Origin of the sequence: Vibrio sp. EJY3 (assembly GCF_000241385.1) — a bacterium.
GTDB classification, from domain to species: domain Bacteria; phylum Pseudomonadota; class Gammaproteobacteria; order Enterobacterales; family Vibrionaceae; genus Vibrio; species Vibrio natriegens.
In genome coordinates this window covers 57,672-115,342 of record NC_016613.1, presented here as the reverse complement: position 1 = coordinate 115,342, position 57,671 = coordinate 57,672, and the positions used below count along the sequence as shown (strand labels likewise).

Here is a 57,671-nt window from a genome sequence, read left to right as displayed (position 1 = left end):
CTTTGCCAGACCACGGTATTCAAGAATCAGTTTTGGTAATGGGTAGTCTAGAGCCAACTCTTGCAGAACTTCTTCGTTGGTCGAAGGCGTGCCAGATGGTGTCTTTTTCACTACCGGTAAACCCATTTTCTCAAACAGGATAGCTTGTAACTGTTTTGGTGAGTTCATGTTGAACTCTTGCTCTGCAATTTCGTAAGCTTTTTTCTCAAGCTCTTCAAGGCGAGCGGCGATTTCTACTGACTGAGCGCCCAGCTTCATGTCATCAATCAATACCCCAGTGCGCTCGATACGAGAAAGCACAGGAACAAGCGGCATTTCGATATCTTCGTACACCGATTTAAGCTTTTCGTCTTGTTCAATATTAGCAAACAGACGGTTGTGCAGACGAAGAGTGACATCTGCATCTTCTGCTGCGTATGGGGACGCTTGATCGAGTTCAATTTGATTAAAAGTAAGCTGCTTTTTACCTTTACCTGCAACTTGCTCAAAGGAGATGCAGCTATGCTGAAGGAAACGTAGCGCTAAGCTGTCCATATCATGTTTGCCGCCTACGCTGTTGTATACGTAAGAAGCCAGCATGGTATCGTGCTTAATACCTTTCATCTCAATGCCGTAGCGAGCTAAAACAGATGCATCGTATTTCAGGTTCTGGCCGACTTTCGCTTGCGACTCATCTTCTAAGATAGGTTTTAACTGCTCTAACACCCAGTCGCGGTCTAGCTGCTGCGGTGCATCAAGGTAGTCATGAGCAACAGGGACATAAGCTGCGATGCCTTCGCCTACCGCAAACGAGAGACCAACCAGATTCGCTACCATGTAGTCGAGACTGTCCGTTTCCGTATCGAAAGCAAACAATTCAGAGGCTTTTAGTTTTTCTAACCAAGCATTAAAAGACGCTTCGTCTAAAATGGTTTCGTACTGACTGCGATCAATCGTCACTGCTGACGTTTCCATCTCAGCATGAGAAGAAGCTGATGATGCGCGTGCAGACCCAGCCATTTCGACCGCTTCTACAGCGCCTGAGCCGCCTTCTAACAGCTCATTGAGCCAAGACTTAAACGTCAGTTGACCATATAACTTGATCAGTTCGTCTTTGCTTGGTTCTGCTTTGAGCAGTGATTCCGGCGTTTCTTCCAGTTCAACATCGAGCTTAATAGTGGCGAGTTCGTACGACAGCATTGCATTTTCTTTGTTGTCGACTAGCTTCTTCGCCATGGTTTTTGAACCACGGAAACCCAGTGGAGCAATATCATCTAAGTTTTCGTAAAGCTTCGTCAGGCCACCGATACCTTGCAACAACGCAGTTGCAGTTTTATCACCCACGCCCGGTACACCCGGAATGTTGTCGACTTTATCACCCATTAACGCCAGGTAATCGATGATCAACTCCGGTGGAATGCCGAACTTTTCAATCACACCTTCACGATCCATCACAACATTGGTCATGGTGTTGATCAGGGTGATATTGTCATCCACCAACTGCGCCATGTCTTTATCACCGGTACTGATCAATACTGGCATGCCTTTTTGTGATGCCTGATAAGCCAAAGTACCAATGACGTCATCCGCTTCTACGCCAGGAACACAAATTAAAGGCAAGCCCATTGCGCGAATCACATTATGTAACGGCTCGATTTGGCAACGAAGATCATCCGGCATAGGCGGACGATTCGCTTTGTATTCTGGATACATATCGTCACGGAAGGTTTTACCCTTCGCGTCAAAAACCACTGCAATACGATCAGACGCAAACTGACGCATCATACTGCGTAGCATGTTTACTACACCGTAGACGGCATTAGTTGGTATTTCACCATTACTCATTGTGCCTGGGTAGGCGTGAAAAGCGCGATATAGATAAGAAGAACCGTCGATAAGAATCAGCGGATTTTCAGGAATACTTGCCATAATTGTCTGTATCCAAGTCAGTACTTAATAGATCTGCTTAGGATGCCATGACTACTGATCCGAATCTATCTTGTTCGCTCGATCCAGATCGCGTAAATATTTCGAGCTGATACACTAAAACTCAACCCACCCTGTGGATAACTCTGTTTATATTATTTATCCACTGGTTATACAAGATTACAAAACAAAGAAAATAACCAAGTTAAGTTACTAATAATATTAAATAATTTTATTTTAAGATGAAAAGATCAACGATCTAAAAATGATCATCAAATGTGGAAAAGTTATGAATCGTGGCGTCAAATGAAATCGTAGAAAAGAAAAAAGCGACCCAATTGGGTCGCCTAGCAGAAGTGGTAAAGCAATTTTTTATCAAGCTGCTTAACCAAGAAGCTATAAATTACACTGGAAGCAATGTGAGCAATGTCGTGTCAAAAAGAGTTCGTGCAAGTTCTTGGAAACTGTTTCATCACCTTCTCAACACCAGTTAATCAACTTCTGTTAATCAACAACTATTAATAAGTAAATCAACGTCCTTGTGAACCATTCCTCATTCCCTAAGACAGGATTAATAATAATGATTCTCATTTAACTGTCAACAATTAAATGAGAAAAAATCTCATTTAATTTCACATTGCTTTAATGAAGTGTACTCTAGATTCGCGAAGATTAACGTTTTCATCAAACTTTTCAATGAGATATCCATTTCGCAATAACAATCTAAGCATAGCTGGGAATTGGTTACGAGACTTCACTTTAAGGGTTTTATAACCTTGCTCAGCCACCCACTCTTCTTGGGCCTCTAACAGCATTTGTGCAACCCCTTCATTACGAGCCTGAGGAGCTACGCCACCAAACCAGCTGTAAAAAGTATCATCATCCAATTCATAACCAATTTTGAAGCCTAAAATCGAACCGTTCTTTTCAGCCACTAGAATTAAGCTGTTCTTATCGCCGAGACGCTGTGCCATAGACTCCATTGTTTCTCCATTGGAAAACTCTTTTACGTGAGTTACCACCTGAAGTGCCTCTTCCAACGTGCCTTCACGAATCAGCATTGTCATTGTTCTCTCCCCAGAAATTTAATACCCAAGCACCTTGGGCTGCTGCTATGTAAATAAGCCATATTTGATCCGCCAGAGGTTACTTGGGTATATACAGACGAACAACTATTGTCGGTCTGGTTTTTCTCACTAAGCGATAATTACTCTTCTGTCGCTTTCTGAGACATATTTAGATATTGAGCCGCTTGTGCGTTTTCTTCCGCTAACCACTCCGCCACATCTTTGGCAAAGTAAGTCAGGATGCCATCAGCGCCCGCACGTTTGAAACATAGCAATGATTCCATCACCGTTTCACGCTCTTTTAACCAACCGTTTAGAATCGCTGCTTTATGCATCGAATACTCACCCGACACTTGGTAAGCAAATGTCGGAACCTGCAACTCAGTCTTCACACGGCGTACCACATCCAGATAAGGCATTCCCGGCTTAACCATTACAGAATCGGCACCTTCATTGATATCCAGCGCGACTTCGTGAATCGCCTCATCAATATTTGCCGGATCCATTTGGTAGTTTTTCTTATTGCCACCTTTAAGGTTAGACGAAGAACCGACCGCATCACGGAATGGCCCGTAGTAGTTCGAAGCGTATTTCGCAGAGTAAGCCATGATTTGAGTATGAATATGGCCTGCTTCTTCTAGCGCTTCACGGATTTTACCAATACGTCCATCCATCATGTCTGATGGTGCAACAATATCAGCACCCGCTTCTGCGTGAGACAACGCCTGTTTAACCAACACTTCAGTCGTTTCATCATTCATTACATAGCCGTCTTCATCAATGATGCCGTCTTGGCCATGCGTGGTAAATGGATCCAGCGCAACGTCGGTAATAACACCGATTTGAGGGATATGCTCTTTCAGAGAACGCACTGCACGCTGAACTAAACCTTCTGGGTTATAGGCTTCAGTCGCACATAAGCTTTTCGCATCCTGGTTTACGACAGGGAAAAGTGCGATTGCAGGTACACCTAGATTTGCAAGGTATTGCGCTTCTTCTAGCATTAAATCAATAGACAAACGCTCTACACCCGGCATGGACTCTACGCTTTCACGACGATCTTTGCCCATCAGAATGAACATTGGGTAAATCAAATCATTAACAGAAAGTTGGTTCTCAGCCACTAGACGACGGCTAAAGTCATGCTTACGTAAGCGACGCATACGGCGTGCAGGGAATGGACCTTGAATTGATACAGACACCATTTTCTCCTTGTCTGGACGGTTATGATGATCAAATCATCTGGTGGATAAAATCATATCACTCTTGATGCACCTTGCGGGTGACAATCTGGAAAAAGGCGCGGAAAAAAACTGAAAATGACCCCGCCCTCACACTCAAGTATACTTCTCACAAGACCTAAAAAACGAAGCACAGAGACGAACCATGATCGATACCCACGCGCACATATACGCCAGCGAATTTGATAATGACCGCGACGAAGTTGTAAAACGCGCACGAGAACAAGGCATTAATAAGATTTTGCTGCCAAACATCGATCTGGAGTCGATTGAGCCGATGCTGCAAACCGAACAGGCTTATCCTGAAGTATGCCATTCGATGATGGGCCTTCACCCATGCTATGTGGATGATAATGTTGAACAAACGCTGGAAATCATTCGCGGCTGGTTTGAGAAGCATAACTTCATCGCTGTGGGAGAAATTGGTATCGATCTGTACTGGGATAAAACCTACCGAGCTGAGCAGGAAATGGCATTTATTACCCAACTTAACTGGGCAAAAGAGATGGACTTACCTGTTGTGATCCACACTCGTGATTCCATCGAAGAAACATTAACTCTGCTAAGTCAGGAGCAAGATGGCCGCTTGCGTGGCGTATTTCATTGTTTTGGTGGCAGTTTAGAAGAAGCAAAAGCGATTAACGAGTTGGGCTTCCACCTCGGCTTAGGTGGCGTATCAACATTTAAAAATGGTGGGATGGATAAAGTCATTCCTCACCTCGATATGCAGTGGGTCATACTGGAAACTGACTGCCCTTACTTAGCGCCAGTCCCACATCGCGGGAAACGCAACGAGCCAGCCTACACTTCTCTCGTTGCCCAGCGTATTGCTGAACTGAGAGACTTAACCATTGGAGAAGTAGACACAATGACGACAGCGAATGCCGAATCACTGTTTAATTTACCTTCAACTCAATAAGTTACTCAGCAACAAACTAAAAACTTTGCGATAGCTATTGCTACACTGATACCAAAGTTGTTCAAAAATCAGCATGACGTACAAGGAAGTACTTATGGATTTGGAGCGTATCTATTTTGTTATCAGCATTCTCGCTGGAATTGTGTTCTTATATACCCTGATAGCAAAGCGCATCGAAAACTCCGCAATATCTGGACCGATAGTTTATGTCGCTCTGGGATTGCTGCTAGGTGAATATGGCCTGGGGATAATAGGATTATCGGCAGAAGCGAATGACTTAAGACTGCTAGCCGACCTGACGCTGGCTTTAATTCTTTTCTCTGATGCCGCTCACTCCAATCTCACCGTATTAAAACAAAAAGCGGTTTATCCAGTCCGGATGCTCATGTTTGGACTGCCAGGCGCGATTATCTTGGGAACATTCGTCGCGGTTATTCTGTTTGACGTCTTATCGGTTATAGAAGCTGCCATCCTCGCAACTATGCTCGCGGCAACCGACGCGGCACTGGGCAAAGCCGTCATATCAAACCCGAAGGTACCAACTCCCGTAAGCGAAGGACTCAATGTAGAGAGCGGACTTAATGATGGTCTGTGCGTCCCAATCCTGTTGCTTCTCATCGCCGTGGAAACCAGTACTACCCATGCTGATATCAGTACGCGTCATGCTTTGATGGTGTTTGCTGAAGAGCTGGGTATAGGCACACTGGTTGGATTGTCGCTAGCCTATATTGGCGCCAAGCTACTCTACTGGAGCGCGAAGAAAAAATGGCTCAGTGAAATTTGGGTTCAACTGACAGTGGGCGCTATTGCCCTTACCAGCTTCGGTTTAGCGCAAACTCTACACGGCAGTGGTTACATTGCGGCATTCACAGGTGGGCTTCTGTTTGGTCATCTTGCTTCTCGCCATACTCACAAACTGGTATTGACCACAGAGAGCCTCGCAGAGCTATTAGCCATGCTGACTTGGATTCTTTTTGGCGCGGCTGTTGTGGGGCAAGTTCTCGGGCTTTTCTCCATCAACATGATGGTATACGCCCTCATCAGTTTAACGCTGATTCGAATGATCCCTATCTATCTCTCATTTATCGGCACTTCCGTACCCGCCCGTCACCGCTGGTTCATGGGCTGGTTTGGTCCGAGAGGTTTAGCGAGTATTGTATTTACCATCATCGTCTTAGATGCGGAGTTACCAGGGGGACGCTTTATTGCATTAACCGTAGCTTGCACTGTAATACTAAGCCTTGTTTTACATGGTATCACGGCGAGAGCTCTGTCAGAGCGCATTGGAACCGATTAATTTAGCTTTAAAAATAGTCTCTTACTGAGTATTGCATAAAACAAGCAAGCCCTATTTAACAATCACCATCACACAACATCGTTTCAAACTCATTTACCCCCTTAAAATTGGAACCAGCTTCACATAATATATTTATTAACAATCATAACAAAAATAGGAATATTTATGTGTCAGCATGGTATTTACTTACAACGTCAGCGCCGAACCTTCTTTCAAAAGCTCATCGGAATCAAAGAAATATATGTATGTTCGAACTGTGGCTACGTACTAAAAATCAAGTAATGACGTTTTAGTACTCACGATTACGATCAAAAAGCGGCTCTATTGAGCCGCTTTTTTACTGATAATTTTACGAACCAAAGACTACTCTTCGGTTTCGTCTTCCTCATCTTTGCGTGTGTAGAAACGCGCAAACAGCAAACCAACTTCAAACAGCAAACACATTGGAATAGCCAGCAGCGTCTGCGAAATCATATCCGGTGGCGTCAACACCATACCAACAACAAACGCTGCAACGATGATGTATGGGCGTTTTTGTTTTAAATCTTGTGGTGTTGTTGCACCCGTCCAGCACAGTAGAATGATCGCGACCGGTACTTCAAAAGCAATACCAAACGCCATAAACAGCGCCAGTACAAAATCCAGATAGCTGGAAATGTCAGTCGCAAACTCTACACCACCAAGCGAAATCGCGGTGAAGAAGCCAAACACGAGCGGAAATACAACAAAATAAGCAAACGCTACACCGCAGTAGAACAGCAAAGAGCTGGAAAACAGCAACGGCATGATCAAACGACGTTCGTGCTTGTATAAGCCCGGTGCCACAAATGCCCACACCTGATACAAAATAAATGGCACGGCAACAAATACCGACGCAATCAGAGTCAGTTTAAGTGGCGTAAAAAATGGTGACGCAACATCAGTTGCAATCATCGTCGCCCCTTCAGGCAGACGTTCTACCAAAGGTGCTGAGATAAACTCGTAAATATGGTTAGAGAAATAAACTAGCCCGACAAACACCACCAACACTGCCAATATTGAACGCAGTAGTCGGTTGCGAAGCTCCAACAAGTGACTAATTAAAGGTTGTGTCTGCTCGACGGTAGACATGGCAAACCTCTTTGTAAAAACCAGATCAAAAAGGAGCTACTTATCCTAGCAGCTCCTCCTAATGAGACTATTCGGCTTTTTTATCTGCCGCTGTAACCTTGATATCTTCCGCTTTCTCTACCGACTCAACGACAGGCTCTGCTTTCACAGGCTTAGTATCGGACTCAGTTTTTTCCGCGTAAGGGCGGTTTACAGATTGCGCAGCTTGTTTAAGTTCTTCCACAGAAGACTTCAATTCAGGAGATAAATCTTTCATCCCCATTTGCTCAGCTTTGCGCAAGTTCTCTTGCAGCTCTTGGACTTTCAGCTCGTGTGACAATTCGTCTTTGACGCTATTTGCCATACTCTTAGCGGCACCGACAAAGCGGGACACGCTGCGAATAGCATGAGGCAAACGCTCCGGTCCAAGAACGACCAGACCAACAACAGATATTAATACCAGTTCCCAAAAACCGATATCAAACACGTTTTACGCCTGCTCTTTGTCTTTTTTCGTTTCAGGTGCAGCTTCTTTTTGTTGCTGCGTCTCTAAACTTTTTGGCTCGAAGTCTGCGTCTTTAGCGTCTTTAGCGTCTTTAGCATTTTTCGCAGCATCTTCGTCATCGCTCATTGCTTTTTTGAAGCCCTTAACGGCACCGCCTAGATCACCACCGATACCACGTAGCTTCTTGGTTCCGAATAGTAATACAACAATTACAGCAATGATTAGAAGTTGCCAAACACTGATACCACCCATTCTTTTTACCTCGGGTCTTTAAACAAAATGTATTTCAAGAGTTTACCGTCTATCGACGATAAGCTCGCCAACTAAACAGCCAGAATGTGACACCTGCAATCCCACAGGCGAACGATAGCTGCTCATAAGCGTTATCCACCAATATTGCCGAGCATACGACTAAAGTGGCGCCAACACCAAATAAAAACTTACCTGTCGCCTGCTGTCGCTTACTTTGACGGTAGCCCTGATAAAGCTGATCCATACGTTGGTTCATCGCCTTACCTTGTTTGAGACTATCATAAAGCAGCTCTGGCAATTCCGGTAACTTCTCCGCCCAAAATGGTGCGCGATCTTTAATGGCATTCACTAAAGCTTGCGGACCGACTTGGTTCATCATCCATTCTTCAAGGAATGGTTTTGCGGTTTCCCACAAATCAAGCTGCGGATAAAGTTGTCTGCCAAGCCCTTCCACGTACAGCAAGGTTTTTTGCAGCAATACCAGTTGAGGTTGAACCTCCATATTGAAACGACGTGCAGTATTGAACAGATTCAATAGCACGTGACCAAAGGAGATTTCACACAGTGGCTTAGCGAAAATTGGCTCACAAACAATGCGAATCGCAAACTCAAATTCGTCAACATTGGTATCTGCCGGCACCCAACCTGAGTCCACGTGCAATTCCGCCACTCGACGATAATCACGATTGAAGAACGCAAGGAAGTTTTCCGCCAGATAACGTTTGTCTTCACTATTAAGTGTACCAACGATCCCACAATCTAACCCAATCCACGTTGGGTTTTCCGGGTGATCAGGTTTAACGAACACATTACCGGGATGCATATCGGCATGAAAGAAGCTGTCTCTGAACACCTGAGTGAAGAACACACTCACGCCGCGTTCAGCTAGCAGTTTCATATTGGTGCCATTTGCTATCAAGCCTTCTATATCAGAAACTTGAAAGCCATATATTCGCTCAGAAACCATGACAGTTTCATTACTGAAGTCAGGAAAAACTTCAGGAACGTATAATTCTTCGCTATCTTCGAAATTTCGACGCAATTGAATCGCGTTAGCCACCTCACGACGCAGGTCGAGTTCATCGAGAAGCGTTTTCTCATATTCACGAACAACTTCGACCGGTTTTAAACGACGTGCTTCAGGCATTGCCCCCGCGACTATACGTGCCATTCGGTGCATCAGTTTTAGATCGGAATCAATAACTGGGCGAATATCCGGACGAATGACCTTTAATACCACTTCTTGGTTAGTGTCTTTTAATCGCGCTGTGTGCACCTGAGCAATAGATGCAGAGGCCAGTGGTTTAATATCAAACTCGGTAAACCAATTTTCGAGCGGTCCACCTAACGCCTTTTCCATTTGCTGTTTCGCCAGTTCACCATCAAATGGGGCAACCTGGTCTTGAAGCAACGCGAGGGGATCAGCGATATGAGGGGGGAATAAGTCACGGCGGGTCGACATCATCTGACCGAACTTGATCCAAACCGGACCCAGCTCTTGTAACGCTAAACGAAGTCGCTCACCTAGAGGCTTCTCTGGGTGTTTATTTTTAATCCAGAACAGGCTTTTGCGCATCCAAAGCGGCGCTTTCGTCAGTTGATGCTCCGGCAACAACTCATCCAGCCCATATTCCAGTTGTACTTTAACGATGTGATATAAGCGCTTTATTTCTGCTGGAGTCATGGTTTCTCCAACGCAGGCTTATCCGCATTTAATTTATCAAGCAGAGCATTCAGACGAGCTTCCACTCGTGATGCCTGACTGCGTACTTCGTCCACTTGATCGCAAAAATGCGCGACTTCGAGCGGCGCTGGCGCGAATTTCCACTCTTCTGTCACCACCTGCGCTAGATGTCGCTGGTGTTTTTCTGCTTGAGAAACGAAAAAGTTACCGACGTTTTTTGAACCCTGCACGACCGTATGGGCTACGACATCTCCAGTCACTCGCGACAGCCATTCTTCAATGTCTGGTTTGCAATCTACCATCAACTGAGAGAATTTTTGTGCCAGTTGAATATCACCTTCCAACTCAAGCTTATCTTGCTTGATAAGACGGGTGATGTTGGCTTGATCTCTCAGTTCTGGCAACACACTCAGGTTGAGAGACAAATAACAGTCAGGATGACCTTCATAGTTACCCAAAACATCAATCTGCTGACTGAAAACAAAGGTCAGCGTCTTATTAATTTCTTTCAGGTGGACTTGAATAACCTGGCCTTTCAGACGTGCTAAACGACGACCCAGAGCAGGATCGTCTTTAATCAGTGTGTTCAGCGACGTTTCAATGACGGCAGTAATAAGAGGTTCAAATGGCATGCCGTTAACCCTTAGAATTTGTAGCCGCGGTGCAGCGCCACAATACCACCCGTTAGGTTGTAGTATTTGGTGTTTTCGAAGCCCGCTTCTTGCATCATGCCTTCCAGAGTGTCTTGATCTGGGTGCATGCGGATAGATTCTGCTAGGTAACGGTAACTTTCCGCATCGTTCGCGACCAGTTCGCCCATTTTTGGCAACAGATGGAACGAGTATGCGTCATAAATTTTCGATAATGGTTCGATGACTGGTTTCGAAAATTCCAGTACCAATAGACGGCCACCCGGCTTAAGAACGCGGAACATCGAACGCAGCGCTTTGTCTTTATCTGTTACGTTACGCAGACAGAAGCTGATAGTAATCACATCAAAATAATCATCTGGGAACGGCAGTTCTTCTGCGTTCGCCTGAACGTAATGCACATTGCCCACAATACCATTATCGCGCAGCTTATCGCGGCCGACATTCAGCATTGAATTGTTGATATCCGCCAGAATCACATGGCCCTGATCGCCGACGATTCGCGAGAATTTTGCTGTCAGGTCACCAGTACCACCGCCAAGATCCAGAATGCGCTGCCCCGGGCGAGCACCACTACAATCGATAGTGAAACGCTTCCACAGACGGTGAACGCCTCCCGACATCAGGTCATTCATGATGTCGTACTTTGCTGCCACGGAGTGAAAAACTTCGGCAACTTTAGTTACTTTTTCTTCTTTCGCCACGGTAGTGAAACCAAAGTGGGTGGTTTCGTTCTCTAATGCATTATTGGATTGCAAGCTTGTGTCCGTCATTCTAATTCCTCTTAGGCAGCACGTTTCACTGCTGGGCGGTTGCTGACAAATAGAGTCGCCCAATGTACTGCGGGCGATTAGTTTACTTTATCCTCAGCCGGATGTCTTTCTACTAACGATTCATTTTCAGAAAATGCTTCACTCTGTGCCAGTTGTGCAAGATCAGAGGAAATTGGGCGCTTAATCTCGACACCAAGTTGCTTGAAGCTTTCAGCCTGTCGAATCACATTACCACGACCTGTGGCAAGTTTATTCATCGCGCCTTGATACGTTTGGTTGGCTTTATCTAGCGCCCCGCCCAAACCTTCCATATCATCAATAAACAAACGTAGTTTGTCGTAAAGTTTGGTTGCTCGCTCTGCAATCAGTTTCGCGTTTTCATTCTGACGTTCATTTCGCCATAAATTATCAATGGTACGTAGCGCCACCAGCAAGGTAGTCGGGCTGACCAAAATGATGTTCCGCTCCATCGCGTCTTTAACCAAACTCGGATCGGCCTGAATGGCGACCTGAAAAGCGGGTTCCACCGGAATAAACATCAAAACGTAGTCGAGGCTTTGGATGCCTTTGAGTTTGTGATAATCCTTCATGCTTAAGCCCTTGATGTGCGCACGCAGCGCAATAAGATGGGCATTCAAAGCTTGGTCTCGCTGTGCATCGGTTTCCGCGTTGAAGTAACGCTCATACGCCACCAAAGCCATTTTCGAGTCGACTACAACTTGCTTATTTTGCGGAAGGTGCACAATCACGTCAGGTTGATAACGCTTACCTGCTTCATTTTGTAGATTCACCTGCGTCTCGTATTCGTGCCCTTCTCTCAGACCAGATTCTGCCAGTACACGGGCGAGAACCACTTCACCCCAGTTACCTTGCTGCTTGTTGTCGCCTTTCAAAGCTTGGGTCAGGTTCACCGCTTCACGCGTCATTTGCTCGTTTAAACGTTGCAGATTTTTTAGCTCATGCACCAGTGTATGACGCTCTTTGGCTTCCTGACTAAAGCTGTCATTAACTTGTTTTTTGAAGCCATCCAATTGCTCCCTTAATGGAGAAAGCAAACCTTCTAAGCTCTGACGGTTTTGCAGATCCACCTTCGCGGTTTTCTCTTCAAACAGCTGGTTGGCAAGATGCTCAAATTGCTGCTTCAAACGTACTTCTGCTTGTTCCAGTATTTGCAGCTTTTCCGCATTCGACTGATTTACTTGCTCATGGCGCGCTTGCTGCTCTCGCAGTTGCGTTTCCAAACGCGATTTTTGCTCACGCATTTTCCCGAGCTCATCGAAATACTGCTGACGCTCTTGTTTGACGGCTTCGAAATAACGAAGCTTTTCCATTGCTGCCATCAACTTGCCGTGTGACTGACGCACTTCAAATGCCGCTTTATCGCGCTCGTCATCCAGTTCATCCAGCTCTTGTTGCGCTTCAGCCAGACGCTGCCCCACTTGCTCAAGCTGTTGTTGGTGAAGCTGTTTTTCAGCAGACAGTTGCTGCTCAAGAAGCTGAGTTTGAGTGATAAAGCGCTGTTTTACCCACCAACCGACCGCCGCTCCGCTGGCTGCAGCGGCACATAGAGTAGAGAGAATGAGAGATTGATGCTCAAGAATCCATTGCATAATAGCGAGTTAGCCTGTGTTTTATATCTATAACAATGGTATTTAGACACTGGATAAATGTCCAGTTTGTTGGATGAAAAATCCTCGCATACACTACCTGCTCAAAATAATATCCTTTGGCTCGCTCAAAATCTTATCGCCGAGCCTTTGAACACGATACAGAGGCATCATGAATGAGCGTCGCGCCCTAGGATTTGGGCTCTCAGCAGTATTACTTTGGTCGACAGTGGCGACCGCATTTAAACTCACATTAGCCGAGTTCACTCCGATTCAGATGCTGTGTATTGCCAGCATCGTTTCTGCCATTGCTCTTATCATCGTATGTGGTGTTCAAGGCAAGTTGAATCAGCTCAGCGATACCTTTCTGTCGAATCCTTGGTATTACCTGCTACTTGGTCTGATTAACCCATTAGCCTACTACCTGATCCTGTTTAAGGCTTATGACTTGCTCCCGGCCTCTCAGGCTCAGGCCATCAACTACAGCTGGGCCATCACGCTGACGCTCATGGCAGCGGTATTTCTCGGGCAGAAAATTCGTAGCAAAGACTGGATTGCTTGCGCGTTTAGCTACCTGGGCGTGATTGTGATTGCCACTCAGGGCAACATATTAGGCATGGATTTTGAAAGCCCGCTTGGCGTTGGTTTAGCTCTGCTCTCTACATTGCTATGGGCAGGATATTGGATTCTCAACACAAAAAACAAAGCGGATCCGGTCGTAGGCGTGTTACTTGGTTTTCTGGTTGCGATTCCTTTTACCGTTGCGTTAAGCATCTATGAAGGACAAAGCTGGAATACTATCTCGATCCAAGGCTGGGCTGCGGTGACCTATGTGGGTCTTTTTGAGATGGGGATTACGTTCGTCCTTTGGCTAAGCGCGCTCAAGTCAACACAGAATACGGCTCGCATCAGTAACCTGATTTTCGCTTCCCCATTCATCTCCCTGATGTTACTGGCGACGATTATTGGTGAAGACATTCATCCCTCTACGCTGATCGGGCTGGTATTGATCATCAGTGGTCTGGTGATTCAGCAAGTCAAGTTTGGCAAAAAAGAGAAAACCGCCAATGCCTCTCACTAACAGACGTTATCAATTCGTATTTTTATGAACTGAAGCGTCTTCTACCGCTTGGAATTATTTTATGGTCGGATACGATACAGCCAAAGCCCAATAGCCATCTCAGCTATATTTTTATAAACACATCGTTGGGCGATTCAGGATACCGTACTAATTATGTTTCGCTTTGATATTCCATCTTCTTCATTAGCAGACTGGCAAGATGCCCTGCAACAGTGCTGTAATGCCAACCATGCACAGGGACAAGTCTACGCCTTCAATGACAACGAACAGTGGCAACACAGTGCGTTGTCGACCGCAGAGCAGAACCATGATGCGATTGTTGCCGAGATTGAGCAGATCACCGCTCAATTTATCCCTTTTCAGTTAGAAACCGTCAACACAGCTTATGAGCAGCAGATCCTCAGCATCTGTCCGGTGTGGCTACCTAACGGTAATTTGTTTGCCGCGATTACGCTGACTTACACAAACGCACAAAGCCATCACGTGCCAGCGTGGCTGAGCGCACTTGCTGGTCGGTTTAGTTTTGATGTGAGCCGACATTACCAACAAGAACAACAACGCCATCTGCGGTATCAGCAAGATCAAAGTCAAATCCCAACATTACAAGAGTTTATCGACTGCCTTGAAGACCATATCTGGATCAAAGGCACCGATGGCCTGTATGCAATGACTAACCGAAGCGTCGAGCAAGCCTGGCAAAAAACCAATCAGGAAATCATTGGTAAAAATGATTTTGACCTTTTCAGCGAACAGCGCGCTGAAAAATTCATTCAAGCTGATATTACAGTGGTTGAAACTGGCAATCAGAATATTGTTGAAGAGTGCCGACAAATCGACTCGAACAATAATCCAACCTGGCTCGAAACCATTAAGTCACCTGTACGCAATCAAGCAGGTGAGCTGATTGGTGTCATGGGCATGACGCGAAACATCACACGTAGAAAAACCATAGAAACCCAACTAACGTTGGCGTCGAAAATCTTCAATAATTCGCAAGAAGGGATGATCATCACCGATCGTGATGCAAACATTATCGATATCAATCCTGCCTTTACGAACATCACAGGGTACAGTGCAGAAGAAGTGATTGGTCATACGCCGAAAATCCTTCACTCTGGACACCACGATAGCAGCTTCTATCTAAATTTATGGTCTGAGCTACAAGTTAAAGGACAGTGGAAAGGCGAGTTCATCAACCGCAAGAAAGATGGCAGCTTTTACCCTCAACTGGCCACCATAAGCGCTGTAATGGACGACAAAGATCAGTTGATCAACTATATCTGTGTGTTTGAAGACATTTCGGTGCGCAAAGCACATGAAGAAAAGCTGCAGCGAATGGCGTTTTATGACCCGTTGACCAATCTGCCAAATCGTACTCATTTACTTGGATTGCTCGAGCAGCACATCGAAACTGGTCAAAAGAGCCAGCAAGGCTTTGCGACCCTTTTCCTGGATATCGATCACTTTAAGCACATCAACGACAGTATGGGGCATTTTTGCGGTGATCAATTGCTGACCAAACTGGCAATACGTCTGCAAGACACCTTGCATCTCAATGCCCATGTCGCACGAATCAGCGGCGACGAATTTGTGATTATTCTTCCAGAGGCGCAAAGTGATGTCGCGCTGTCCAAAACGGTGGACAGCATCTTAGGTGTATTCCATCAACCGTTTAAGCTGACCAGTCACGAATCATTGCGTGTCTCAGCAAGTATCGGTATTGCCCTGTATCCAACCGATGGTCAAGACAGTGAAACACTGCTGAAAAATGCAGATACTGCCATGTACTTAGCGAAAAAGAATGGCCGTAACGGCTACGCTTTTTATTCACCGGATCTGACTCACAAGTCCATTTCCCACGTGCGAATTCAATCAGCGCTGCACGAGGCAATAGAGAAACAGCAACTGCGTTTGGAGTATCAACCCCAATACAACCTGGAGCAGAACTCTATTGTTGGCGTGGAGGCCCTGTTGCGCTGGCAGCACCCTGAATTTGGCTTAGTGTCCCCTGCTGATTTTATTCCAATTGCAGAAAAAACTGGGCTAATTCAAAGCATCGGCGATTGGGTTATCAGGCAGGCTTGTATTCAGGGCCACGCTTGGCGGGAGTCTGGAATTAATTTCGGCAAAATAGCCGTCAATGTATCCGCACTCCAACTGCAGCAATCGAACTTTATCGACCGGCTTCAGGTGATACTTCAAGAGACTGGTTTTTCTGCGCAGCATTTGGATATCGAAATCACCGAAAGCTTTTTGTTGATCGATCCACAACAGGCCATTGCGTCGTTAAATCAACTGCGAGAACTGGGTATTGAAATATCTTTGGATGATTTTGGTACTGGCTATTCCTCGCTTTCTTACCTGAAAGGTCTGCCGATCAACAAATTGAAAATCGACCGTTCATTTGTGAAAGATGTACCGAGTCACAGCGACAGCAATGCCATCGTTAATGCGATCATCGCTATGGGCAAAACCTTATCGCTTAAAGTCGTCGCAGAAGGGATTGAAACTCAAGAACAAGCACAATACCTGTCAGACAAAGGATGTATTTACGGTCAGGGATTTTTATTTAGCCCATCCGTTACTCCCAACAAGCTATTTCTATAGCGGACAACCATTAACAGCAAAAGCCGAGTAAGAAATACTCGGCTTTATAACTGCGTCAGAAATTAAAAATCCAGAGAAAAAGAATATATTTGATAGCGATAGGTAATGGATACATGGTTTTCCACATACCGATAGTCATCACCAGATAGCGCATTGGTAATGAGATCCCCATTAAATACGATGTGATGCTTTTTATATTTAGCCTCAGCATAAATACCAGTTGATAAACCCAGTTTGGAGTGATTAATTTTTCTCACCTTTCCGTAATTGGGGTGCTCTCGATTGGTGATTAAAAACTCGCCGTTATGATCCTGGTATCCCAACCCAGCCCCAACACCGACTCTATATTGCCAGCCCTCAGGTTTTTCTCGCCCAAATTGGTAGTAGATGATAGGAGTAAAATACAGAGATAAACCCTCTATTTTGGTGCCTTTGTTTTTAATAACGCGGTTATAACCGCCACCATCTCCCACAACTTGCTTATCAAATTTAGAGGTAAAAAAGTCAGCCGAAAACGTATAAGACCAGTTTCGGTCTTGCCATATATATTTAGGCTCAGTTCTGAGAGAAATGCTTGGTGAGACATTCAAGCCATCGGTCTGAAATTCAGCCACTTCCATAACACTTTCTCTTTCGCTGATTTCAATGGTTCGGTAACCAAGTGACGCGCCCACAAGAACTTCTAAAGAGGTACCTGAATCACGTTCATGCGCACTTAATGTTCCGCAAAAACACAATGATAGGATGAAGAACATAGACCGCATGATGATTCCGCTACTGGCTAAATCTGAACTTGGGAAACAAACTAAAGCAGGTGATTCCAAAAGACGAGACCATGCATAGCTGATTAGCCATCAACGAGTGACTTATCTATTTATCTGCGAGGCAAATAACATCTTCCGTTTGAAAATTGAGGAGCTGGACGACTGGTGGGGATATAAAGACAAAGGGGTAAAATGCTTCGGCGGCTTGCCAGTTAACGCTTTACGCTCGATCTAAAATCCAAAACAAGTAGAAAATTGCTCAATGCTCATCCTTTGTCAGTAATCTATAATGCCGGATAACTCCGGCATGTTTATGTGCTTTTAGTCACTGAGGGGAGTAAGTTGACCATCTTTCATCAGCCTGCGTTCACAGTGCGAATTTAGCCCATGTGGCTGGTGCGCAACTTCAACCACTAACTTGTCTTGCCAATCTTGGCGAAGACGCTGACGAATAACGGTCTCGGTCTGTTTGTCTAACGCACTGAATGCTTCATCCAACAAATAAACGGGCGTATCGCGCAACCAGGCTCTCGCCAACGCTATCCGCTGCGCTTCTCCACCGCTGAGACGAGTACCATTAAGCCCCAACTCAGTATCTAGCCCATCGGATAATGCAAAGAACATTGGCTCCAAGCAGACTAGCCGTAGTGCTTGCATCAGTTTCTCATCACTATAGTGACCACCTAGAGATAAGTTGTAGCGCAAAGACGCGGGAAAAATCACACTCTGTTGAGGTATATAACTGATTTTCAGCCAAGCTGATTCTCGATTCAAACAGGTAATCGCTTCGCCTTTGAACCGCAACGGAGTCGTCTCGGAAAGATGAATACCAGCCAAGTAGCGCAGCAATGATGTCTTGCCACTTCCACTTTGCCCATGGATGACCAAATGCGTTCCCGCAGGCAGCGACAGCGATAAGTCTTCAAACAGCCAGTCAGCCTCAGGGCTATAACGATGGCTTAAACCTGTGACACTGAGTAGAGCCTCAGAATCAGATCTGGCGTGAGCTTTAGTATCGTCACTAAGTGCTGCTGACGGCTGCGCTTCCAATATAGTCAGAACTCGGTGACAAGCAGGAAACGTCTGAGGCAAGTCCTCAAAAGTCCTCGTCAACGCTAGCACCGGACCGAAAGCGCCCGCATATAAACAAAGCGCCTTTAGCGATAGCGGATCTCCCTGCCACCAAGCCCAGACAATCATGGCAATAAAGCCACTACCAATGATTAAATCTGTCAGCGCATCCTTAATACCATTGCGGACAGCTAAGGTGTTATGTAAGCGTTGAAGCGCTTGTCCTTGTTTGGTTACTTTGCGCTGAAAAAACGCCATCGCTGACCAATTCTGTATTTCATTGAAACCAGATACCACGTCGGTCAGCAAGGTATTCAACAGACCAAATTGATCGCGAATATTCTGCCCTAGCTTCGCGCTGCGACTGAGGTGCCACGCAGGCAACACACCACCGACAATCATTAACAGTAAACACAAGGCGATTGCCGCTGGACCAACTAACCAATACCCGTAAGCAGTCACCAACAGCGACACCACCAGCGCGGAGAGTACTGGAACAATGGTGTGAGCATAGAAGACTTCGATGCGCTCTATGTCCGATACTACCCGTGCGGTGAGGTCACCGGTCGAAAGGTCGTGAATATTGTCCGGCGCTTGCTGTTCTAGCCGCCAATACACTTGATTACGTAAGTCTTCTTGGATACGAAATGCAGCGTTATGCCCTGAAAGTTGCTCGATATATCGACAGATTGCTTTGCCGATACCAATCCAAAGTAACGGCCAAAGCAGTTGTGGCCAAATCGATACGGGTTGTTGGCCAATAAATAATTCTTGCGCGTATTGCCCCGCGACAATGAGGATTGCAATGGTGCCTAACTGATTTAATATCCGACAAAGCAACGACAAACCAAGCGGAGCTAAGTGCGGTTTAGCTAGATTTAATAACTGATTGATCATGCCCAGGCCTCCGATCTTGTTACTTTAGTTACATCGCGCCAACGGCTGACATCTACGACTCGATCAGCCTGAGCAATTAGTCGTGGTGAGTGACTGATCACCAATACGCCGGCCTGCTGCTTGAGCTGATGCAGCGCATCAATCACTTTTTGTTCGGTCACTTCATCCAACTGGCGGGTCGGTTCATCGATTAACATCAGCGCATGATCGGATAAAAATGCTCGAGATAAACCAAGCCGAGCCGCCTGCCCGCCAGAGATATGCTTTCCGCCTTCACCCGGATGCAATGACAGTGTGTCTGAGTGCTCTAGCCATTCATCCAGCGCACTCTGTTTTAGCGCATCACGCATCTCATCTTGTGTAGCACTGGATGCCGCCATACGACAGTTATCGTCCAGCGTCTGATGAAACACATACGGCATCTGCTGTAAGTAACCAATCGGCTGATGGGTAATCACACCTGCATCGGGCATCAACTGACCACGGATCAGTTTGAACAAGGTGGATTTGCCGCAACCGCTTGGCCCCTGCAGCACCACCAGTTCACCTTTGTATACGGTTAAATCGACACCCTGCAATAGTTTTTCTTGCTGAGGATAACCATAAGCCAAACCGCGAACATCAAGAACAACGGCATGATTTTGCTGTGTAAGATGGTGGGATTCATTTTCGTCCAAAGACAAGATGTGTTGTACGTCAGCCTGCACTTCTCGGCCCAGCGCACCGGCAAAGAAGAACGCTCCCATTAAAGACAATGGACGTATCAGCTCGACACTGGCCAAAATGATAAAAGCTGCCGATGCTGCGTCGAGAATACCCAATTGATAACGCGTAATCGCCAACAATGACGCAGCGACTATCGTGCCCAGAGAAAACAACAGGTCGACCAATAAGATCACCAGTTGATTGGTTTTGAGGAGCGACATGGTAGAACGTCGTAAGGCCTCACCATGCTGTTCAATTTCCGCTCCCCAAATTTTGGAATACTGGTACAGCTTTAACACGGGAAGGCCGTGCAAGCTCTGAGTAAACAACTCCGTCAGCAGAGCCAAGTTGTGCTTATAGGTCGCACTGACACTGGCAAAACGTTTAAACACCAACATTAAAATGGCTGGAATTAGAGGGATCATTAACAGCAAGATAAAGCCAGCAAATGGGTCTATGAATGCAATAAATAGACACACTAGCAAAGGGCCAAGCAGACCGATAAAAAACTGAGGGACAAACAGACCCCAATATAGGTCCAGTACTTCCACGCCTTCACCAAGCAGGTAATTGAGCTTCCCACGCAGCTCTGGTGTCATTTGGGCTGGCTTTAAAGCGGCCAATTTATCAAGCAGTTGCTCACGTATTGACCGCTTCACTTGCTGCGCCGTTTTTGCCCCCAAGTAACGATGGAAAATAATCACACCAAAGCGTAACGCTAATAAAGTCACACTCGCCAATAGCACCTGTAGAACAATCGGTTCAAAGTTGTCACTGAACACTCGGCTCACCAACCAATATTGACCGACTAAACCAAGAATAACCAACACGCCACTGCTGACAGAACCCAAAAGCCAAGGTTTTGCGGATTGAGGAATCTTACCTATCATTTATTTTCCTCAACTGGATCAACGCGCGTCTTGTAGCGCAAAATAATGTAGGTTTCGATAAGCGCAATCACCAGCAATGTAATTTGTGCAGATGGTCGTTCACCGAGCAACCAAACGACGGTCGCCAGTATCGAGCACCACACCACTATCAGTACTCGCACCTTTTCTTTTATGGTTAGGCCAAGATTTTCTTTAATGTTTCTCAGCGTTGGACCGAGCAAACGGCTGGCGAGCAACCACGACTGAAAACGAGGCGAACTGACACTAAAGCAATAGAGCGCAAGTAACGCAAAAGGAACGGTAGGCAGTAACGGAATAAACACACCAACCATACCCAGCCCTGTCGCACTGACCCCTATAGTTAAAAAGGCATATCTTTTAATCATGTTCCAATTCATTCTGTAGATTATCTGTAGTAATGAAGGGCTGAATTTCACTGCGCTTTGGCCAGTACGGCTTTACGCTATTGTTATCGAAAAAATGCGAGGTTGCCCTCGCAATAATTAAGCGGGTTGTAGCTGCTTCTCTTCCTCGGTATGGCCTTCCGTCTGATGCACTGCGTGTTGAAGGTTCTCATCCAGACGAAACGCCTGACCGAATCCTTTTACGTAGTTACCTGAGCGTGGTGCAAAACGGTAGAAGCTAAAATCTTTCATGCCACACAACTGCTCGACGATCTCGCCGTACTTTTGCTGCATTTGTTGCTTAAGCGGTGAGGCTTCCTCGCTGTGCTTATCAATACAAACGACATCGCAGTCTATGACCAGTCGCTCACGAGCAAACAAGTGACGCGCCTTATCTTCTGATTCAACTAACATCAGCGACGCTCTCGGCGTTTGTTGCAGATTACGAGCATGCTTCGAGACAGTACTCAATAACATGACGAAGTCGTTGCCTTGACGAACAAACGGAGCGTAACTCGCCAATGGTATGCCTTGTGAATCTACGGTTCCCAGTTGGGCGGTTGAGAATTGCTGAATAAACCCCTGAATTTTTTCAGGTAAACGTTCTAGCTGCTCTTTTCGGTACGACATACAGTTCCTTTCATAATGGTAGTTATTCCACCAATTCAATTTTGTTCAGTGTGGTGGCCACTTGTTGTAATACATTGCGAATAGTGCGGTTGGTCGCTTGATAATAAGCACCCGGGCTGGCACAGGATTTCATCGACGGTGAGCGGTTGTTGAAATCCACCGCGATGATTTCTATTCCTTTTCGCTTCATCTCTCGACATAACATCACTTGTTTTCGATCGCGTACTTCTCGATCAATCAAGTGGTCACCATCAGTAAACAGCACCATGACTTTCTTATTACTTTTCAAACCGTAATCTCGTGGCAGTTCACCCTTGGTTTTATCCCACTCACCACGCCATTCTGGAGACAGTAATCGCCATGCCCACATCACACCTTCAGCGTTATTTGTGTTCATTTCCGGATATAGCGTTTCTAAACCATGCACAAACTCACGATAATTGGACATGTATGACTGAACACTGCTAACACCACAGTCAAGTGTGTCAAACAGCGCATGCATGTGCTTCCACTCTGGGTTATACGGTGAGTTCTTAGTTGGAATATAGGAATGCAACGGCATGCCATTTTTGTAAGTCGCGCCTAGTGGTGGCTTCTTGTGAGTTTCGAGATAGAAGCGAATGTTTTGCTGCTTAGGGCCGAGCTCCAAACTGCGTATCCAGCTTGGGTTTAACATTCCAGGGCTGGTTAAATCCGACTGAATCTCGGGCAACTGCATGCACATCGCTTCACGCCAACGCCCCGGCACCGATGGACTCAGCAGGTTTTTCCAACCCTGCTCTTTTGCCAAAGTGCGTAATGAGCGGGGAATCGCTATCGCACCAGGTTTAAGAAAATTAGGACGCCAACCGACATTAACCAATCCAGTTGCCGGTACGATGCTGATGGTTTTACTCAGATTTCGTCTTTCTTCGGCGTATAAGATGTCAGCAAAATCCCGTAATCCGTCCATCGCCTGAGTCATTGGAGCCCCCTCCATCGAACCAGAAACATCCAACATGATGACAATTTCTAGTGTCATCTGGTGTAATCGGGAGGTAGCCTGGTGACGAATAATCAAGTCTTCGGTCACTAACTCTTCATTGAGTACTAACTCACTCGCCTTAACTTTTCCGGTCACTGTCGCTGTGGTGAAGTCATCACGCTTATCTAACCTCGATTGAGGTGCCGATAATCCCGTAGCATCGTCGCTAACGTTAGCGTTCAACAGTTGGTTGGCATCTTGATCTGCGCTTACGCTATCAGACGAAGAGTACAACACGGCATCCGCTAGCATAGATAACCGGCTGTCTGTGGTACTGGTGACGACCACTAACAGCACAAAACTAAAGAAGGTCAGCATACCGGCTAGAAATATCGCCGCCGACACCGACACCACGCCAACCTGATGGCGACGAGACACAGAATATGTAGATAGCGCCATCATCAGTTCGTTTCCCTGATCATATGAGAGTGGAAGCGACCATTTGGCCATAGTTTCCAGATTGCGTTACTACTAACACTGTCGTCAGGCTGGAAGCAGATCGCGACTTCTACTAAGCTACCGACGTCAAAATCAGGCCATTTTCCACTCAACATACAAGCAGAACTCACCATCACTGGCGTGGTTTCCTTAGTCGCTGCATTGTGCATTGCGATAGACAAACTCACGTTGCCTTTGGCAATGTTCGAGAGTTGCTGCTCGGCAAAACCACTAAAATATGGGAGCTGGGCAATATTATTTTCAATCGTCAACGTCCGGCGATTGCCCACCATTTCAAGAATGTTGTAGTTAAGGTTCACCAAGCGTTGCTCCACACGGAGGATGGTCAGAATTTCTGACGCCGCAACAATCACGGTCAGCAACATCGGCAAGATCAGAGCAACTTCCATACTGACACTGCCTTGTAAACGACGTTTACGCGCGGAAAAAATCGGGTATCGAAACATAGTTAATCGAACAACAAGTCCTGTGAAGCAATCAAAGTGCTAGTAAACACCAAGGGTTCTGGATATAGCGTGGCTAAAGGGCTGATTTCCATTTGTGTCGAGAGCGTCGCGGTCACCTGAAAAACCGGGTCTCTCGGGCGAAAGAACGCGCTGGCCTCTACTTCTTCCTGCTCTTTCCCCACTCGAAGCATCTCTTCCAACGAGTCATAACGAATGATGCTGACCTCGACCTGGTCGATAAAACCGTAGCTGTTGTCATCGAGCATTTGTTTGATAACAGAGGGATTCAACGGTTTAACGCGCCAGTCTTCTGCTAACAGCACCCGCAATGAGCTACGCATCGCGTGTTCCAATAATCCGTATTGCAAATGAACACGGGTAATATCAAAAAAGGCTAACAACACCGCTAAGACCGCAGGAAATAGCAGTGCGGTTTCTAAACTGATGACACCTCGCTGACGAGAACGACACCGACTCATTGGGCATTCCGCATCGCCGTCAAACGCGCGTTGAGGATAGCTAGATCGCGCTCAACTTCGCTCGCGGGTAAATGACGAGTAAGTAACGCTCGCGCTTGGTCTTCATTACCTTCTGCCAGTAACAACAGCGCGAAATTCAGCTCTACCTGCGGAGGTAACTGCTGATACGCCAAGAGCGGAGAAAATGTTGTTCGAGCTCTCTCGACCTGATTGTCATGCAGATAGCTGATCGCCAAGTTAGAACGAAAATGAGGGTTATCTGGTGAGAGGATCATCGCTTGTTGTAACGCCGTTCGTGCTTGTAAGGCATCACTGCCCAACAATGCGATACCAAGGCCGTTATGCAGCTGCGCTTCAACCTGTGGACCGTCCGCTTTCGGTAGCCCTAACTTATACACCTCGATAGCTTCGGTCACACGACTGTTGCTAAGCAAGTAGCGGCCAAGATACATGCACGCTTGCGCAGAGACAGGCTCCGGATTCGCGCACACATAACGCAGTTTCGCCATCGCGGTTTCTTTCTTGTCCTGACGGTACTGACTACGAGCCAACATCATTTGGTAAGTGAGATTATCTGGTGAGAGCTCGAGCAACTTAAGATACTGCTGCTCCGCTTTACCATACTGACCATAATTGAATGCTGCTTCGGCTAGTGCTTGAGTATTATTTTCAGTCTGCTTTTTCACTTTGCTCGCCGTCGCGCAGCCTAATAGCAGAGGGCTTAGACAGACCAACAACAGCCATTTGGTCGGGTTTGTCGTCATCATTTTAAACTCTCCAATAACAAGTTCATGGTCGGTGCGACGATCAGCACCATCAATGGCAACATAATGAAAGCCATTTGAATCAGCGTAATGCGTCCCGGCAACTTACCAGCTTGCTCCTGCAACGTCATTTTGCGTAGTTGTCTGGCATCGGCGCTGATGGTGCGCATGGTTTCCGCTAAAGGAGAGCCATATCGCTCGGCCATCGCTAGCGTACTGGCGAGACGTTCTACCTCTTTCAGCCCCGTGCGCCACGCCAGCTTTTTCAGACACTGTGCAGACTCTCCCCGCACCTGAATCTCTGCGTGAGTGCGCAATAACTGTCGCGCCAACATCGGCTCAACATCGAGCAAATACAGACCGACTTTCTCCAATGCACGCTCCAGCGACAGCCCGGCTTCCACACTGATCACCATCAAGTCGATGGCGTCAGGCACGACTTGCTGCTGCTTCTGTTGAGCCTGATTGGCTTGGCGGCGCAACCAGTATTCCGGTAAGTTTGACCCCAGCACATAACCGATTAACGTCATCATTAGGGTGTATGCATCGAGCAGTTCTCCAGATACCGCCTGCCAAATCAGAGCAGCACTCGCACTAAACAAACCGAGCAAAAGCTTGGCGCCGCGCACCGAATTTAAGGCAGTCGAAGACGCAATACCGGCATGCTCCAGCATTTGCTGTAAGCGCTGTTTCTCTTTGTCAGAAGTGGGATACAACACACCTAACCCGGCGAGAAATGACGATGACGAAGCCTCAATCACAGCATTATCATTACCAGGGTTTAAGTAACGCTTACACTGCGCCTGCCAACAACTTTGAGACTGCTGTGACAAGAACAACCACAGCAACACAGACATCAACACCACACCCGCTACCAACAGAGCGACAAGCGAGGTTGAAGAAACGAACCATTGCCCCATGAATTATCCCTTTAGCTGAGTCATACGGCGGATCAGGTACAACCCACCCAAAATGCTGCCCACGACATAGGCCATGACGATTTGCCCACCATTCGACGTCATCAGAAAATCAAAATGCTCGCGTCCAGTGGTAAACAGCACCAGACACACCAAAACTGGCAGTGCAGCGAGGACTTTGGCAGAGTTGCGCGACTCGGACGTAATGCTTTGAATACTGGCATTAAGCTCCGCGCGCGATCTCAAGGTATGCCCTAGTCGCTCCAGCACTCCGGTTAAACGGCCACCCGTTTCCTGCTGTAGGCTAAGAACGATGGTCAGAAAGCGAAACTCAGTTATCGGCATACGCTGCGCGGCATTTTTCATCACTTCGTCCAGCGTCTGGCCGACCTTCAACTCATCATGCATGTTGTCAAACAAGCGAGCAGTCACGCCCTGATGTTGCTGGGCCATCTCATGAAACACATCCGCCATCGGTGCACCAACGCGCAACGCGCGGATTAAGCCATCAATGACATCCGGTAGTTCATCGCGAAACTGGTCTTTGGCTTTCTGCTGCAATTGTTGATAGGCGAACCACACCACCAGTAATGCCGTACTCAAGCTGAGCGGCAGTGACACGTACCAGTCCATACCGTTAAAACAAAGTACTGTCGGTGCTAGCAAAATGGACGCAACCAAACCAAGCTGCCACTGCTTTAATTTGGCTGGGCTGACAAAAGTTTGCAGGTTTTGATACCAGGTCCAGTGACACCAGAATGGTTGGCGCTGGTCGGCGTCAGTATCCAGGTTCAACAAGGTGTAGCGCTTAAGCTGACCTTGCCAATGTTCCTGACGTTGGATGGTGAGCCAGACCAGCCTGCCTGCAACCAACCAGAAAACAATCAAGACAATCAGTAGGTTCACGAAGACTTCTCCACGCACTGACGCAATGCATCTTCCTTGGCGAAATGAGCCGCTTTTTCAAGCAAAGCAGAGGAAACGGACTGAGCGCTAAATCGACCATAGATATGCTGCTGTTCAGCACGAATAAGCTCAAAACGGAACACTGGACTGAGTTCGATTTGTTCACCGTTTATTCCAACCACTTCGCTGATGGCGGTGATCCGGCGACGCCCGTCGCGCATACGTTCAAGTTGCACTACTAAATCAATCGCACTCACGATCTGGCTGCGAATAATATGGTCGGACAAACGTTCTCCGCCCATTTGCAGCATATTGGTTAAGCGCACAATCGCATCTTGTGGATTGTTGGCGTGCAAAGTACACAGCGATCCGTCGTGACCGGTATTCATCGCTTGCAACATATCGAATGCTTCTGCGCCACGAACTTCACCCAGTACAATTCTATCCGGACGCATACGTAGGGCGTTTTTCACCAGATCGCGCACCGTCACTTCGCCATTACCTTCAGTACTGGCATTACGGGTTTCAAGCGGCACCCAATGGGGCTGCGCCAAGGACAGTTCGGCAGCGTCTTCTATGGTCAGAATACGTTCGTCTTCGCTGATGTGCCGACTCAGCGCATTCAACAAGGTCGTTTTACCCGAGCCTGTACCACCAGAGATTAAGATGTTGCAGCGACAATAGGTCGCCAACGCGAGAAACTCCGCCATTTGCTCGGACAGGCTGTCGTTGTCGATCAGATTCGACAGCATCAACTTACTCGCAGGGAACTTACGGATCGAGATGCAGGTCCCATGTAACGCTAAAGGTGGCGCAATGACGTTGACCCGACTGCCGTCTTTTAGTCGCGCATCCACCATCGGATTGGATTCATCTACCCGACGGCCGATCGCGTTTACAATCCGCTGGGCAACGTTGAGTACATGTTTGGCATCACGAAAGCGAATATCGGTTTTTTCTAACTTGCCACGTCGTTCGACGTAAATCGTTTCAGGACCATTAACCAAGATATCGGAGACTTCTGGGTCTTCGAGCAAAGGTTGAATAGGCCCGATACCGACCATTTCATCGACCAATTGCAAACCTAAGACCGCCAATTCCTGACGGTTATAGGGCAACATCTTCCGCCCTGAAATGACGTTGAGTGCGTCTTTGACACGCGGCAGCAGCTCATCACGGGATAAGCTCGCGGCGATCGATGGGTCGACCAGTTCGTAAAATGCGCTTTTGGCGTCATCCGTCATCGAAAGCAGTTCGTGGCTGCGGGTCTTGTGGGTTAACACATCTTGCTTAAACATCGACTTACCCTTTCTGCTCCGCCGAAGCGGCACCCAACACTTGCCCTAATTGATGAATTTTTTTGCTGAACTTCGAACGCTCAGCCAACAGCGGTTTGCCTTCTCTTTCCGCTTTATCAAACGCTTTGGCGTCAAACGGCAGTTCAACGCTCAATTCAAGTCCCAGCGCTTTGGTGATTTCTTGCTTAGGTACTCGGCCTTTGGCATGACGGCACAAGTTGCCGACCAAGATTTGTCGCTGGTGTTTCAGCGGTGTATTGGCGCGCAGCTTTGCCAGATAACGGAAGCTATTCAGGCTGTAGTCGGTGACGAAAATGCAGTTATCTGCCTGTTCTACAATTGCAGGCATCGCTGGGTGGTTAAGATTTGGCACATCCACAATAACCGTCGCGTAGTGCTCAGCCAGCGCTTGGATTGTCTTTGCCGGCTGCTGTACATCATCGTGCGGCAGCTGGCTGTCCTGACCGTAAAACAGATGCATATGCTTTGTCAGTTGCTGGCTACTGTGCGCCAGCAAGGTTTCGTCGATACGCTCAGCATCAGCAATGATGTGCTCCAAATGTGGGTCATAATCAGCGCCCAATAGGATCGGGTGTTGGCTGTGGAACAGGTCAAAATCCACCAAGGCAACAAACTGATGTTGTTTCTCGGCTAAGAAGTAACCCAGGTTGGCTGCGATGGTGCTCGCGCCGCACCCACCAGTGCTTCCCAACACACAAATAACGCGCCCATGACGCAATGGCTTAGTCACTTGGTGCCCTTGAAGGTGCAGTAAGCTCAGTCGGATCGCGTCGGCATTTAGCGGTGTAGTATGGTAATCGTTCACACCCGCGAACATTAGGCTTCGGTATAATGAAACTTCTTGTTTTTTACCTAATACGATCAGCTTCATCTGCGGTGGACAATACTCCGCCAGCTTACGCAGCGCAGCTTCCAATCCCAGACAGTCACCACCATCAACGATAAGTAAATCAGGCGCTCCCTGTTTGACGCACCAAAGTCTTGCGGCTTCGATATCGCCTTTTTTCACCTGAATATCTTGCGTAGTTAAATCGCTTTTTAGGCTCTCAAGGACTAGTTGACTCTGGCTATCGAGAACAAACGCGACAACATTAAATACTCTTTCAGTCACGATTTACTCTCCTGTCACCGGCTGTCTTTCTGCCGATTTAAGTTGGTTATTAAACAAACGTTGTACCGCCCCTGTTGTCAGAGCACTGTTGTGCTCCTGATACTCTTCTCCATGGTGCCAGGTCGATTTGTTAACCACACTCAGGTAATGATTACGTAGCTGCTGGCAGGGGTACGCTGAAATAGGTAGAGACTGACGGTTGTATCGACACGTGTTTGGCTTTAACACCACTTCAAGCTCAGCAACAATCTGACTCTGCTTGTCCGAGTGGTAAGTCATCTCCACTGGTAATTGCAGATAGGTCATCAACTGATTACGCAGATTTTTCTGGGATTGCAGATCCAAATCACCGCCTTGTAACACGAGACGAATCTGTCCCTTTTCTTCACGCTTGTTCACCTGGCTAAGAATGTTTTTCAGGTCTAGCTCAATGTTGGCAGTGGTTGTCGTAAAAGAGGTTTTGTCCTGAAAGGTTGCATGCGTTCCTGTTTGATACGGACGCTGACAACCGACCACCAGAAAAAGGGTCAATGTGGTCAAAGCTAATTTCGCGAATTTCATCATCATCCTTAATAGTTGTATCCATAGTTACCAAACAAACGCTGGTTATCATCGTGGTCATCACCCATGTCGCGTAAGAACAAACGCTCAAATCGATTCGCAGGACGGAAGCGATCTAATGGCGTGGTCAATTCACTTGGGTCGCTGGTTGGCTCGACTAAATGTGCTGTCGCGATAATCACTAACTCGCTTTCCGAGTTTTTAAAGCTGTTGCTGCTGAAAAGCGGTGCAAGGAAAGGAATTTCTCCAAGAAACGGCAGCGCCTCGATTTTGTGGTCTTGATAGGTTCTCACCAGACCTGCCAGCGCAAAGCTCTGACCGTCTGCCAATTCAATCGTTGTGGTGGCACGGCGGCTTTCAATACCTGGAACTTCGACACCCGCAATAGAAACGCTGTGCTCGCGGCTCAAAGTAGAAACTTCGGGAGCAACCGTGAGACTGATCTGTTTATTACTCAAGACTGTAGGCGTCAGCTCTAATGAAATACCAAAGCGTTTAAACTCAATACTCACACCGTCATCACTGTTGTCGACGGGAAAAGGAAACTCACCACCAGACATAAAGGTCGCCGCCTCGCCAGACTTAGCCGTCAGATTCGGCTCAGCGAGAACGTTTACTAAACTGTCTTCAACTAATGCATCGATGATGACATTAAGACCATGCTGACCGGGGCCTGATGGCAGATTATTGGTTGGGAACTTATTACCAGGCGTTACACCCAGTGCCGTCTGTAACGTGTCCCATGTACCCCAGCGCATATTACCGATAGAGCTCCAACGCAAACCAAGTTGTTCGCTGGTCGAGCGCTCCATTTCAACAATACGCACGGAAATATTCACTTGAGCGCTACCCGCGGTTTTAAGCTGGTTAACAACCAAAGGGTAGACGCCCATGCCACCACCCGGTTTTGCCATACCTTCACCGCGACCAGAGCTACTGCTACTTTCGCTTGTTGGCGCAGCTAAGGTTTGTTCGTCTACCTCTTGTAGCCCTTTGGCAAACCCAGATGCCATGCTCAGGATCTCATGTGCCTGAAGTGCATTGGCCACTTCACCCATAGCAACGATCGCTCCCTTACTATGAACAAACGTCACTTGAGCATCGGGGAACGCGTGTTGTACGGCTCGTTCCAGTTGAGACAGATCAGCAGCAACCACAACCTTGTAATGCGCGAGTGTGCGAGCATTGTCTCCAAGTACCAGAATGTCGGTTTCTCCTAACGCTTTACCAGAGACCATCACGTGACGGTTGGAAGGTGCGTGAACCACGACTAAGTTGGGGTCAGAAACAAAAATATCTTTCACATCATCATTCACCGTAATCAAACGGTTTTGATTGATAGTAAGGTTAAAGGTATGACTTGCTGCTACCGCCCACGGAGAGATAGACAAAACCAGCGATACGCAAAGTATAAAATTTCGAAGCAAGGACATGATTTATCTCGTTGTGCTCTTTTCTTGAGTGCGGATATCTTCACCACTGAAAATGCGAATGGTGTGCTCAGGTTTACGATCCGGATGATGGTTATCCGACAACTGCTCATCCCAGAGCGTAGCTATGGTTGTTGTTGTCATAGACTGTTCGTCCTGTTGATAACCACGCAGGATAAGAGATAAATCCCCCAACGTTTTTGCTAGCAGTAAACGTTGCGCCCCTTCTGGAGTAACCTCAAAGGTAATCGGTAAGGTGTCACCACCAGCCATCGACATGTCACTTTCATTTTGATGTTTTGGGCCGCTCACAATATCTGTCAGAGTGTTATTGATCGCGAGCAGGCGCGTATTTTCTAGAATCACGCTGGTTGCACGCTTGGTGATTTCCCCAAAGCCCTTTTCTGAGGTGTGCTCGTTCTCACTGGTTAAGACGACATCAACGTAATTACCCGGCCTTAGTAGGTCATAATTCATTCCTGCTAAGCTCATCTCCAGAGTAACCGCTCGCATGCCTGGCGAGAGCATCGCGGACATATATTGGTTCTGCTCTGGGCGAATAATGTCTGATACCGCAAGTGGTTGATTCGCGGTCAAACGGCGGGTTAATAAGCTGCCTTTCAACACATCAGGTTTGATAAAACCTTCAAGAAACACGTCGTTAAGTTGCGTGTTGCTATCAGATGGCATTGGCGCCCAGCGAAAATCTTCCGCTCTCAACAAGGCACCCGCTTGAATGCCGTATTTCGCGACTAAGATTCTTGGTACGACAGCCTTTTCTTCTAACGCCACTTCGACTGGCTTATCTGGTTGGGTTGGAGTTGTACTCAACCATGCCACCACCAGCATTGCGACCAAGGTCGCTCCTCCGAGTAGCACAAAAATTAACTTTTTCATGATGGGTATAAACTACATATAGTGAATAGTGGTGGTTGCAGCGATACATATAGCGACCGCATAAGGCACGGTAGTTCGCGGCTTAGCCGCAATTACTCCCCTTATTGCGAAGTGGTTAAACAACAAATACGCGACACTTAACACTCCACCTAACAAAGCCGTTTTTAATAGCAACCAGTACCACTGTTCCAAAGAGGCGTAGGCGCATATTGCTAGCAACTTACTGTCACCAGCCCCAAGCCAACGGTAGTGGAAAGCCACTAATCCAAAGACCACTATCGCGATCCCGGCCAAAAACGAGTGAAGATAAAAAGGCGTAACCGTAACGCCAACGAATAACAACAAAAGCAAACATATATTGGGAACCTTGCGCTGAAAAACATCGTTCAATGCAATAACAAGCAACAAGAATACCGTAATAATTTGCAACAATAAAAAAGAGTTACTCGCCACCAGATCCCATGTTCATACCATCAATGATTGTTTGAAACTTATCTTTTAAAGCACTGATAAATAAGCCATCAGAACCAAAAATTGCCAATATTCCAGCAGCTAACCCTGCGGCCAAAATACCGTATTCTATTGCGGTTGCTCCTTCCTCATCATGCATGTAACGCTTAACTAGCGACATAAAACCATTCATACAATCAATTCCTTCATAAAAAAACATTCACATTTCTTTTGATGTGAGAATTATTATCAATACTGTTGTAAAAATCAATCTCATTTATATAATAAATGCCAGTTTATTGATCATATTTAGATCCATTGATCGTATAAATGTATTTTTTTAGCATTAACCTCTTTTTCCAAGCGAAATAACGAAGGATTTTACAGTCCAACCAATAAGCACCACATTGCGTACATGCGTTATTTCTTGTTTGCTTTGATTTTCGTATAAAGGAATATTCATGCTCTTTAGACAGCTTGTTTTGTCTGCAACAATCGTGCTAGCGATCAGCGGTTGTAGTGACCAACCACAGGGATCAGCGCCAGCCCCCTCTAATGTAGATAATGGTTCTGGCAGCAGTAATCCCTCAGATTCAGATGCCGATTCGGGTACGTCGACCCAGTCAGGCACCGGCGGTACTATCACACCGCCAACGCTACCCAACGGTCGGTCAACTATGACTATTTCCGGCCCTGTATCAGGCAGCCATGAAAACGATGTATACGCATTTAAAGTTTGTTCTGGCCAGGTTTGTGAGCAGTGGCAAAGCACGATGGCTGAAGGGGGATTCGAATACACATTTCAGTTATCGCAATGGCCACTAGACAAAATTGTGACCATAGAAAGCAGCAAATTGGCGCAAGTAGACGCGAATGCGAGCGTTGACGTTCAAGCTGCATCGTACTTTCAAGCGGAACTGGATACGCTGACCAACATTTTGAAAATGGACAGCAACGACGATGGCTATATCGATGAAAAAGAACTACCAACAATCTCACTAGACCCAGTGACAATTGCATTCAATACCGTCGCCAAACACCTGCTGCAAGGTGAGCTCAGTCATTATGGCAACCTACCATATGCGGAAAAAAATGAAGCGGTTCGCCGTTACTTGTCAGACAGTAGCAGGACGACATTAGTTGAGCTCAATGATGAGCAAAAAAGCGCAATAAAGAGCCATATTTCTGATCAATCAACAGAGTGGTCCCCGCGCTTTTTTGGCACCTTTACGTTAGCGCTGACAGATGAACAATGGGCTGGAATCAATGGACCGTTGAGTACGCCACAAGAGCAGCGTGTTGTCGTGCTCAATACTGCCCAACTTCGTACTTTATTCATCCAGGATGGTAATCGTGTCGCGACAAACAATCAGTTCAACCTGAGTGTTGAGCAAGCTTTCGCCGTGCATGGAAAACTTGTTTACAACCAACGTTTGGTGCTTGAGTTGGCTGCGCTATACCAGATGCTTAGCGAACAAAGCGATATAGCGCTACCCATCAGCGGCGCACAAAAACAGGCGCTTGATGAGCAAATCGCATTACTTAATCCCGACCAACAAGAAGCCACAAGATTTGAAGGCAGCTACAGCATCGACGTCGAATCTGACACTCTCGATAAGTTAGGTGTTTTTGACCACCCTAACGGTGAAAAAGCCGTATTGACCTTTAGTGCAGAACAGATGCGTCGCGCGTATCAAGCTTATCAATTAGAGCTAGAAACCAATGATTATCCCAACTACGTCTTTGCGGTTGCGCCAATGCAATGGTCACGGGCTGAACTTTCATTAGAGGAAATAGGTACAAAAATTCTAGAGAAAGCTAAAACCGCTCCTTCTTATACGTTATGGCAGCATTATGAAAACGAAATACTGTCAGCGGATGAGCAACCTGGCATATACAAAGAGCTCACAAAATCCATCCCTGCACAACTTCAAAAGTCTTATCGCTATCAATGGCGGGTGAATGAGTTGGTGATGGCGAATCACAACCATCCACTGAAGCACTCAATTTTGGCGATAGCGCCAGAACGTCAGCTTCAAATCAGTGGCCGTTTTCCGAAAGAATTGGAGCAAGTATCACTGAGTATAATTCTAGGTAGCCGCCACTCTCCGGGTAAAGATTCTGTTTTATACGACGATTCCGGTCGTTACCCTCTTCGCCACCAGCCGGTGAGCTTGATCAGCAGTACTGGACAGCGTCACCACAGCTTAGATTTAAGTGCTGAAAGTAGCTTTGTTACCACCATTGCCTTGCGCGATATCGATAATAACTATGCACGCTGTGCCCCAGGAAAGTTAGACGAGTTTGGCTATGAGTACACTGCCGATGAAATGCAAGACACTCTGACTATCCATCTTCGTGATGAGAAAACGAGTGTGGAACTGCGTTCTGTACTAGGCTCCTTCTGTGAAATTGCCAATCTGGATACACAACAAGGTAACAGTAACGGTGTGCTTGAACACGATGAGTTTCAGCGCCTTAATGTCGGGTATATCAGCACTGCGCAATCCGCAATGTTATTAAAGTCTGGAATATCCTCCGCGGGGAGCCTGGCCTACCTTGTTCCTCAAACCAATGAACAAATCATTGAAAAGTATAATCAAATGCCACGCCAGCAAGTTGAGCTTTTAGCTTCATTTTTAGCGCTGCAGGCCAAAGGCGAACTGTTTAGTTCACTGGTTAATTTATCTGAACGGGCAAATCTATACGAAGATTTACTTGCACTCCTCAATATTGACCTAAGTAAATACCGCGTCAGTGACAGTAATGCCTATCCCACAATAGAAACGCTGTTAAACCATATTGCTTCAAACTACGCTATCGGCCAGGTTCTGATTGAGAATATCGACGTCAATATTTCTCATATAGTTCAAGCAATGACCTCTCTGCTAGGGGATTCAGAACCGGATCAATATTATTTTCCAAGTGGGGTTCGACCAGGTAACTGGGTAACGGTGTATCCAGTCAATAGTTTAGATGCCAGTTGCCAATCGCTAGTCGACGAGAATCAACTACTGGGGTTGCGAATTGAAGGAAGAGGAGAAGATGCGTCAGGTTCTTGGGTGACGATTGGCTGGGATTCTCAACCGGGCGCGTCAAGCTATACATTAGCTTGGGGAGAAGACAGCTTTACTCAGCTTGCTTACGCTCAGAATACTCTACCAACTGAAAAACAACGTGCCACTATATCTGGCCTGGATTTAAACACACAATATTACCTCCGTGTGCAAAGTAACATTGGTAGCCCTAGTGCACAGATGACTTACTCTCCTCGCCGAATCCACACCGCTGATTCAAGAGCAACAAAAGGCTTAGTTGGAGACGATAGTTCACGTGGTCGAGACAATAGTTTTGCTTGTGACCCACTCACGGGAAAAGATGAGAATAGCAACAAGGATGGTTTACTTGGTGCGCGTTACGTCAAGCTCGATCAACAAGGAAAACCTCTTGCTCGTCAGGATTTGAGTTACAACACTCAGCCTTTTGCTTGTGTTTTGGATGCTCACACCGGACTTGTTTGGGAAACAAAACATCGCCGTAAAGAAGAAGATCCGTACTCAGTATACGACAGCGACAACCAGTTCATCATCCAGCCTGTAGAAGAGGCAACCGAATTCAGCGCCACATGCACGGAGCACGGAAGTAACGAAGTTTCTACCAACCCTCATCAGTGTACAGTAGCCAATCAAATCCAGTGGTTCGATAAAGAGAAACGTTGTGGATTAAGTAACTGGCGCTTACCTACTTTGCAGGAGTCCGTCTCCATACTCAATTTCGGTAATCCACGTAAGTTTGGCAAGAATTTACCGGCTAACGTCGACACCCAATACTTTCCAAACATGCAAACCATGTGGCTGGATGCAGAAAACTTAAATAGCACCGAAAACCTAGTATTAAACACCGTCAATTTCGGTACTTATCACAAAAGTATTGGACTTTCTAACTCGCTAATTCTGGTCAGTGATGGCTTTTATCTCGAACAGTAACAAGGACTATAGTGTGAAATATTTAAGTTTAAGCCTAACGTTTTTCGTCGCGTCTGCATTCGCCGCTGAGCCAGAACTACAATGTGGGGCCGACACTGATCTCAACCCAAATAATCGCTTTTCCCACGACGTCTTAGCAACGGATATTGGTGACTATAAGGTAATTAACGACGCAACAACGGGATTGCAATGGAGCTACTGCTTCGTCGGTCAAACATTCGATAGCCAACAAGATGTGTGTTTAGGCGTTCCTACCGTACCTTATGAGCTAAGCGATAGTAATTATAACTCGAACATCCGCCAAGCGAGCATGGACGCCGTTGAGAGTGAAAACCAGCAGCTAGGTACACTCGAGCATCCTTGGCGACTGCCAAATATCAAAGAGTTAATAGGGATTTACAACGAGCAGTGCATACCAGCAAACTATCCAGCGTTCAGTTACGCAATCAACGTATCTCAAAGTGAAATTGAGGATTTAGGCAATACGCCCTATTCAACAGATGAAACGATAATAGGATATCACACAGCAATTTCAGCCAGACAAAAGAGTGCGGTATACCAGAATATGACAATCACGTCGGATACCGTTTTATTGGACCGCGACTATTTACACTACTATACGGTCGACTTCAGCGGATGGGGTTCCTTACTAAACCAATTACGCAGAACAAGCGGTATGTTGAGATTGGTACGAGAAATACCGAAAGAATAATTCAGCGTCGTTCATCACTAAACGAGTGAGAGACAAGTGTTATGACATGCTCAGCCAGCACGGCTGAGCATTTTTTGTATTGAGACTACACCCACTGCCCGGCAACGAAACCTGAGCTCCAACACCACTGGAAGTTGTAGCCGCCTAACCAACCCGTCACATCCATCACTTCGCCGATGAAGGACAATCCTTTGATATTTTTGCACTCCATGGTTTTAGAAGAGAGGTGGTCGGTATCCACGCCACCTAGTGTCACTTCCGCCGTGCGGTAACCTTCTGTACCGTTGGGCGCAACGTTCCAGTTTTCTAAACGCGCGACAATGTCAGCCAGCTCTTTCGGGTTAAATTGCTTCAGTGGCTTGTCGGTTAACTCTTTACGTTCGATCAACACTTCCACCAAGCGCTTTGGCAGGACTTTCGCCAGTGTATTTTTCAGTGATTGATTTGGATGTTTCTCGCGGCTGCGCTCCAGCAGTACGGCAACATCATCATTCGGAACGAGGTTGATAGAAACCTTTTGCCCTGCTCGCCAGAATGAAGATATTTGTAAAACAGAAGGGCCAGACAAGCCTCGGTGAGTGAAAAGCAGCGCTTCTTTGAACATAGTGCCGTCTTCAGCCGTAATTTCTGCCGGCACAGCAATCCCAGACAGGTCTGCGAAGTCTTCTTTGTCTTCTTTGTGCAGCGTAAATGGCACCAAGCCTGCCGTGGTTGAAATGACAGGAAGTCCGAACTGCTCCGCGACTTTATAACCAAATGGCGTCGCGCCCAGTTTTGGCATCGATAGACCACCGGTGGCGATGACCAGTGATTCACACTCAACCACTTCTGTGCCTGCATGCAGTCGGAATCCAGCGTCCTGTTTTTCGATAGAGTGAACATCGCACTGATAGCGCTGCTGAATATTTGGCATATCGCATTCTGCGAGTAACATTTTTACAATGTCTTTGGCTGTGAATGCATCCACACAGAACAGCTGCCCATGGTCACGTTCTTCAAACTCGATTCCGTGCTTGCTGACCATAGCGATGAAATCCCAATTGGTGTATTGAGACAATGCCGATTTTACAAAATGAGGGTTTTGGCATAGGTAGTTATTGGCCGACACATCGTAGTTAGTGAAGTTACAACGGCCACCGCCAGAAATAAGAATTTTACGCCCAGGCTTTTTCGCGTGGTCGAGCACTAATACGCTGCGGCCTCGCTTACCGGCTTCTGCAGCACACATCAAACCCGCAGCGCCTGCGCCAATTACTACTACATCAAATTTCTTACTCATCGGTAACTCTTAGGCTCTATCCAAAATCAAAAACAATAAAAAAGGATGTGCTCAATGCACATCCTTGCTTTGTTCGGGCGACATTCTACCGAGAAATGTTTACCGGGAAAAGCGCTTAAATTCCAAGCACCGAACGAAGGCCTTTTCTTATCCAATTTAAAGGATAAAAGCCGCGAGCAGCGTAACGCCAAGTAATGCAGTTGAAAGGACAAACAGCTCTCTCACACGCTCACACTTGCTCGTGAATACCTCGTCATGGTGATGATGGTACTCTTTGCTTTTGATGTAGTGGAACAAACGCACTTGTTTAGTGACATTTCCATGGGTCGTAAAAAAACCATTACCATCCACTTGCTGGTACAACAACGGATGGGCTTCACGCATGATGTGAATTAAAGAACGAAGAGTGGTCAGATACCGGACCATATTAACTCCGGTTACTACCATTAGCGCAAATAAGATTGTGTCTCCACTGATCATCTTTTCCTCCCTACATCTTCAACAATGCTCAAGAGAAAAAGACGATCACTGCTTGTCTTTTAACCGCTACTTATCGCGCTGGGGAACGCTTTATGCAGCTGGAGCATCCATGATTGAAGATGAACCTTCTTTCGCCATTTGTGCTAGATCTTTATCGATGAAGAACAACGCTTTACCATCTTCACCAACGAGTTCGATCTTATCTAAGATCCCTTTAAACAACTTCTCTTCTTCGTGCTGTTCAGCTACGTACCACTGTAGGAAGTTAAATGTTGAGTAGTCTTGGCTTGTAAATGCTACATGCGCCAACTTATTGATTTGTTCTGTGATCATTTGTTCATGTTCATAAGTCTCACGGAACACATCACCCAAGCTTGCAAAATCATGCTTTGGTGCATCAATCGCGCCTAGAATTGGCATTGAGCCGGTTTCACTTACATAGGTGAATAGGCGTTGCATGTGCTCCATCTCTTCTACCGCATGCTTGCGTAGAAATTCAGCAGCGCCCTCAAAACCTTTATCTTCACACCAAGCACTCATTTGTAAGTATAGATTGGATGAGAAAAATTCTAGATTAATTTGCTCATTCAATTGTTCGACCATAGTTTGAGACAGCATGTTAGCTCCTGTTTATATTCCTGCATTTCATACAACTATAACATGATTAACACATTAAGACTTTCTACCTAGAATATTGATATGAGATCACTTTAGCAAAATTTATTGGGGGTTAGTGCTAATCTGAAACTATACCCAAGTGACTTCAAGATACATTAAGTCAGAGCCTTAGCCCTGGGGTCAGTTCGAGGTTACTTGGGTATATGACCTTACAAGGAGATAGCAATATGAGTTACAAACACATACTTGTGGCAGTAGATCTGTCAGACGACAGTAAAGTGTTGATTAAGAAAGCCGTATCTCTGGCTAAACCTCTGGATGCGAAAGTCTCTTTCATTCACATCGATGTGAACTATGCCGAGCTCTACACCGGGCTTATCGATATCAACATGGCGGAAGCACAGCACCAAGCCATGGAAGCCTCGCGTACTCAACTCGCCAATTTTGCGGAATACGCTGAATACCCGATCACCCATACTTTAGTCGGTAGTGGTGATTTAAGTAATGAGCTTTGCGATACCATTCAGGACTTCAACATTGATTTGGTGGTTTGTGGTCATCATCAGGATTTCTGGAGTAAGATTCTGTCTGCGACACGCCAACTAATTAATCGCTCACCCGTCGATATGCTGGTCATACCGCTAAAAGACTGATTGGCGCGTTAAGAAAACTTGGTTAGACTGCGGACATATTTGTTATTGATAAAAGTTCTCATCCATGGCTTATTTATCTGCAGTCACCCTGCTCTGGGCATTTTCATTTAGCCTGATCGGCGTATATCTCGCTGGTCAGGTTGATTCTTGGTTTTCGGTATTTATGCGTGTGGCGCTCGCCAGCATCGTATTTATTCCATTTCTGAAATTCCGTGGCGTACCTAAATCGCTGATCGCCAAATTGATGATTGTCGGCGGATTTCAGCTCGGTTTGATGTACTGCTTCTACTATCAGTCTTTCTTGCTCCTTTCGGTACCAGAAGTCCTGCTGTTCACGGTTTTCACCCCTATTTACGTCACGCTGATTTATGATTTACTCAAAGGCCGTTTTTCGCCTTGGTATTTAGTCACGGCATTGATTGCGGTTGTCGGTGCGGCTTGGATTAAGTTTGCAGGCATCAATGAAAACTTCCTGCTCGGCTTTTTGGTCGTCCAGGGCGCGAACCTCTGCTTTGCCATCGGTCAGGTGGGTTACAAATACATCATGGAAAGTGAGCCAGTCGACCTGCCTCAGCATACCGTATTTGGTTACTTCTACTTGGGCGCATTGTGCGTGGCAACGGTCGCATTTGCATTGATGGGGAATGTAGACAAGCTGCCAACCACCGCTACTCAGTGGGGCATACTGACCTACCTTGGTTTGATCGCATCAGGCTTTGGTTACTTCGCATGGAACAAAGGCGCAACCTTAGTCAACGCTGGCGCGCTTGCTGTAATGAATAACGCTCTGGTACCGGCGGGCTTAATTGTCAACATCGTGATTTGGAACCGAGATGTCGACATTGTGCGACTGGCCATCGGCGGAGCCATCATTATGTTCTCGCTTTGGGTTAATGAGACCTGGGTGAAAAAACGCGTTGAGATGAGTTACGCAAATAAGTAACAAACCACAGACAATAAAAAACGCTCTCCAAATGGAGAGCGTTTTTGTTTCATTCGATTAATGCACTTTCGCTTGCTGACTTTCACTCATCACAGCCGTTAATGGCGTTGGCAACATCACTTCTAATTTGGCATTGCGTGCCTCTAACTTGCGCTGGCGTTTAAGCAGTTTTTGCTGCTTCTTGGCCAATTTAAGCAACTTCTTCTGTTGCTTGTAATGCTTCTTCAGCGTCTTCTTGGCTTTCTTGAGTGATTTTTTGTCGGCTAAGTCAAATAGGTCTGGCGATTTGAGAGCGACAGGCGGTGTCACTTGAGCAGCCAGTTTTTTCTCTTTTACTCTTTCGACCACACGTTTAACGATCGCCGCTTTTTCTGCGCTTTGCTTTGGCGTCACTGCAATAGGCTCTGCTGGAAGCGCTTCAGCCAACAGCCCACAAGCTTGCTGCTCGTGAAGTGGCTTATCCTGGCAAGCTTGTGGCGGAATAGCCGCTGGCTTGCACAACGTATTTTTAGAAGCAGAAGAACGCGCGCACGAGCGACAGACAAATTTTGGCGCAACCACTAAACGGTGGATATCACCCAGATTGGTTGCGATCTGTTTGCGATTCATTTTACATAAGCGTTTAGCCATACGACGACTCCAAATAGCTAATCATCATTTCATCGACGTGTGAAATAATAATAATTCTTACTTAGATATACCGTCAGTATGCCGAATTAGCAAGTGGAAAATGTCGTTCGTTGTCACGAAAGAAAAGCGGGATCACAGCGCGAAATTTCGCGCTATGGAGTGAAAGAGTTAGGAGTCAAAAAGTTACGCCATTGAGGCTTTAACATAAACGTCGAAGCGGTTCTTTTTCGTCTCTATCGCCATACTTGGTTTTTCGTCATGCAACCAATTGGCGTAATCCGGACGTTTTACCACTACGCGCTTGGTAGCCAGTGCCATTGCGGGCTCTAGCAAGTCATCCGCATCTAAATCAGCGCCAACCAAAGACTGGAATACGCGCATCTCTTTTTTCACTAATGCGGATTTCTTTTTATTCTCCGGATGCGGGTACATTGGGTCGAGGTACACCACATCTGGCTTTACAAAATCGCTGTCCTGCGCCAGTTTTTCTAGCGCATCATGACTTGAAGCGTGGATCAACGACATTCGCTCCGAAACCCAAGCCCCAATTTCTGGGTCTTGTTTTGCACGAGCCAAACCATCATCCAACAGCGCGGCAACCACAGGATGACGCTCTACCATCTGTACCTTGCAGCCCAGAGATGCCAGAACGAACGCATCTCTTCCCAAGCCAGCCGTTCCATCCAGAACCGTTGGCGTTGCGCCTTTGTTTAAGCCAGCCGCTTTTGCGATTGCCTGACCTTTGCCGCCACCGAATTTACGACGATGCCCGACCGCTCCACCAATCAAATCGACAAAAATCGCGCCCAACTTAGGCTCATCTACTTTACGCAGCTCCAAACGTTCAGCAGTTAGTACTAAAGCAAAGTCACTGTCGTCAGAATGGATCAACTGCCAGCGAGCAGCAAGCTCATCAAGATGGGACTGTTGAGACGGGTCTTCACAAATCAATTGCAGTTGCAAAAGGAGGCTCCAATAAAAAATCGCGATAACTGGCGCTGAGTTTACCTCACTACTGGCTTTCTTGCAGTAAATGCGAAGCTGGTTAAAATAAACCCATAACAAAAACCATGGAACGAATCGTATGAATACGAGCATGCCGAAACTCGATGACCTCGATCGCGCAATTTTAAAAACCCTGATGGCCGATGCCAGAACGCCTTATGCGGAAATGGCCAAGCAGTTCGATGTCAGCCCCGCCACGATTCACGTGCGGATTGAGAAAATGAAGTCGGCGGAGATCATCGAGGGAACCGAGGTCATCGTTAATACCAAGAAGCTTGGTTACGATGTGTGTTGTTTTATCGGTATCAACCTTAATGCGGCTCGTGACTATCACTCCGCACTAGAGAAGCTCAACGCGCTCGATGAGGTGGTTGAAGCTTACTACACCACAGGGGCGTACAATATTTTCGTTAAACTGATGTGTAAGTCGATTGAAGAGCTGCAATTTGTCTTGATCGATAAGTTGCAGGCGATTGATGAAGTTCAGTCCACCGAGACGTTAATCTCGTTACAAAACCCTATCAACCGCAACGTAAACCCTTAATTAACTCTAATATCCAAAAAGTATTTCGCACAAAAAAGGCCAACCGGATGGTTGGCCTTTTTGTTAGTTTTTGCGTTTATGCAGCAATGCCTGAATGGCGCAGAAGCGCATCAATTTGTGGTTCACGACCACGGAAGCGTTTGAACAGCTCCATCGGCTCTTCACTGCCGCCCATCTCAAGGATGTTATTCAGGAAGCTTTGGCCTGTGTCTTTGTTAAAGATGCCTTCTTCTTCAAAACGTGAGAAAGCATCTGAAGACAACACTTCTGCCCACAAGTAGCTGTAGTAGCCTGCGCTGTAACCACCAGCAAAAATATGCGCGAAACTGTGCGAGAAACGCGCCCACTCTACCGCAGGAACAACCGCCACTTTCTGCTTCACTTCCGCTAGGGTTTCCAGCACACGCGCGCCCACTTCTGGGTCGTATTCCGTGTGAAGAGTGAAGTCGAACAAGCCGAACTCAAGCTGGCGTAGAATACCCATCGCCGACTGGAAGTTCTTCGCCGCCAGCATCTTGTCCAGCATTGCTTTTGGTAAAGGCTCACCCGTTTCGTAATGACCAGAAATAAACGCCAGCGCTTCTTCTTCCCAACACCAGTTTTCCAGGAACTGACTAGGCAACTCAACCGCATCCCAAGGCACACCGTTGATACCTGATACTGCACCAGTGTCCACTTGCGTCAGCATGTGGTGAATACCATGGCCGAACTCGTGGAATAACGTCACCACTTCATTGTGAGTGAACAGTGCAGGCTTATCGCCAACTGGACGGTTGAAGTTACAAGTCAGGTAAGCGACCGGCGTTTGCAGTTCGCCAGACAGCGTAATACGACGACCACGGCAATCATCCATCCAAGCGCCGCCTCGTTTGTGTTCACGCGCGTAAAGGTCCAGATAGAAGCTGCCACGCAGTGTGCCTTGTGCATCAAAGATATCGAAGAATCGAACCGACTCGTGCCAGGTATCCACACCTTCGCGCTCTTCGACTTTCATGCCAAACACACGGTTTAGGACTTCAAACAGACCACTTACGACCTTAGATTCTGGGAAGTAAGGACGCAGCTCTTCATCTGAGATTTGGAACAGGTGCTGTTTTTGCTTCTCGCTGTAGTATGCGATATCCCACACGTTTAGTTCTTCAACGCCAAACTCGCTCTTCGTGAATTGACGTAGCTCTTCCACCTCACGCTCACCTTGAGGCTTAGCGCGAGTGGCCAAATCGTTCAGGAAGCCTAGCACCTGCTCTGGCGTTTCTGCCATTTTGGTTGCCAGCGACTTCTCACTAAAGGTGTTGAAGCCCAACATACGCGCAATTTCATGACGCAGTTTCAGCTGTTCGATAATGATTTCAGTGTTATCCCACTGGCCTGCATTTGGACCACGATCTGACGCACGAGTCACGTACGCTTCATACACTTCTCTGCGCAGTTCCTGATTGTCACAGTAAGTCATCACAGGCAGGTAAGATGGAATATCCAGCGTGATCAGGTAGCCTTCCAGCTCTTTCGCTTCCGCCGCTGCTTTGGCTGCTGCCAGCGCAGACTCCGGCATACCTGCTAATTCTTTTTCATCAGTAATATGTTTGGTCCAGCCCATTGTCGCATCTAACACGTTGTTAGAGAATTTTGAGCTCAACTCCGACATACGCTTGCTGATTTCACCGTAGCGATGCTGTTCGTCAGATGGCAGGCCGATACCTGACAACTCAAAATCACGCAGTGCATCCGTAATGGTTTTTTGCTGGGCACGAGTCAGCGTTGCAAATTCGTCGCTGGCTTTGATCGATTTGTACGCTTCGTACAGACCTTTGTGTTGACCCACCCAAGTACCGTATTCCGATAAGATTGGCAGACAACTTTCGTACGCTTCACGCAGTGCTTCGCTGTTTACCACTGAATTCATGTGGCCGACAGGTGACCAGATACGGCTTAAACGGTCATCCGTTTCTTCCATCGGTGCAATGATGCTTTCCCAAGTTGGATGCGTGCTTTCTTTTAACACGGCTTCAACTTTGGCGCGGCAATCCGCTATCGCCTGCTCCACCGCAGGTTTAATGTGTTCTGGTTTAATTTGCGAAAACGGAGGCAGGTCCGTAAACGTCAGAAGTGGATTAGACATGAATAATTCCTTTTGTGTTTTGGCTGTGTGACTACCTATAAAATAGGTTCACTCAAGGTACAGGAACGCCAACAACATGGATGGAGGGATATCCGTTCCCTTTCTCTATGCAGCGATGACCACGGTGATCAGCGAGAGCAACTCTGTCCTTGAGTTTCGTTATGCCTAAATGAGGCTAACTCTATTGGAGTACTGGCATTCACTTAGGTTCAATATGTTTAGTAAGTATGGGTGACTTAAAGATATTTCAATAGTGATGAGTTCATTAGTTATACAAAGCCGAAAGCATAGTCTGCATATTGGCTTTAGTTGGGTATATAATGCGCTTAATTATTTTATCTGACATCACAGACCACACTCAGTTACAGAGTGTTTCGAGAGTTTAATTTGTTAAGTTACCGCCACAGCTTCCACGCAGGCAACCATGCTGACGTGGTCAAACACATCGTTCAAAGCCTCATTCTTGATGCGCTGAAACAAAAAGATAAGCCATTCGTTTATCACGATACCCACTCGGGTGTGGGCCGTTACGATCTGACTCACGAGTGGTCTGAAAAAACGGGTGAATACAAACAAGGCATCGCTCGCATTTGGGATAACCCAAACCTTCCTGAAGACATCAAAAGCTACATCGACTCTATCAAAGCACTGAACAATGGAGAGAACCTTCGTTACTACCCAGGTTCACCTCGAGTAGCTCGTGCCCAAATCCGCCCACAAGACCGCATGGTACTGACGGAACTTCACCCTGCCGACCATCCGCTATTGGAGCAAGAGTTCCATCGCGATCGTCAGGTGAGCATCTACAAAGAGGATGGCTTTCAGCGCCTAAAAGCGAGCCTACCGCCGCAAGAACGTCGTGGCTTGGTGCTGATTGACCCACCATACGAGCTAGCAAAAGAGTATCGTGATGTAGTACGCGCTATTCACCAGAGTCACAAGCGCTGGGCAACGGGCATCTACGCTATCTGGTATCCGGTGGTTAACCGCATCGACATTGATGACATGATCGAAGGATTGGAAGCGCTAGGGATTCGTAAGATTCTGCAAATTGAACTTGGCGTCTCTCCTGACACCAACGAGCGCGGCATGACCGCATCAGGCATGATTGTGATTAACCCGCCATGGAAACTGGAAAGCCAGATGAAAGAGATTCTGCCGTTCCTTCAAGAAGCGATTGCACCTGCGACTGGACACTGGAAAGTCGACTGGATCGTACCAGAATAAGACGCTTTGCGTATGAAAGCTCGAAGCGCAACGACGACCTCGTTGCGCTTTTCTTTTGCTCCTCGCAATCCATCAATCCTCATTTTTGTGCCTCTCATCGCTATTTGTCATAAGCATTGTCACTTTTTCCCATTTAGGTATTGGTCAGATTCGATTTATCATAGGCAGACTTCTTAACAAAATGTTGCGGCGATATTGAGTTAACATCTCATCACCCCAATGTATTTGTTAACCAGAAATTCATACGCTCTTGGAGAAAGTAATGGCGACTCATTTTGACTATATCTGTATCGGTGGCGGCAGTGGCGGCATCGCATCTGCAAACCGTGCAGCCATGTACGGCGCGAAAGTAGCGCTAATTGAAGCACAAGACCTTGGTGGCACCTGTGTAAACGTAGGTTGTGTACCAAAGAAAGTGATGTGGCATGGCGCGCAAATCGCAGAAGCAATGAACCTGTACGCGGAAGATTATGGGTTTGATGTCGACGTGAAAGGTTTCGACTGGAGCAAGCTGGTAGAAAGTCGTCAGGCGTACATTGGTCGTATTCACCAATCTTACGACCGTGTTCTAGGCAACAACAAAGTAAATGTAATCAAAGGATTCGCTAAGTTTGTTGACGAAAAAACCGTTGAAGTAAACGGTGAACACTACACGGCCGATCATATCCTGATCGCTGTTGGTGGCCGTCCAACTATTCCAAACATCCCGGGCGCAGAATACGGCATCGATTCAAACGGCTTCTTCGACCTGGCTGAGCAACCAAAACGCGTAGCGGTTGTTGGTGCAGGCTACATCGCAGTTGAAATCGCGGGCGTACTACACGCACTAGGTACAGAAACGCACCTGTTCGTACGTAAAGAATCGCCACTGCGTAGCTTCGATCCAATGATCATCGAAACGTTGGTTGAAGTGATGGACGCAGAAGGTCCAAAACTGCACACCCATTCTGTACCAAAAGAAATCATTAAAGAAGAAGATGGCACTCTGACTCTGCACCTGGAAAATGGTGAAAGCCAAAACGTTGACCAGCTAATCTGGGCAATCGGCCGTCACCCAACAACAGACGCTATCAACCTAGCATCAACTGGCGTTGCAACCAACGACAAAGGCTACATCAAGGTAGACGAATACCAAGAAACCAACGTGAAAGGCATCTACTGTGTAGGTGACATCATGGAAGGTGGTATCGAGCTAACACCTGTAGCAGTGAAAGCAGGTCGTCAGCTTTCTGAGCGTTTGTTCAACAACAAGCCAAACGCGAAGATGGATTACGACCTCGTTCCGACTGTCGTATTCAGCCACCCACCAATCGGTACCATCGGGCTGACTGAGCCAGAAGCGATTGCGAAGTACGGCGAAGACAACGTGAAAGTGTACACATCAGGCTTCACGGCAATGTACACCGCAGTCACTAAGCACCGTCAACCATGTAAGATGAAGCTGGTATGTGCTGGTGAAGAAGAAACGGTAGTCGGCCTGCACGGCATCGGTTTCACGGTAGACGAAATGATTCAGGGCTTCGGCGTAGCAATGAAGATGGGTGCAACTAAAGCAGACTTCGACTCTGTTGTAGCAATCCACCCAACGGGCTCGGAAGAGTTCGTGACCATGAGATAGTGTAAAAGCCTTTTACAACATCTCTGCCTAACATAATTATCCCCGAGCTTGCTCGGGGATAATTGTTTAGAACGTTAGCGCATAAAAGAGGCTCAGCTTAATTATTAATTTGTCCGTTTGTAAATGTGACACTCTTCCAGTCGTTGACGACAAATTCGTCAAGTTATCACTATTCATTAGATAACTTGCTGTTATAAGGCAGCAAACTCCTTTTTTAGCTGCGTAAACGCTTCTACCTGATTCGGGAAAAGTTGACGCTTTTTATCTCTTCCTAAGTACACTTTAAAAATACAATTACCTTCCGCATCAAAAAAACCAATATAGTGACTTTCCAAGCCACGGAATGATTTACTAACTAATGCGATATGTTCCATTAGATCCAAACGTAAATGACCATGCAGTTCGCCCTCTCTGCCCATCAAGTTATAGTAACCGTGTGCTTGTTTACCTTTAGGAAAATTAGCTTTGGTTTCAAATATTGAACCGAAGGAGTGAACAATCGTAGTAACGCTCCCCCATTCCGGTAACTGTTCTAAAATGACTTGGGCATGTTCTCCAGCAACGCGTGTGACCATCTCTTCAGGTAGTGCAAACGTAATCGCTCCCTCATTCAAACCCAATTGCTCAGACATACTTGCTACTGGGACTGTTGCATCTTCTAACAATGCGGCGGCAACTTTTTGTTTTACTTCTGCTTCAGAACAAGTGGTGTACATGTTTATTCCTAATTACTTCTCTATATTCAATAACACTCAAAGGGCAATGAATGCTCCATTGATAAAATTTCAATACAAAACCACTCAGAATGATAACCACCAAAAATATAAACACAAATAACATTCAGTATCATTATATTTCAATTTTAGAACAATGAAGAGCTTGATTAATTGGAGAAAGGGAGTGGTATCTTTGCGAATACAGTTAACGTAATGACAGCCGCCAATGGCGGAGAAAAAGAGTTTTTGAGAGAAAGATCTTGTCGAGGAGAGGTTTGATAAAAAGGGCCACTCAAGGCCCTTTCGCATTACCGATACACAGTAAAGAGTGATAGAACGAAGCTCGCTTATGAATTAACCGCGCGAACCAGTTCAGCCAAGCCTTCCCAGTCGCCATCATCCATCAGTTTCGTTGGTACCATCCAGGTACCGCCACATGCGATCACCGACTTAAGTGAAAGGTAATCTTCTACGTTAGAAGGGCTAACACCACCCGTTGGCATAAAGTTTACTGGGTAAACCGCTGTTAGCGCTTTTAGCATGTTCACGCCACCCGATGGCTCTGCCGGGAAAAACTTAAGAGTGCGTAGGCCCATTTCCATCGCTTGCTCAACCAAGCTTGGGTTGTTCACACCCGGTACAATCGCGATATTACGCTGCTGACAGTATTTCACTGTCGTTGGGTTAAAGCCCGGGCTAACGATAAAGTCCGCACCCGCATCAATAGCAAGATCAACCTGCTCGGTCGTCAGTACTGTGCCTGCACCAATTAGCAGGTCTGGATACGCTTCGCGCATAATACGAATTGATTCTGCCGCCGCTTCGGTACGGAAAGTCACTTCGGCACATGGCAGGCCGTTTTCTACTAACACTTTCGCCAGTGGCAGTGCGTGAGCGACATCGTTAATAGCGATAACTGGGACGATTTTGATTTCTTTTAATCGTTGTTCAAGAGTTGTCATGGGTAACCTCTAAAGAATAAAGCTTAATGTTGCGACGATAATAAACGCGATACCGCCAAGTAACGTTTCCATTACCGTCCAAGTTTTTAATGTGGTTTTTTCATCCATCTCCAGCAAGCGAGAAACCAACCAGAAACCAGAGTCGTTGAAGTGTGAAAGCACTGTTGCACCACCAGCAATTGCAATCACGATAAAGCATAGATCAAGCTCGCTTAAACCAGTGGACGCAGCCACAACAGGCGAAATAAGAGCGGCAGTTGTCGTCAGTGCCACGGTTGCAGAGCCTTGGGCAACGCGCAGGCAGGTTGAGATAACAAATGCCGCAACAATAACAGGCATACCAGTATTGGTTAATACACCAGCAAGTGCATCACCAATCCCACTTGAACGCAACACACCGCCGAACATGCCGCCTGCGCCTGTCACCAGAATAACACCACAAATCGGTGCCAGTGACTCACCACACAGTTTTTCTAGCTTCGCCATACCGTAGTCTTTAGCAAATACAACAAGACAAACCGTCAGCGTGATCAGTAGCGCTACCGGGGTTTTACCCAGCATACGCAGGAACGAAACCAGTGATGAATCGCCATCAATAACTCCAGCAACCGCAAGCGTGTTAAGAACCGTGTCTAAACAGATGAGCAAAACTGGCAGGATAAGCAGCGTCATTACCGTCGCAAATTTTGGCGCTTTGCTTTCATCTGCGAACGCATCACGGTCAAAGAATGCTGTGGAAAGTGGAATCTCAAACTTCTTACCAGCATAAAGGCCAAATAAGTAAGCACCAAGATACCAAGTCGGAATCGCGACTAAAATGCCGACCACTAACAGCAGGCCAATGTTGGCACCAAGAAAGTCTGCTGCGGCAACCGGACCTGGGTGCGGGGGAACAAACGCATGCATAACGGCAAACGCACCTGCGGCTGGTAAAGCGTATTTAAGTGGTGAGCCACCGAATCGAGCCGCGACGCTCAGGATGATTGGCATCATCACAACTAAACCCGCATCGAAAAAAATTGGGAAGCCAAACATCAACGACGCCACGCCGAGTGCAAGTGGTGCACGCTTTTCACCAAAGCGGCCAATCAAAGTGTCTGCCAGTACTTTCGCACCACCAGTCACTTCTAAAATTTTACCGATCATCGCACCAAGACCAACCAGCAAAGCAACCGAAGCTAACGTGCCTCCGAAGCCACTCATCATGGTGGGTACGACCTTGTCAGTCGATACGCCCGTGGCGATTGCCGTCCCCAAACTCACCATAGTCAGGGATGCAAAAGCATGGACTTTTAATTTAATGATTAGAACGAGTAACGCTGCAATAGCAAGGCCTGCAATCGTTAGTAAGTATGTAGGATCTGGGGCTTGGGCTAGCTGCTCCATAGGTTCACCTTTAAGAATTATAGTTTGTGTTTTGGTTCACATTTATTTAAGTTACCGGTAACATGTTACCGATAACATGAATAAGATAAACCCATATTTTAAAGTGAATTCAAAAATTGAGATCACGCGCAACTTTAGTTATGAGGATAAGTTATGGCTGGTAGTAGTGTCATCGTTATGGGCGTTTGTGCGAGTGGAAAAAGTACAATCGGCGAGCAACTAGCGAAAAAGCTAGGACGAAAATTCATTGATGGTGATGATCTTCACCCACGAGCGAACATCCAGAAAATGGCATCAGGCCAGCCTCTGAACGATGACGATCGCAAGCCATGGCTAGAACGTATCCGTGATGCCGCATACAGCCTGGAAAGTAAAAACGAACACGGCGTGATCGTCTGTTCGGCTCTAAAAAAGATCTACCGCGATCAAATCCGAGAAGGCAACAACAACGTGACTTTCCTGTTTTTGGATGGCGACATGGAATTGATCCTTAATCGCATGCGTCTTCGTCAAGGCCACTTCATGAAAGAAAACATGGTGAAAAGCCAGTTTGAAACCCTTGAGCGCCCAGATAATGAACCGCAAACCCTAGTGGTAAGCATTGAAGGTGACATCAGTGGTGTTGTGGAGCGCTCTGCAGCAGAACTCTTAAAACAGCAACCGGTTGAGGAGGCATCATGACCCACTCCGTTATTCTCAATGTAACCGAACGTCTTATCGAACGAAGCCGTGAAGCTCGCGCCGAATTTTTAGCACATACTCGTCTTCAGTCGGAAGCGGGTAAAGGTCGTACCGGTTTATCCTGTGGGAACCTAGCGCATGCGGTGGCTGCGTCATGTTCTTCCGAGAAAGAAAATATTCTCAACTTTACACAGTCTAATATCGCGCTCATCAGTGCCTACAATGACATGTTGAGTGCCCACCAGCCTTACCAAGAATACCCGACGCAAATTAAACAAGTACTGGCGCAATATGGGCACACCGCTCAAGTAGCAGGCTGCGTACCCGCCATGTGCGACGGCGTGACTCAAGGTCAGCCTGGCATGGATATGTCGCTATTTTCTCGTGACTTGATTGCTCAATCGACGGCGTTATCTCTGAGTCATAATGTTTTTGACGCTACCCTGCTGCTTGGTATCTGCGACAAAATCGCACCAGGACAACTAATGGGCGCGCTCTCTTACGCTCACCTGCCAACGGCCTTTGTACCTGCTGGTTTAATGGCAACCGGCATCAGCAACGAAGAAAAAGTCGATGTACGCCAAAAATACGCGGCAGGCGAAGTAGGCAAAGAAGCGCTGCTGGACATGGAGTGCCGTGCTTATCACTCTCCTGGCACCTGCACTTTCTACGGCACCGCAAATACCAACCAACTGGTCTTTGAAGCCATGGGCCTAATGCTACCGGGCTCTGCGTTTATCCACCCGCATAGTGAACTACGTAAAGCGTTAACAGACCACGCGGCACTGAAGATAGCGTCCATGACTGCAGGCTCCAGCAATTTCCGTCCTCTGGCTGAAGTGGTAACGGAAAAGAGCCTAATCAACGGTATCATTGCGCTGCTGGCATCTGGCGGCAGTACTAACCACACCATTCATATGGTCGCCGTCGCTCGCGCAGCAGGGATCTTGCTCACCTGGCAAGACATCAGTGACTTGTCCGAAGTGGTGCCTCTTCTGGCGCGTGTTTATCCAAACGGTCCGGCGGATATGAATGCATTTCAGGCCGCTGGCGGCGTTCCAGCCTTGTTGCATCGACTGAATAAATCTGAGCTACTGCACCGCGATGTAAAACCGGTTTTCGGAGAGTTCTCTGATCAGATGACGATTCCATCTCTGAACAATGACCAGTTGGTATGGACAGCCTGTCAGCGAAGCCTGGATGGCGATGTCATCGCTGCCCCGGAAGCAGTATTCCAAAACACTGGTGGTACACGTGTTTTAGATGGCAATTTAGGTAAAGCGGTCGTGAAAGTCTCGGCAGTAACAGAAGAACAGCGCATTATCGAAGCACCTGCTGTGGTTTTCCAGTGTCAGCATGAAGTAGAAGCGGCATACAAACGAGGTGAGCTCAACAAAGACTGCATTGTCGTTGTAACGCACAACGGTCCAGCTGCGAACGGCATGCCAGAGCTGCATAAGTTGATGCCAATATTAGGTAATGTGCAAAAAATGGGCTTTAAAGTTGCGTTGGTTACCGATGGCCGTTTGTCAGGCGCATCCGGCAAAATTCCATCCGCGATCCATGTCTCACCTGAAGCGATTCGCGGTGGTGCAATAGGTTTAGTCCGTGATGGTGATGTTATTCGCGTGGATTGCCAAACGGGTGAGCTGAACAACTTAACCGACACCAGTGGACGTGAAGTCATTCAGCTTGATACTGAGTCAACCCAGAAAACATGGGGACGTGGATTTTTCGAAGTGATCCGCCACAACGTTTCCAGTGCAGATCAGGGCGCGAGCTTTATTGTTTAGGGCGTAAAAATAGACAAGCGGAGTACTGATCACTCCGCTTGTCTGTATTATTCAACAAAGTATTACACACTCTCACCCGCAGTAATGTCATAGCCCATATCGACCACTAACTCTGGCTGCTCTTCGCCTTTTAATCGCGCTATCAGCAGCTCTGCACTCTTCTTGCCAATCTCAAAACGTGGCGTATCCACACTGGTTAATTTCGGACTGATAGTCTGGCCGATGTCTAATGCGTTGTAGCCAACCACTGCCAGTTGCTCAGGGACGTTAATCCCGCGCTGCTGGGCGCTGAGGATGGTACCAATCGCGATATCATCGTTGGTACAGAACACACCATCAAGTTCAGGGTAAGTCTCCAATGCACGCTCAAGTAACTCATGCGCAAGAGAGAAGCTGGAGTGTTCGCCGGTTAATACGTGTTTCGCTTCTAAGCCTGCTTCCGACATCGCACGGCCATAGCCTTGCATACGTAGCTTAGTTCGCGTATCTAAACGGGCACCAAAGTAGACAATGGTACGCTTGCCAGAATCCAACATACGTTTTACTGCACTATACGATGCATCTTCGTGGTCCAAACCAACCGCCATATCAATGGGTTGTTCCGGCAATTCCATGGTCTCTACCACCGGTACACCGGCATTTTTGATCATCTGCAATGTACGTGGGGTATGGTTGCTTTCCGTTAAGATCAACCCATCAACTTGATAAGAGAGTAATGAGGCGATCTTGCGCTCTTCTTCTTCTACATCATAGCTAAAGTGGGCCAAAAGCGTCTCATAGCCATTCGCTTTGGTGACCATCTCAATGCCCTGCACAAAAGAAGCAAAAATTTGGTTAGACAGCGAAGGAAGCAAAATACCGATCGCTTTACTGGAGGATTTGGACAACATCGCCGGAGCGCGGTTTTCTATATAACCCAGCTTTTCTATCGCAGCGGCGATTTTAACCCGAGTCTTTTCAGCAACGGATTCCGGATTACGCATGTAACGCGAAACCGTCATCTTTGTTACGCCAACCTGGTCAGCAACATCCTGTAATGTCGCACGTGTTTTCTTATTCTTTTGAGTCATAAATATGTGAATTATCAGCAATGTTACTAGTAACATTATGACGAATACATTGCATAGCGGCAAGTAAACTAAGAGAGTTCCTCATACCGTTCACAAAATCATGCGCTTAGGAGCTCTTTCAACGCAGATCGAGAAGCTTCAGTAAGCTAAACATCACGCAACAAAGCAGAATTCTTTCATGCAAATAAGCCCCGAATGACCGGGGCTTTTTCTTTAGTACTCGAAATCACTTCACACACATCACATTCAGCAACGAAGTGCCGGTTAATTGATTGGGTTCGCGATCGGTAAACAAACCTTTCTTGCCTTTACCCCAATACGGGAGTTGCAGTGGCCAGTTATTCTTTTCCATCACTCCGGAAGATCTCAAGGTCTTGAACTCGTCCGAGCCTGACAACGACATCCCCAATTGCTGGCAAATCTGTGTTGCGCTTTTATAGTTGAGTCGGTTCCATGGTTTGCCATATTCCATGTAGAACTGGTTATTATTCTCTATCAGATATGGCACGACATAAGTTTTGCCCTGAAGTGCTGTTTTTAAGCGAACAACAATGCCATCTTGATTGGAGATTCTCTTTTCTTGCTGAGCTTTAGCGACGGGTTTCGCGTCTACGTGTTTAGCTGCGACAGACTGTGGTTGAGAAGCCGTAGTTGAACGTTTAAATGCATCGGTGTTAGGTCGCACATTCGGAGCCGTTGGTGTTGTCCCAACCACTGCCTTCTTGACTGCTTTGGGTTGTTTCGAAGCTGAGGACCCACCTTTGCCAACCACACGAATAAACGCTTCTCTATAGTTCGGTAAAGTTTTCACTCCACGTAAATCAGCCGTGGCTTTCGCGGGATCGGTATACGGACCAATCAGACATCGATAGCCGTTAGGTTCAGATTTCATCCAAACATCCGTGGTAATTTGATTATAGAGGGGCTTGGATTTGGCCAGTGACATCGGCTTAGGCAGCAAACCACATTGAATCCAGTAAAAGTCACTGCCACCCTGCGGCACTTTCTTTCCCCATACTCCGGTTCCGATAGGGCAAGTTTGCTCAAGCCTTGGTAACTCTTTGGCGCTGGCCTGAGTCGCCTGACAAAGAAATTCTTCAGCCAACACGGCTGGAGAAAACTGGGCGCAACCCAAGACTAAACCTAGGCTGAGGCTTAATTGGATATGTCGAGATGAGTGTTGTGCCTTCTTCAATTCCATACGCTTCATTCTAAACTAGTGGGTAAGGTCATTGTGGCGGAAGACCGCCAAAAATCGGTGAACAAGGAATAACTAGCAAAAAAAGAGCCGGAAATTCATCCGGCTCTTAGTTTAGGAAGGAATTAAGCGATTTAACAACACTTAATGTTTAGATTCTTAACCTTTATACAGTTTCGGGTTAAATACATCACGTAACCAGTCACCCAATAGGTTGATTACCAGTACCAATGTCACCAACACAATGCCAGGGAAAGCAGTAATCCACCAAGCACCTGAGAAGATGTAGTTAAAGCCGATGCTAATCAGCGCACCCAAAGACGGCTGATCCACTGGCAGACCTAAGCCAAGGAATGACAGCGCCGCTTCCGACATGATCGCGTTTGCGACCTGAACTGTCGAGATAACCAAGATTGGTGACAAACAGTTAGGCAGAATATGACGGAACATAATACGTGGTGCTTTAAAGCCCATTACTCGTGCTGCTTCTACGTACTCTTTCTTCTTCTCAGCCAGAACCGATGCACGAATAGTACGTGCGTACTGCGGCCATTCTGCCACACCGATGATCACCACCAGCATTACCACTGCATATTGGCTATAGAAGTCACTACCAAAGCTGGCTTTGAAAATCGCCGAAACGATGATAGCCACCATCATGGTTGAGAACGAAAGCTGAACATCTGCAAAACGCATTAGGAAGCTGTCGATACGGCCGCCGAAGTAACCTGCTGACAAACCAATGATGATCCCCAAAATCAGCTGCAGACCCACTGCCAGAAAACCGATGGTCAAAGATAAGCGAGAGCCGTAAAGAATCGTCGATAAAATGTCACGACCTTGCTCATCGGTACCCAAAACAAAGCGCTCATCGCCGTCTTCCATCCATGAAGGAGGAAGTTCCGAGTCCATAATGTCGATAGACGTTAAGTCATACGGATCAGTTGGTGCCAGAATAGGCGCAGCAAGTGCCAGCACCAAAAAGACCATGAATACCGTAAAACTCGCCATCGCAACTTTGTCGCGCTTAAAGTAATACAAAAAGTCCGAGTTTTTAAAGCGCTCCCATGCAGAAGGAGCTGCCGCTGCATTTGATTGGCTCATGATTAAGCTCCTTTTCCAGTTAGGTTCACAGTTGGGTTGATGATGCCGTACAGCAAGTCAACGATGGTATTGGTTACCACGAAGATCAGACCAACAAAGATAACGTAGGCAGTGATTAGCGGTGTATCTACACGGTTAATCGCCTC

Annotated in this window: 54 protein-coding genes (2 of these 54 cut by a window edge); 13 read left to right on the top strand and 41 right to left on the bottom strand. The window is 46.8% G+C overall.

The window, feature by feature from the left end:
- The 3 genes from polA to hemB form a co-directional block, all read right to left on the bottom strand.
- Window positions 1-1,908 carry the 5' portion of a DNA polymerase I gene (gene polA, locus VEJY3_RS00535; protein ID WP_014230509.1) on the bottom strand. 885 nt of this gene lie to the left of the window's left edge, so only the first 1,908 of its 2,793 coding nucleotides appear in the window; it begins with the start codon at window positions 1,906-1,908; its stop codon lies beyond the left edge, outside the window.
- Between the two features lie 629 nt (window positions 1,909-2,537).
- The gene (locus tag VEJY3_RS00525; RefSeq protein WP_014230507.1) at window positions 2,538-2,972 is read right to left on the bottom strand and encodes a GNAT family N-acetyltransferase; all 435 of its coding nucleotides are present in this window, start codon (window positions 2,970-2,972) and stop codon (window positions 2,538-2,540) included.
- A gap of 140 nt (window positions 2,973-3,112) precedes the next feature.
- Window positions 3,113-4,174: a porphobilinogen synthase gene (hemB, locus tag VEJY3_RS00520; protein WP_041170287.1), complete on the bottom strand. Its 1,062-nt coding sequence runs from the start codon at window positions 4,172-4,174 to the stop codon at window positions 3,113-3,115.
- A gap of 184 nt (window positions 4,175-4,358) precedes the next feature.
- On the opposite strand from hemB, the gene VEJY3_RS00515 reads away from it, so the two are divergent.
- Window positions 4,359-5,132 (top strand): TatD family hydrolase, encoded by a 774-nt coding sequence (locus VEJY3_RS00515; RefSeq protein ID WP_014230505.1) that lies wholly within the window; start codon window positions 4,359-4,361, stop codon window positions 5,130-5,132.
- Window positions 5,133-5,226: 94 nt separating this feature from the next.
- Window positions 5,227-6,429 carry a sodium:proton antiporter gene (locus tag VEJY3_RS00510; RefSeq protein ID WP_014230504.1) on the top strand — a complete coding sequence of 401 codons (1,203 nt, stop codon included), beginning with the start codon at window positions 5,227-5,229 and terminating at the stop codon, window positions 6,427-6,429.
- 363 nt (window positions 6,430-6,792) lie between these two features.
- Here VEJY3_RS00510 and tatC read toward each other — a convergent pair whose 3' ends face one another.
- The 7 genes from tatC to rmuC form a co-directional block, all read right to left on the bottom strand.
- Window positions 6,793-7,539 carry a twin-arginine translocase subunit TatC gene (gene tatC / locus VEJY3_RS00505; RefSeq protein ID WP_014230503.1) on the bottom strand — a complete coding sequence of 249 codons (747 nt, stop codon included), beginning with the start codon at window positions 7,537-7,539 and terminating at the stop codon, window positions 6,793-6,795.
- Between the two features lie 67 nt (window positions 7,540-7,606).
- On the bottom strand, window positions 7,607-8,005 hold the full coding sequence (gene tatB / locus VEJY3_RS00500) for a Sec-independent protein translocase protein TatB (RefSeq protein ID WP_014230502.1): 399 nt from the start codon (window positions 8,003-8,005) through the stop codon (window positions 7,607-7,609).
- Window positions 8,006-8,008: 3 nt separating this feature from the next.
- A complete protein-coding gene (gene tatA, locus VEJY3_RS00495; protein ID WP_014230501.1) occupies window positions 8,009-8,275 on the bottom strand; it encodes a Sec-independent protein translocase subunit TatA in 267 nt (88 codons plus the stop codon).
- Between the two features lie 49 nt (window positions 8,276-8,324).
- Entirely contained in the window at window positions 8,325-9,959 is a 1,635-nt protein-coding gene (ubiB, locus tag VEJY3_RS00490) for a ubiquinone biosynthesis regulatory protein kinase UbiB (protein ID WP_014230500.1), read from the bottom strand.
- A complete protein-coding gene (locus tag VEJY3_RS00485; RefSeq protein WP_014230499.1) occupies window positions 9,956-10,591 on the bottom strand; it encodes an SCP2 domain-containing protein in 636 nt (211 codons plus the stop codon). Before VEJY3_RS00485 ends, ubiB begins: the two co-directional genes overlap by 4 nt.
- Before the next feature lie 11 nt (window positions 10,592-10,602).
- Complete coding sequence (gene ubiE / locus VEJY3_RS00480; RefSeq protein WP_014230498.1) at window positions 10,603-11,382, bottom strand: bifunctional demethylmenaquinone methyltransferase/2-methoxy-6-polyprenyl-1,4-benzoquinol methylase UbiE; 780 nt, start codon at window positions 11,380-11,382, stop codon at window positions 10,603-10,605.
- A 77-nt stretch (window positions 11,383-11,459) separates the two neighbouring features.
- Entirely contained in the window at window positions 11,460-12,992 is a 1,533-nt protein-coding gene (rmuC, locus tag VEJY3_RS00475; protein WP_014230497.1) for a DNA recombination protein RmuC, read from the bottom strand.
- 169 nt (window positions 12,993-13,161) lie between these two features.
- On the opposite strand from rmuC, the gene VEJY3_RS00470 reads away from it, so the two are divergent.
- Both VEJY3_RS00470 and VEJY3_RS00465 read left to right on the top strand, forming a co-directional pair.
- Window positions 13,162-14,070, top strand: coding sequence for a DMT family transporter (locus VEJY3_RS00470; RefSeq protein ID WP_014230496.1), 909 nt, complete (start codon window positions 13,162-13,164; stop codon window positions 14,068-14,070).
- Between the two features lie 153 nt (window positions 14,071-14,223).
- Window positions 14,224-16,677 carry a bifunctional diguanylate cyclase/phosphodiesterase gene (locus VEJY3_RS00465; protein WP_014230495.1) on the top strand — a complete coding sequence of 818 codons (2,454 nt, stop codon included), beginning with the start codon at window positions 14,224-14,226 and terminating at the stop codon, window positions 16,675-16,677.
- A 62-nt stretch (window positions 16,678-16,739) separates the two neighbouring features.
- On the opposite strand, the gene VEJY3_RS00460 is transcribed toward VEJY3_RS00465, so the two are convergent.
- The 18 genes from VEJY3_RS00460 to VEJY3_RS00375 form a co-directional block, all read right to left on the bottom strand.
- The gene (locus tag VEJY3_RS00460) at window positions 16,740-17,501 is read right to left on the bottom strand and encodes a hypothetical protein (protein ID WP_237708168.1); all 762 of its coding nucleotides are present in this window, start codon (window positions 17,499-17,501) and stop codon (window positions 16,740-16,742) included.
- 261 nt (window positions 17,502-17,762) lie between these two features.
- A complete protein-coding gene (locus VEJY3_RS00455) occupies window positions 17,763-19,409 on the bottom strand; it encodes an amino acid ABC transporter ATP-binding/permease protein (protein ID WP_014230493.1) in 1,647 nt (548 codons plus the stop codon).
- Window positions 19,406-21,004 carry an ABC transporter ATP-binding protein/permease gene (locus tag VEJY3_RS00450; protein ID WP_014230492.1) on the bottom strand — a complete coding sequence of 533 codons (1,599 nt, stop codon included), beginning with the start codon at window positions 21,002-21,004 and terminating at the stop codon, window positions 19,406-19,408. Before VEJY3_RS00450 ends, VEJY3_RS00455 begins: the two co-directional genes overlap by 4 nt.
- Window positions 21,001-21,390: a YbaN family protein gene (locus VEJY3_RS00445; protein ID WP_014230491.1), complete on the bottom strand. Its 390-nt coding sequence runs from the start codon at window positions 21,388-21,390 to the stop codon at window positions 21,001-21,003. Before VEJY3_RS00445 ends, VEJY3_RS00450 begins: the two co-directional genes overlap by 4 nt.
- Before the next feature lie 117 nt (window positions 21,391-21,507).
- On the bottom strand, window positions 21,508-22,038 hold the full coding sequence (locus VEJY3_RS00440) for a HugZ family protein (RefSeq protein WP_014230490.1): 531 nt from the start codon (window positions 22,036-22,038) through the stop codon (window positions 21,508-21,510).
- Between the two features lie 22 nt (window positions 22,039-22,060).
- Window positions 22,061-23,464: a pilus assembly protein TadG gene (locus tag VEJY3_RS00435; protein WP_014230489.1), complete on the bottom strand. Its 1,404-nt coding sequence runs from the start codon at window positions 23,462-23,464 to the stop codon at window positions 22,061-22,063.
- Window positions 23,464-23,967 (bottom strand): hypothetical protein, encoded by a 504-nt coding sequence (locus VEJY3_RS00430; protein ID WP_014230488.1) that lies wholly within the window; start codon window positions 23,965-23,967, stop codon window positions 23,464-23,466. The genes VEJY3_RS00435 and VEJY3_RS00430 overlap by 1 nt, the downstream gene beginning before the upstream one ends.
- A 2-nt stretch (window positions 23,968-23,969) precedes the next feature.
- A complete protein-coding gene (locus VEJY3_RS00425) occupies window positions 23,970-24,446 on the bottom strand; it encodes a TadE/TadG family type IV pilus assembly protein (RefSeq protein ID WP_014230487.1) in 477 nt (158 codons plus the stop codon).
- Window positions 24,443-25,213: a tetratricopeptide repeat protein gene (locus tag VEJY3_RS00420; RefSeq protein WP_014230486.1), complete on the bottom strand. Its 771-nt coding sequence runs from the start codon at window positions 25,211-25,213 to the stop codon at window positions 24,443-24,445. The genes VEJY3_RS00425 and VEJY3_RS00420 overlap by 4 nt, the downstream gene beginning before the upstream one ends.
- Window positions 25,210-26,130, bottom strand: coding sequence for a type II secretion system F family protein (locus tag VEJY3_RS00415; RefSeq protein ID WP_014230485.1), 921 nt, complete (start codon window positions 26,128-26,130; stop codon window positions 25,210-25,212). Before VEJY3_RS00415 ends, VEJY3_RS00420 begins: the two co-directional genes overlap by 4 nt.
- A gap of 3 nt (window positions 26,131-26,133) precedes the next feature.
- Window positions 26,134-27,051 carry a type II secretion system F family protein gene (locus VEJY3_RS00410; protein WP_237708167.1) on the bottom strand — a complete coding sequence of 306 codons (918 nt, stop codon included), beginning with the start codon at window positions 27,049-27,051 and terminating at the stop codon, window positions 26,134-26,136.
- Window positions 27,030-28,331 carry a CpaF family protein gene (locus VEJY3_RS00405; RefSeq protein ID WP_014230483.1) on the bottom strand — a complete coding sequence of 434 codons (1,302 nt, stop codon included), beginning with the start codon at window positions 28,329-28,331 and terminating at the stop codon, window positions 27,030-27,032. The genes VEJY3_RS00410 and VEJY3_RS00405 overlap by 22 nt, the downstream gene beginning before the upstream one ends.
- Window positions 28,332-28,335: 4 nt before the next feature.
- Window positions 28,336-29,463, bottom strand: a complete 1,128-nt coding sequence (locus VEJY3_RS00400; protein WP_014230482.1) for an AAA family ATPase — start codon at window positions 29,461-29,463, stop codon at window positions 28,336-28,338.
- Window positions 29,464-29,466: 3 nt separating this feature from the next.
- The gene (locus VEJY3_RS00395; protein ID WP_014230481.1) at window positions 29,467-30,024 is read right to left on the bottom strand and encodes a hypothetical protein; all 558 of its coding nucleotides are present in this window, start codon (window positions 30,022-30,024) and stop codon (window positions 29,467-29,469) included.
- 8 nt (window positions 30,025-30,032) lie between these two features.
- Window positions 30,033-31,457, bottom strand: coding sequence for a type II and III secretion system protein family protein (locus VEJY3_RS00390; protein ID WP_014230480.1), 1,425 nt, complete (start codon window positions 31,455-31,457; stop codon window positions 30,033-30,035).
- 3 nt (window positions 31,458-31,460) lie between these two features.
- Window positions 31,461-32,351, bottom strand: coding sequence for a Flp pilus assembly protein CpaB (cpaB, locus tag VEJY3_RS00385; RefSeq protein WP_076633422.1), 891 nt, complete (start codon window positions 32,349-32,351; stop codon window positions 31,461-31,463).
- Between the two features lie 12 nt (window positions 32,352-32,363).
- The gene (locus tag VEJY3_RS00380; protein ID WP_014230478.1) at window positions 32,364-32,804 is read right to left on the bottom strand and encodes a prepilin peptidase; all 441 of its coding nucleotides are present in this window, start codon (window positions 32,802-32,804) and stop codon (window positions 32,364-32,366) included.
- On the bottom strand, window positions 32,794-33,021 hold the full coding sequence (locus VEJY3_RS00375) for a Flp family type IVb pilin (protein WP_014230477.1): 228 nt from the start codon (window positions 33,019-33,021) through the stop codon (window positions 32,794-32,796). The genes VEJY3_RS00380 and VEJY3_RS00375 overlap by 11 nt, the downstream gene beginning before the upstream one ends.
- Window positions 33,022-33,262: 241 nt before the next feature.
- Here VEJY3_RS00375 and VEJY3_RS00370 point away from each other — a divergent pair, with 241 nt between their 5' ends.
- Window positions 33,263-36,787 (top strand): DUF1566 domain-containing protein, encoded by a 3,525-nt coding sequence (locus VEJY3_RS00370; RefSeq protein ID WP_014230476.1) that lies wholly within the window; start codon window positions 33,263-33,265, stop codon window positions 36,785-36,787.
- A gap of 13 nt (window positions 36,788-36,800) precedes the next feature.
- On the top strand, window positions 36,801-37,499 hold the full coding sequence (locus tag VEJY3_RS00365; RefSeq protein ID WP_014230475.1) for a DUF1566 domain-containing protein: 699 nt from the start codon (window positions 36,801-36,803) through the stop codon (window positions 37,497-37,499).
- Between the two features lie 85 nt (window positions 37,500-37,584).
- Here VEJY3_RS00365 and VEJY3_RS00360 read toward each other — a convergent pair whose 3' ends face one another.
- The 3 genes from VEJY3_RS00360 to ftnA all read right to left on the bottom strand — a co-directional run bounded on the left by VEJY3_RS00360 (window position 37,585) and on the right by ftnA (window position 39,876).
- Window positions 37,585-38,778 (bottom strand): NAD(P)/FAD-dependent oxidoreductase, encoded by a 1,194-nt coding sequence (locus VEJY3_RS00360; RefSeq protein WP_014230474.1) that lies wholly within the window; start codon window positions 38,776-38,778, stop codon window positions 37,585-37,587.
- Window positions 38,779-38,934: 156 nt separating this feature from the next.
- Window positions 38,935-39,258 (bottom strand): universal stress protein UspB, encoded by a 324-nt coding sequence (uspB, locus tag VEJY3_RS00355; RefSeq protein WP_014230473.1) that lies wholly within the window; start codon window positions 39,256-39,258, stop codon window positions 38,935-38,937.
- 90 nt (window positions 39,259-39,348) lie between these two features.
- A complete protein-coding gene (gene ftnA, locus VEJY3_RS00350; protein ID WP_014230472.1) occupies window positions 39,349-39,876 on the bottom strand; it encodes a non-heme ferritin in 528 nt (175 codons plus the stop codon).
- Between the two features lie 227 nt (window positions 39,877-40,103).
- On the opposite strand from ftnA, the gene uspA reads away from it, so the two are divergent.
- Window positions 40,104-40,529 (top strand): universal stress protein UspA, encoded by a 426-nt coding sequence (uspA, locus tag VEJY3_RS00345; RefSeq protein WP_014230471.1) that lies wholly within the window; start codon window positions 40,104-40,106, stop codon window positions 40,527-40,529.
- 64 nt (window positions 40,530-40,593) lie between these two features.
- Entirely contained in the window at window positions 40,594-41,472 is an 879-nt protein-coding gene (locus tag VEJY3_RS00340) for a carboxylate/amino acid/amine transporter (RefSeq protein ID WP_014230470.1), read from the top strand.
- A gap of 57 nt (window positions 41,473-41,529) precedes the next feature.
- Here the strand turns inward: VEJY3_RS00340 and VEJY3_RS00335 are convergent, their stop codons facing one another.
- Window positions 41,530-42,102 (bottom strand): hypothetical protein, encoded by a 573-nt coding sequence (locus VEJY3_RS00335; protein WP_014230469.1) that lies wholly within the window; start codon window positions 42,100-42,102, stop codon window positions 41,530-41,532.
- Window positions 42,103-42,285: 183 nt separating this feature from the next.
- Window positions 42,286-43,065, bottom strand: a complete 780-nt coding sequence (locus VEJY3_RS00330) for a class I SAM-dependent methyltransferase (RefSeq protein ID WP_014230468.1) — start codon at window positions 43,063-43,065, stop codon at window positions 42,286-42,288.
- Window positions 43,066-43,186: 121 nt separating this feature from the next.
- Here VEJY3_RS00330 and asnC point away from each other — a divergent pair, with 121 nt between their 5' ends.
- Entirely contained in the window at window positions 43,187-43,651 is a 465-nt protein-coding gene (gene asnC / locus VEJY3_RS00325; RefSeq protein WP_024372756.1) for a transcriptional regulator AsnC, read from the top strand.
- Between the two features lie 76 nt (window positions 43,652-43,727).
- Here the strand turns inward: asnC and prlC are convergent, their stop codons facing one another.
- Entirely contained in the window at window positions 43,728-45,770 is a 2,043-nt protein-coding gene (gene prlC / locus VEJY3_RS00320; protein ID WP_014230466.1) for an oligopeptidase A, read from the bottom strand.
- A gap of 387 nt (window positions 45,771-46,157) precedes the next feature.
- On the opposite strand from prlC, the gene VEJY3_RS00315 reads away from it, so the two are divergent.
- Window positions 46,158-46,997: a 23S rRNA (adenine(2030)-N(6))-methyltransferase RlmJ gene (locus tag VEJY3_RS00315; protein WP_014230465.1), complete on the top strand. Its 840-nt coding sequence runs from the start codon at window positions 46,158-46,160 to the stop codon at window positions 46,995-46,997.
- A gap of 262 nt (window positions 46,998-47,259) precedes the next feature.
- On the top strand, window positions 47,260-48,615 hold the full coding sequence (gene gorA / locus VEJY3_RS00310) for a glutathione-disulfide reductase (protein ID WP_014230464.1): 1,356 nt from the start codon (window positions 47,260-47,262) through the stop codon (window positions 48,613-48,615).
- A gap of 191 nt (window positions 48,616-48,806) precedes the next feature.
- On the opposite strand, the gene hutX is transcribed toward gorA, so the two are convergent.
- From hutX to VEJY3_RS00295, 3 genes are all read right to left on the bottom strand, one after another.
- Complete coding sequence (gene hutX, locus VEJY3_RS00305) at window positions 48,807-49,331, bottom strand: heme utilization cystosolic carrier protein HutX (protein ID WP_014230463.1); 525 nt, start codon at window positions 49,329-49,331, stop codon at window positions 48,807-48,809.
- Between the two features lie 347 nt (window positions 49,332-49,678).
- A complete protein-coding gene (locus VEJY3_RS00300; RefSeq protein WP_014230462.1) occupies window positions 49,679-50,293 on the bottom strand; it encodes a bifunctional 4-hydroxy-2-oxoglutarate aldolase/2-dehydro-3-deoxy-phosphogluconate aldolase in 615 nt (204 codons plus the stop codon).
- A gap of 9 nt (window positions 50,294-50,302) precedes the next feature.
- Complete coding sequence (locus VEJY3_RS00295) at window positions 50,303-51,679, bottom strand: GntP family permease (protein WP_014230461.1); 1,377 nt, start codon at window positions 51,677-51,679, stop codon at window positions 50,303-50,305.
- A gap of 153 nt (window positions 51,680-51,832) precedes the next feature.
- Here VEJY3_RS00295 and VEJY3_RS00290 point away from each other — a divergent pair, with 153 nt between their 5' ends.
- Window positions 51,833-52,360, top strand: coding sequence for a gluconokinase (locus tag VEJY3_RS00290; protein ID WP_014230460.1), 528 nt, complete (start codon window positions 51,833-51,835; stop codon window positions 52,358-52,360).
- Window positions 52,357-54,153 (top strand): phosphogluconate dehydratase, encoded by a 1,797-nt coding sequence (edd, locus tag VEJY3_RS00285; protein WP_014230459.1) that lies wholly within the window; start codon window positions 52,357-52,359, stop codon window positions 54,151-54,153. The genes VEJY3_RS00290 and edd overlap by 4 nt, the downstream gene beginning before the upstream one ends.
- 62 nt (window positions 54,154-54,215) lie before the next feature.
- On the opposite strand, the gene VEJY3_RS00280 is transcribed toward edd, so the two are convergent.
- The 4 genes from VEJY3_RS00280 to VEJY3_RS00265 form a co-directional block, all read right to left on the bottom strand.
- Window positions 54,216-55,223: a LacI family DNA-binding transcriptional regulator gene (locus tag VEJY3_RS00280; RefSeq protein WP_014230458.1), complete on the bottom strand. Its 1,008-nt coding sequence runs from the start codon at window positions 55,221-55,223 to the stop codon at window positions 54,216-54,218.
- Between the two features lie 226 nt (window positions 55,224-55,449).
- Window positions 55,450-56,424 carry an SPOR domain-containing protein gene (locus VEJY3_RS00275; protein WP_014230457.1) on the bottom strand — a complete coding sequence of 325 codons (975 nt, stop codon included), beginning with the start codon at window positions 56,422-56,424 and terminating at the stop codon, window positions 55,450-55,452.
- A gap of 156 nt (window positions 56,425-56,580) precedes the next feature.
- The gene (locus VEJY3_RS00270; protein WP_014230456.1) at window positions 56,581-57,525 is read right to left on the bottom strand and encodes an ABC transporter permease; all 945 of its coding nucleotides are present in this window, start codon (window positions 57,523-57,525) and stop codon (window positions 56,581-56,583) included.
- Window positions 57,526-57,527: 2 nt separating this feature from the next.
- Window positions 57,528-57,671 carry the end of an ABC transporter permease gene (locus tag VEJY3_RS00265; protein WP_014230455.1) on the bottom strand. Its footprint extends 834 nt past the window's final position, so only the last 144 of its 978 coding nucleotides appear in the window; the start codon falls outside the window, past its right edge; its stop codon occupies window positions 57,528-57,530.

Coding starts and splice junctions, on each gene's coding strand:
- VEJY3_RS00525 (WP_014230507.1), bottom strand. CDS start 2,972: ATGACAATGCTGATTCGTGAAGGCACGTTGGAAGAGGCACTTCAGGTG.
- VEJY3_RS00515 (WP_014230505.1), top strand. CDS start 4,359: ATGATCGATACCCACGCGCACATATACGCCAGCGAATTTGATAATGAC.
- VEJY3_RS00510 (WP_014230504.1), top strand. CDS start 5,227: ATGGATTTGGAGCGTATCTATTTTGTTATCAGCATTCTCGCTGGAATT.
- tatC (WP_014230503.1), bottom strand. CDS start 7,539: ATGTCTACCGTCGAGCAGACACAACCTTTAATTAGTCACTTGTTGGAG.
- tatA (WP_014230501.1), bottom strand. CDS start 8,275: ATGGGTGGTATCAGTGTTTGGCAACTTCTAATCATTGCTGTAATTGTT.
- ubiB (WP_014230500.1), bottom strand. CDS start 9,959: ATGACTCCAGCAGAAATAAAGCGCTTATATCACATCGTTAAAGTACAA.
- VEJY3_RS00485 (WP_014230499.1), bottom strand. CDS start 10,591: ATGCCATTTGAACCTCTTATTACTGCCGTCATTGAAACGTCGCTGAAC.
- ubiE (WP_014230498.1), bottom strand. CDS start 11,382: ATGACGGACACAAGCTTGCAATCCAATAATGCATTAGAGAACGAAACC.
- rmuC (WP_014230497.1), bottom strand. CDS start 12,992: ATGCAATGGATTCTTGAGCATCAATCTCTCATTCTCTCTACTCTATGT.
- VEJY3_RS00470 (WP_014230496.1), top strand. CDS start 13,162: ATGAATGAGCGTCGCGCCCTAGGATTTGGGCTCTCAGCAGTATTACTT.
- VEJY3_RS00465 (WP_014230495.1), top strand. CDS start 14,224: ATGTTTCGCTTTGATATTCCATCTTCTTCATTAGCAGACTGGCAAGAT.
- VEJY3_RS00455 (WP_014230493.1), bottom strand. CDS start 19,409: ATGATCAATCAGTTATTAAATCTAGCTAAACCGCACTTAGCTCCGCTT.
- VEJY3_RS00450 (WP_014230492.1), bottom strand. CDS start 21,004: ATGATAGGTAAGATTCCTCAATCCGCAAAACCTTGGCTTTTGGGTTCT.
- VEJY3_RS00445 (WP_014230491.1), bottom strand. CDS start 21,390: ATGATTAAAAGATATGCCTTTTTAACTATAGGGGTCAGTGCGACAGGG.
- VEJY3_RS00440 (WP_014230490.1), bottom strand. CDS start 22,038: ATGTCGTACCGAAAAGAGCAGCTAGAACGTTTACCTGAAAAAATTCAG.
- VEJY3_RS00435 (WP_014230489.1), bottom strand. CDS start 23,464: ATGATGGCGCTATCTACATATTCTGTGTCTCGTCGCCATCAGGTTGGC.
- VEJY3_RS00430 (WP_014230488.1), bottom strand. CDS start 23,967: ATGTTTCGATACCCGATTTTTTCCGCGCGTAAACGTCGTTTACAAGGC.
- VEJY3_RS00425 (WP_014230487.1), bottom strand. CDS start 24,446: ATGAGTCGGTGTCGTTCTCGTCAGCGAGGTGTCATCAGTTTAGAAACC.
- VEJY3_RS00420 (WP_014230486.1), bottom strand. CDS start 25,213: ATGATGACGACAAACCCGACCAAATGGCTGTTGTTGGTCTGTCTAAGC.
- VEJY3_RS00415 (WP_014230485.1), bottom strand. CDS start 26,130: ATGGGGCAATGGTTCGTTTCTTCAACCTCGCTTGTCGCTCTGTTGGTA.
- VEJY3_RS00405 (WP_014230483.1), bottom strand. CDS start 28,331: ATGTTTAAGCAAGATGTGTTAACCCACAAGACCCGCAGCCACGAACTG.
- VEJY3_RS00395 (WP_014230481.1), bottom strand. CDS start 30,024: ATGAAATTCGCGAAATTAGCTTTGACCACATTGACCCTTTTTCTGGTG.
- VEJY3_RS00390 (WP_014230480.1), bottom strand. CDS start 31,457: ATGTCCTTGCTTCGAAATTTTATACTTTGCGTATCGCTGGTTTTGTCT.
- cpaB (WP_076633422.1), bottom strand. CDS start 32,351: ATGAAAAAGTTAATTTTTGTGCTACTCGGAGGAGCGACCTTGGTCGCA.
- VEJY3_RS00375 (WP_014230477.1), bottom strand. CDS start 33,021: ATGTTTTTTTATGAAGGAATTGATTGTATGAATGGTTTTATGTCGCTA.
- VEJY3_RS00370 (WP_014230476.1), top strand. CDS start 33,263: ATGCTCTTTAGACAGCTTGTTTTGTCTGCAACAATCGTGCTAGCGATC.
- VEJY3_RS00360 (WP_014230474.1), bottom strand. CDS start 38,778: ATGAGTAAGAAATTTGATGTAGTAGTAATTGGCGCAGGCGCTGCGGGT.
- uspB (WP_014230473.1), bottom strand. CDS start 39,258: ATGATCAGTGGAGACACAATCTTATTTGCGCTAATGGTAGTAACCGGA.
- ftnA (WP_014230472.1), bottom strand. CDS start 39,876: ATGCTGTCTCAAACTATGGTCGAACAATTGAATGAGCAAATTAATCTA.
- uspA (WP_014230471.1), top strand. CDS start 40,104: ATGAGTTACAAACACATACTTGTGGCAGTAGATCTGTCAGACGACAGT.
- VEJY3_RS00340 (WP_014230470.1), top strand. CDS start 40,594: ATGGCTTATTTATCTGCAGTCACCCTGCTCTGGGCATTTTCATTTAGC.
- VEJY3_RS00335 (WP_014230469.1), bottom strand. CDS start 42,102: ATGGCTAAACGCTTATGTAAAATGAATCGCAAACAGATCGCAACCAAT.
- asnC (WP_024372756.1), top strand. CDS start 43,187: ATGAATACGAGCATGCCGAAACTCGATGACCTCGATCGCGCAATTTTA.
- prlC (WP_014230466.1), bottom strand. CDS start 45,770: ATGTCTAATCCACTTCTGACGTTTACGGACCTGCCTCCGTTTTCGCAA.
- gorA (WP_014230464.1), top strand. CDS start 47,260: ATGGCGACTCATTTTGACTATATCTGTATCGGTGGCGGCAGTGGCGGC.
- hutX (WP_014230463.1), bottom strand. CDS start 49,331: ATGTACACCACTTGTTCTGAAGCAGAAGTAAAACAAAAAGTTGCCGCC.
- VEJY3_RS00300 (WP_014230462.1), bottom strand. CDS start 50,293: ATGACAACTCTTGAACAACGATTAAAAGAAATCAAAATCGTCCCAGTT.
- VEJY3_RS00295 (WP_014230461.1), bottom strand. CDS start 51,679: ATGGAGCAGCTAGCCCAAGCCCCAGATCCTACATACTTACTAACGATT.
- VEJY3_RS00290 (WP_014230460.1), top strand. CDS start 51,833: ATGGCTGGTAGTAGTGTCATCGTTATGGGCGTTTGTGCGAGTGGAAAA.
- edd (WP_014230459.1), top strand. CDS start 52,357: ATGACCCACTCCGTTATTCTCAATGTAACCGAACGTCTTATCGAACGA.
- VEJY3_RS00280 (WP_014230458.1), bottom strand. CDS start 55,223: ATGACTCAAAAGAATAAGAAAACACGTGCGACATTACAGGATGTTGCT.
- VEJY3_RS00275 (WP_014230457.1), bottom strand. CDS start 56,424: ATGGAATTGAAGAAGGCACAACACTCATCTCGACATATCCAATTAAGC.
- VEJY3_RS00270 (WP_014230456.1), bottom strand. CDS start 57,525: ATGAGCCAATCAAATGCAGCGGCAGCTCCTTCTGCATGGGAGCGCTTT.